This window comes from Pseudobacteriovorax antillogorgiicola, assembly GCF_900177345.1.
Taxonomy (GTDB): domain Bacteria; phylum Bdellovibrionota_B; class Oligoflexia; order Oligoflexales; family Oligoflexaceae; genus Pseudobacteriovorax; species Pseudobacteriovorax antillogorgiicola.
Genome location: NZ_FWZT01000006.1, coordinates 230,685 through 288,355, shown reverse-complemented (window position 1 = coordinate 288,355; position 57,671 = coordinate 230,685). Strand labels below are relative to the sequence as shown.

47 protein-coding genes (1 of these 47 only partly in view) are annotated in these 57,671 nt (G+C 43.8%); 23 read left to right on the top strand and 24 right to left on the bottom strand.

Features of this window, described 5'->3' with window-relative positions; translation table 11 throughout:
* Positions 1 to 242: 242 nt before the first annotated feature.
* The 5 genes from B9N89_RS10465 to B9N89_RS10445 all read left to right on the top strand — a co-directional run bounded on the left by B9N89_RS10465 (position 243) and on the right by B9N89_RS10445 (position 6,703).
* Positions 243 to 2,105: a sensor histidine kinase gene (locus B9N89_RS10465; RefSeq protein ID WP_132317695.1), complete on the top strand. Its 1,863-nt coding sequence runs from the start codon at positions 243 to 245 to the stop codon at positions 2,103 to 2,105.
* 33 nt (positions 2,106 to 2,138) lie between these two features.
* Positions 2,139 to 4,292 (top strand): patatin-like phospholipase family protein, encoded by a 2,154-nt coding sequence (locus tag B9N89_RS10460; RefSeq protein WP_132317697.1) that lies wholly within the window; start codon positions 2,139 to 2,141, stop codon positions 4,290 to 4,292.
* Between the two features lie 138 nt (positions 4,293 to 4,430).
* Positions 4,431 to 5,012, top strand: a complete 582-nt coding sequence (locus tag B9N89_RS10455) for a lipocalin family protein (RefSeq protein WP_159455290.1) — start codon at positions 4,431 to 4,433, stop codon at positions 5,010 to 5,012.
* 108 nt (positions 5,013 to 5,120) lie between these two features.
* Positions 5,121 to 5,879 (top strand): substrate-binding periplasmic protein, encoded by a 759-nt coding sequence (locus B9N89_RS10450; RefSeq protein WP_132317701.1) that lies wholly within the window; start codon positions 5,121 to 5,123, stop codon positions 5,877 to 5,879.
* Between the two features lie 38 nt (positions 5,880 to 5,917).
* Entirely contained in the window at positions 5,918 to 6,703 is a 786-nt protein-coding gene (locus B9N89_RS10445) for a Rieske (2Fe-2S) protein (protein ID WP_132317703.1), read from the top strand.
* 89 nt (positions 6,704 to 6,792) lie between these two features.
* On the opposite strand, the gene B9N89_RS10440 is transcribed toward B9N89_RS10445, so the two are convergent.
* From B9N89_RS10440 to B9N89_RS10425, 4 genes are all read right to left on the bottom strand, one after another.
* The gene (locus B9N89_RS10440) at positions 6,793 to 7,677 is read right to left on the bottom strand and encodes a TIGR02147 family protein (protein WP_159455289.1); all 885 of its coding nucleotides are present in this window, start codon (positions 7,675 to 7,677) and stop codon (positions 6,793 to 6,795) included.
* A gap of 179 nt (positions 7,678 to 7,856) precedes the next feature.
* Positions 7,857 to 8,204 carry a hypothetical protein gene (locus B9N89_RS10435; RefSeq protein ID WP_132317707.1) on the bottom strand — a complete coding sequence of 116 codons (348 nt, stop codon included), beginning with the start codon at positions 8,202 to 8,204 and terminating at the stop codon, positions 7,857 to 7,859.
* A 399-nt stretch (positions 8,205 to 8,603) separates the two neighbouring features.
* Complete coding sequence (locus tag B9N89_RS10430) at positions 8,604 to 11,879, bottom strand: SpoIIE family protein phosphatase (RefSeq protein WP_132317709.1); 3,276 nt, start codon at positions 11,877 to 11,879, stop codon at positions 8,604 to 8,606.
* A 660-nt stretch (positions 11,880 to 12,539) separates the two neighbouring features.
* Positions 12,540 to 13,013: an acyl-CoA thioesterase gene (locus tag B9N89_RS10425; protein WP_234996090.1), complete on the bottom strand. Its 474-nt coding sequence runs from the start codon at positions 13,011 to 13,013 to the stop codon at positions 12,540 to 12,542.
* A 147-nt stretch (positions 13,014 to 13,160) separates the two neighbouring features.
* On the opposite strand from B9N89_RS10425, the gene B9N89_RS10420 reads away from it, so the two are divergent.
* A complete protein-coding gene (locus B9N89_RS10420) occupies positions 13,161 to 13,805 on the top strand; it encodes a globin domain-containing protein (protein ID WP_132317711.1) in 645 nt (214 codons plus the stop codon).
* On the opposite strand, the gene B9N89_RS10415 is transcribed toward B9N89_RS10420, so the two are convergent.
* Entirely contained in the window at positions 13,788 to 14,663 is an 876-nt protein-coding gene (locus B9N89_RS10415; RefSeq protein WP_200820690.1) for a glutaminyl-peptide cyclotransferase, read from the bottom strand. The two genes, B9N89_RS10420 and B9N89_RS10415, sit on opposite strands and share 18 nt — an antisense overlap.
* A gap of 178 nt (positions 14,664 to 14,841) precedes the next feature.
* Here B9N89_RS10415 and B9N89_RS10410 point away from each other — a divergent pair, with 178 nt between their 5' ends.
* Positions 14,842 to 15,603 carry a helix-turn-helix domain-containing protein gene (locus B9N89_RS10410; RefSeq protein WP_327354821.1) on the top strand — a complete coding sequence of 254 codons (762 nt, stop codon included), beginning with the start codon at positions 14,842 to 14,844 and terminating at the stop codon, positions 15,601 to 15,603.
* A 71-nt stretch (positions 15,604 to 15,674) separates the two neighbouring features.
* Here the strand turns inward: B9N89_RS10410 and B9N89_RS10405 are convergent, their stop codons facing one another.
* A complete protein-coding gene (locus B9N89_RS10405; protein WP_159455288.1) occupies positions 15,675 to 16,616 on the bottom strand; it encodes a GIN domain-containing protein in 942 nt (313 codons plus the stop codon).
* A gap of 432 nt (positions 16,617 to 17,048) precedes the next feature.
* Positions 17,049 to 17,570, bottom strand: a complete 522-nt coding sequence (locus tag B9N89_RS10400) for a hypothetical protein (RefSeq protein WP_132317719.1) — start codon at positions 17,568 to 17,570, stop codon at positions 17,049 to 17,051.
* 483 nt (positions 17,571 to 18,053) lie between these two features.
* Between B9N89_RS10400 and B9N89_RS10395 the strand changes: the two genes are divergently transcribed.
* Positions 18,054 to 20,348 carry an alpha/beta hydrolase gene (locus B9N89_RS10395; RefSeq protein WP_132317721.1) on the top strand — a complete coding sequence of 765 codons (2,295 nt, stop codon included), beginning with the start codon at positions 18,054 to 18,056 and terminating at the stop codon, positions 20,346 to 20,348.
* A gap of 50 nt (positions 20,349 to 20,398) precedes the next feature.
* On the opposite strand, the gene B9N89_RS10390 is transcribed toward B9N89_RS10395, so the two are convergent.
* Positions 20,399 to 20,983 (bottom strand): hypothetical protein, encoded by a 585-nt coding sequence (locus B9N89_RS10390; RefSeq protein ID WP_132317723.1) that lies wholly within the window; start codon positions 20,981 to 20,983, stop codon positions 20,399 to 20,401.
* A gap of 440 nt (positions 20,984 to 21,423) precedes the next feature.
* Here B9N89_RS10390 and B9N89_RS10385 point away from each other — a divergent pair, with 440 nt between their 5' ends.
* Positions 21,424 to 22,914, top strand: coding sequence for a SulP family inorganic anion transporter (locus B9N89_RS10385; protein ID WP_132317725.1), 1,491 nt, complete (start codon positions 21,424 to 21,426; stop codon positions 22,912 to 22,914).
* 56 nt (positions 22,915 to 22,970) lie between these two features.
* Here the strand turns inward: B9N89_RS10385 and B9N89_RS10380 are convergent, their stop codons facing one another.
* The 5 genes from B9N89_RS10380 to B9N89_RS10360 form a co-directional block, all read right to left on the bottom strand.
* Positions 22,971 to 23,606 (bottom strand): DUF4360 domain-containing protein, encoded by a 636-nt coding sequence (locus B9N89_RS10380; RefSeq protein WP_132317727.1) that lies wholly within the window; start codon positions 23,604 to 23,606, stop codon positions 22,971 to 22,973.
* Between the two features lie 460 nt (positions 23,607 to 24,066).
* Positions 24,067 to 25,626: a DUF1501 domain-containing protein gene (locus B9N89_RS10375; RefSeq protein WP_132317729.1), complete on the bottom strand. Its 1,560-nt coding sequence runs from the start codon at positions 25,624 to 25,626 to the stop codon at positions 24,067 to 24,069.
* Between the two features lies 1 nt (position 25,627).
* Positions 25,628 to 26,965 carry a hypothetical protein gene (locus tag B9N89_RS10370; protein WP_132317731.1) on the bottom strand — a complete coding sequence of 446 codons (1,338 nt, stop codon included), beginning with the start codon at positions 26,963 to 26,965 and terminating at the stop codon, positions 25,628 to 25,630.
* 15 nt (positions 26,966 to 26,980) lie between these two features.
* On the bottom strand, positions 26,981 to 27,805 hold the full coding sequence (locus B9N89_RS10365) for a c-type cytochrome (protein ID WP_132317733.1): 825 nt from the start codon (positions 27,803 to 27,805) through the stop codon (positions 26,981 to 26,983).
* Between the two features lie 282 nt (positions 27,806 to 28,087).
* Entirely contained in the window at positions 28,088 to 28,549 is a 462-nt protein-coding gene (locus B9N89_RS10360) for an STAS domain-containing protein (protein WP_132317735.1), read from the bottom strand.
* 176 nt (positions 28,550 to 28,725) lie between these two features.
* Here B9N89_RS10360 and B9N89_RS10355 point away from each other — a divergent pair, with 176 nt between their 5' ends.
* Entirely contained in the window at positions 28,726 to 29,184 is a 459-nt protein-coding gene (locus B9N89_RS10355; protein ID WP_132317737.1) for an NUDIX hydrolase, read from the top strand.
* A gap of 111 nt (positions 29,185 to 29,295) precedes the next feature.
* Here the strand turns inward: B9N89_RS10355 and B9N89_RS10350 are convergent, their stop codons facing one another.
* Complete coding sequence (locus tag B9N89_RS10350) at positions 29,296 to 30,663, bottom strand: glycoside hydrolase family 6 protein (protein ID WP_132317739.1); 1,368 nt, start codon at positions 30,661 to 30,663, stop codon at positions 29,296 to 29,298.
* 798 nt (positions 30,664 to 31,461) lie between these two features.
* On the opposite strand from B9N89_RS10350, the gene B9N89_RS10345 reads away from it, so the two are divergent.
* The 3 genes from B9N89_RS10345 to B9N89_RS10335 are packed head-to-tail and all read left to right on the top strand — an operon-like array spanning position 31,462 to position 34,256.
* Positions 31,462 to 32,118: a hypothetical protein gene (locus tag B9N89_RS10345; protein ID WP_132317741.1), complete on the top strand. Its 657-nt coding sequence runs from the start codon at positions 31,462 to 31,464 to the stop codon at positions 32,116 to 32,118.
* 41 nt (positions 32,119 to 32,159) lie between these two features.
* The gene (locus B9N89_RS10340; RefSeq protein WP_132317743.1) at positions 32,160 to 33,110 is read left to right on the top strand and encodes a 7TM-DISM domain-containing protein; all 951 of its coding nucleotides are present in this window, start codon (positions 32,160 to 32,162) and stop codon (positions 33,108 to 33,110) included.
* Between the two features lie 18 nt (positions 33,111 to 33,128).
* On the top strand, positions 33,129 to 34,256 hold the full coding sequence (locus tag B9N89_RS10335) for a PP2C family protein-serine/threonine phosphatase (RefSeq protein WP_132317745.1): 1,128 nt from the start codon (positions 33,129 to 33,131) through the stop codon (positions 34,254 to 34,256).
* An 8-nt stretch (positions 34,257 to 34,264) separates the two neighbouring features.
* On the opposite strand, the gene B9N89_RS10330 is transcribed toward B9N89_RS10335, so the two are convergent.
* From B9N89_RS10330 to B9N89_RS10315, 4 genes are all read right to left on the bottom strand, one after another.
* Positions 34,265 to 35,371, bottom strand: a complete 1,107-nt coding sequence (locus B9N89_RS10330; protein ID WP_132317747.1) for an ABC transporter substrate-binding protein — start codon at positions 35,369 to 35,371, stop codon at positions 34,265 to 34,267.
* Positions 35,372 to 35,553: 182 nt separating this feature from the next.
* Positions 35,554 to 36,429, bottom strand: coding sequence for a hypothetical protein (locus B9N89_RS10325; RefSeq protein WP_132317749.1), 876 nt, complete (start codon positions 36,427 to 36,429; stop codon positions 35,554 to 35,556).
* 11 nt (positions 36,430 to 36,440) lie between these two features.
* Entirely contained in the window at positions 36,441 to 37,298 is an 858-nt protein-coding gene (locus tag B9N89_RS10320) for a hypothetical protein (RefSeq protein WP_132317751.1), read from the bottom strand.
* Between the two features lie 9 nt (positions 37,299 to 37,307).
* Entirely contained in the window at positions 37,308 to 38,177 is an 870-nt protein-coding gene (locus B9N89_RS10315) for a hypothetical protein (RefSeq protein ID WP_132317753.1), read from the bottom strand.
* A gap of 400 nt (positions 38,178 to 38,577) precedes the next feature.
* Here B9N89_RS10315 and B9N89_RS10310 point away from each other — a divergent pair, with 400 nt between their 5' ends.
* From B9N89_RS10310 to B9N89_RS10290, 5 genes are all read left to right on the top strand, one after another.
* The gene (locus tag B9N89_RS10310; protein ID WP_132317755.1) at positions 38,578 to 39,633 is read left to right on the top strand and encodes a hypothetical protein; all 1,056 of its coding nucleotides are present in this window, start codon (positions 38,578 to 38,580) and stop codon (positions 39,631 to 39,633) included.
* On the top strand, positions 39,630 to 40,607 hold the full coding sequence (locus B9N89_RS10305; RefSeq protein WP_132317757.1) for a hypothetical protein: 978 nt from the start codon (positions 39,630 to 39,632) through the stop codon (positions 40,605 to 40,607). Before B9N89_RS10310 ends, B9N89_RS10305 begins: the two co-directional genes overlap by 4 nt.
* 34 nt (positions 40,608 to 40,641) lie before the next feature.
* The gene (locus B9N89_RS10300; RefSeq protein ID WP_132317759.1) at positions 40,642 to 41,523 is read left to right on the top strand and encodes a hypothetical protein; all 882 of its coding nucleotides are present in this window, start codon (positions 40,642 to 40,644) and stop codon (positions 41,521 to 41,523) included.
* A 261-nt stretch (positions 41,524 to 41,784) separates the two neighbouring features.
* Entirely contained in the window at positions 41,785 to 42,657 is an 873-nt protein-coding gene (locus B9N89_RS10295; protein WP_132317761.1) for a pirin family protein, read from the top strand.
* Positions 42,658 to 42,736: 79 nt separating this feature from the next.
* A complete protein-coding gene (locus B9N89_RS10290; RefSeq protein ID WP_132317763.1) occupies positions 42,737 to 44,029 on the top strand; it encodes a sensor histidine kinase in 1,293 nt (430 codons plus the stop codon).
* Between the two features lie 65 nt (positions 44,030 to 44,094).
* Here the strand turns inward: B9N89_RS10290 and B9N89_RS10285 are convergent, their stop codons facing one another.
* Positions 44,095 to 45,420, bottom strand: coding sequence for a hypothetical protein (locus tag B9N89_RS10285; protein WP_132317765.1), 1,326 nt, complete (start codon positions 45,418 to 45,420; stop codon positions 44,095 to 44,097).
* 246 nt (positions 45,421 to 45,666) lie between these two features.
* Between B9N89_RS10285 and B9N89_RS10280 the strand changes: the two genes are divergently transcribed.
* Positions 45,667 to 46,539, top strand: a complete 873-nt coding sequence (locus tag B9N89_RS10280; protein ID WP_132317767.1) for a TIGR02147 family protein — start codon at positions 45,667 to 45,669, stop codon at positions 46,537 to 46,539.
* A gap of 23 nt (positions 46,540 to 46,562) precedes the next feature.
* A complete protein-coding gene (locus B9N89_RS10275; RefSeq protein ID WP_132317769.1) occupies positions 46,563 to 47,924 on the top strand; it encodes a LamG-like jellyroll fold domain-containing protein in 1,362 nt (453 codons plus the stop codon).
* On the opposite strand, the gene B9N89_RS10270 is transcribed toward B9N89_RS10275, so the two are convergent.
* From B9N89_RS10270 to B9N89_RS10260, 3 genes are all read right to left on the bottom strand, one after another.
* A complete protein-coding gene (locus B9N89_RS10270; RefSeq protein WP_132317771.1) occupies positions 47,896 to 48,831 on the bottom strand; it encodes a cupin-like domain-containing protein in 936 nt (311 codons plus the stop codon). The two genes, B9N89_RS10275 and B9N89_RS10270, sit on opposite strands and share 29 nt — an antisense overlap.
* Positions 48,832 to 49,125: 294 nt before the next feature.
* Positions 49,126 to 50,358 carry an FG-GAP repeat domain-containing protein gene (locus tag B9N89_RS10265; RefSeq protein WP_132317773.1) on the bottom strand — a complete coding sequence of 411 codons (1,233 nt, stop codon included), beginning with the start codon at positions 50,356 to 50,358 and terminating at the stop codon, positions 49,126 to 49,128.
* Between the two features lie 8 nt (positions 50,359 to 50,366).
* Positions 50,367 to 51,080, bottom strand: coding sequence for a GNAT family N-acetyltransferase (locus B9N89_RS10260; RefSeq protein WP_132317775.1), 714 nt, complete (start codon positions 51,078 to 51,080; stop codon positions 50,367 to 50,369).
* A 192-nt stretch (positions 51,081 to 51,272) separates the two neighbouring features.
* Here B9N89_RS10260 and B9N89_RS10255 point away from each other — a divergent pair, with 192 nt between their 5' ends.
* Both B9N89_RS10255 and B9N89_RS10250 read left to right on the top strand, forming a co-directional pair.
* On the top strand, positions 51,273 to 52,517 hold the full coding sequence (locus B9N89_RS10255) for a hypothetical protein (RefSeq protein WP_132317777.1): 1,245 nt from the start codon (positions 51,273 to 51,275) through the stop codon (positions 52,515 to 52,517).
* A 109-nt stretch (positions 52,518 to 52,626) separates the two neighbouring features.
* Positions 52,627 to 53,808, top strand: a complete 1,182-nt coding sequence (locus B9N89_RS10250; RefSeq protein WP_132317779.1) for a carbamoyl-phosphate synthase — start codon at positions 52,627 to 52,629, stop codon at positions 53,806 to 53,808.
* A gap of 38 nt (positions 53,809 to 53,846) precedes the next feature.
* On the opposite strand, the gene epsC is transcribed toward B9N89_RS10250, so the two are convergent.
* Complete coding sequence (epsC, locus tag B9N89_RS10245; RefSeq protein WP_132317781.1) at positions 53,847 to 55,451, bottom strand: serine O-acetyltransferase EpsC; 1,605 nt, start codon at positions 55,449 to 55,451, stop codon at positions 53,847 to 53,849.
* A gap of 81 nt (positions 55,452 to 55,532) precedes the next feature.
* Complete coding sequence (locus B9N89_RS10240) at positions 55,533 to 56,723, bottom strand: ATP-binding protein (RefSeq protein ID WP_132317783.1); 1,191 nt, start codon at positions 56,721 to 56,723, stop codon at positions 55,533 to 55,535.
* A 130-nt stretch (positions 56,724 to 56,853) separates the two neighbouring features.
* Between B9N89_RS10240 and B9N89_RS10235 the strand changes: the two genes are divergently transcribed.
* Positions 56,854 to 57,671 carry the 5' portion of an oligosaccharide flippase family protein gene (locus B9N89_RS10235; protein WP_132317785.1) on the top strand. It continues 640 nt past the right edge of the window, so only the first 818 of its 1,458 coding nucleotides appear in the window; its start codon is at positions 56,854 to 56,856; the stop codon falls past the right edge of the window.

Here is a 57,671-nt window from a genome sequence, read left to right as displayed (position 1 = left end):
GATCTTACCTGTTTTGAGGCGTTTAAAATAGAACCCACGGAATACTCAATATCCAATAATATCAGATTGATAGCTGGTAAATGTCGCCAATTCATAGATTCGTAAGCAGAAGCGTTGAGAGGCTGGTTTAATCATCGGAAAAGACTGCCTAAGAGCGGGGAGCAGTCTTGGGATAAGATAGAAGATGGCAGAATTTTGTCATTCCCAGGAGAATTTCTCCTCGTGTAACTGGGAAATGGGCCATGTTCACAAAGCTGATATTCCTGCTCGCATGTGTAGGGTTCTTAGGCGCTTGCTCTAAGAGCCAAGAATTTGTTCGTCTAAAGAATTGGCAGCAAGCTCGTCTTACTGCCCTACATGAGTCGCCCAGCCATTGGGAGGCCATCACTATCACAGGGACGAGTGGTCGCGAGCCAGGCAAGCGCTATATCATTCAGAAGACTGTCTTGCCAGATATTAAGATTGAAGACCCTGCAATCTACTTTTTTCGAGTCTACAATAGCTTTGTTATCACCCTTGATGACAAGCCTATCTTCAAGTACGGAAACCTGGAAGCGACAGGTAAACAAGATTTTTATGGTTTCCGTTGGCATATTGTGCGTTTGCCCGACCATTTCCAAGGCAAAGTGCTAAAAGTCATAGCAAACTCGAGTCATAGCCGGATCGGTATTCGGCGGAGCCCCGAGCTAGGGTCTCATCAGCTTATGCTAAAAAATATCGTTCAAAAGTATACAAGCACCTTGCTGAGTGTAGGGCTTCACTTAGCTTTTTTTGTGATGGGTTTAGTCGTATGTGTCAATCGAGTTATTAACTATGGTGTGGTGTTTCTTAGTGTATACGCCCTTTTCTCAGGTTTTTTCATCTTTTCTATCAGTCCTATAGCACCTCTCGTTCACGATGACCCAGTGCTGTGGGCGAAGATCGAGATGTTGAGTATGTGGCTACTGCCCATAACCGGTTTTTCCGGAATTCAAGCTGTTTTAGAAAATAGACGGTCAATAGTTATAAGTGCTGCCATTGGCTCTCAGATCATGCATATTACATACGCCCTTCTATCTTGGACTTTGGGCTTCAGACAGTATTGGGAACATGGATTTAGCTTCAATGTCATCAATCTGATAAATCTAGTCGCGATTTCCATAGTAATTGTATACCATGCGATCCGTGGTGATCGCTTGTACCGCTACTTGTTCCGAGGATTGCTTATTATTTGTCTCGGGGCAATTTTGGAATCATTGATGGCGATGCGAGTGATTGATATTGAGTTTTCAACGTTTACCTATACAAATCTGATTATGATTACTCTCGTTGTCAGTGTCTCGATCAGGCGATATCTACAGATTTCCCAAGATCTTTTAAATACACGAGTTCAAAAGGATCTTGCGGAAATCAAAGCCATTAAAACGAAGGAACAGGCCATTAGTAAACTAGTGGGAGGGGTTGCTCACGAGTTTAATAACCCGCTAGCCATCATTCGAGGGTGCGCGGAGTTGACACCTAAAATTTTAAAACGGGATGATGCTACGGAGCTTCTTCAGAAAAACTACCAACGGATGCTCGGTGCTGTCGCTAGGATCACGACCATTAACCGACAGTTGATTGACCTTACTCAGAAGCAGTCACGCATGGGACCATATCGAAATTTGCCGATTCGAGAGCTTGTCGACGAGGTGAAGCGAGATTTTGCAGACCAGAATCTAGAGATTGACTGCCGCGTAGCAGATGACCAGGAGATCCGTATTAATTTAGAGAAGGTTCAACGCGCACTCCAGGCACTGATTAAAAATGCCTTCGACGCTCTAGATCGACGCTCCGATCGAGAAGGTAGGCGGGTTACAGTGATCATGGATGAACAAAAGGAAACTCTTTTAGTGGATGTGGTTGACTACGGAGATGGAATCGCAGACCAAATTTTCGATGTCATGTTTGATCCATTTTCCACAACGAAGGATATTGGAGGCGGTATGGGGCTTGATTTGTTTTTTGCGAAGCAGCTGATCCAATCTTGCAAGGGTACCATTGAAATCCTACAGCGTAAGGATCCTACGATATTTCGAGTTTCCATCCCATTGTCAACACAGTTTGTTGCTCAGGAAGCTTCATAAAAAATAGATTTTGATCGTATAGGTAGATGCTAAATGACTCAAACGATTAGGACTGCTATAGCCACCTGCCTTCTAATTACTGGCATGGCCTATGGGAAGCAACCCAAAAAAGGAAATATGGCTATTATCGTAAGCGGAGGCGTTTCATTAGGCGCATATCAAGCCGGTCTTCTCTACTACGCTACAGAAACCACGAAGTTAAATTCTGATTTTGATATGAAGATCTTTACGGGAACCTCTGCCGGTTCGGTGAATTCGTTTTTATCTGTTCTGGAAACTTGCGGTCGACCACAGACGCCGGATCCTGAAAAAAGTCTATTTTGGGAAACCTGGATTCCTAACGGGCTCGATCAGCTGATCGTTGCAGGAGATATGACCCACGATAATATCTTTTCCAGACGCAGCCTTCAGCAGGCCTTAGAAAATGTAAGAAGCTTATGGGAAGGGGGACTACCAAAAACATGCGATGTGGTACTCGGCGTTTCAGCCACACGGAAGTTCCCTAAACGAATTTCTGTGACGCCAGACTTCTCGGTAATGAGAACATCGGAGCATTTTGCGATTCATATTCAGGGGCAAGGGCCTAATCGATTGCCGAAGGTCTCTAATTTCTTCTTTGGCAATCCCAATAAAAAACAGGTGTATGTAATTTATCCCCCAGATCCCTCTGAAACTTTAGATACTATTGGTAGCCTACTCTTTGCATCGTCTGCTTTTCCATTGGCTTTTCCACCAGTTAAAATTGCCAATTGTCTGCTAAATCAAAGAGAGTTTAAGTTGGGCTGCTCGCCCGATGAGATTGAAGAAGATCTATTTATCGATGGCGGGCTATTTGATAATTGGCCAATTCGAAAAGCTTTCCAATTGAGTGAAGCTTTTTTAGAAAATGAACGTGACTCGATGATTTTTGGATACCTTGATATCAATGCAACAGCGTTTCCAACAGAGGATGAAATTGTTAAAGAGGATGAGGGGAGTGTGATCGATAATGGCGTTCAGCTCTTTAGCTATGTGTTTAGCCAAGCGCGGCAGAGCGAACTTTATAACTTTCTAATAGAGAATCCTCGCTTGGGGCAGCAAATAATTAGCACCAAAAGCTATTTTCCTAGAGCTAGCGAGCCGTTAGAAGGTTTCTTTGGCTTTCTAGAAAAAGATTTTCGTCGATTTGATTTTATTATGGGCATGTATGATGGCATGCGTTTAACCCGGGATACGAAACCTAGCCCGAAGCATCGGCCCGAGGATGTTTATAAGGGGAAGGCCTGGAGCCGTCTCAAATGCTTTGATGGTTTTATCCAGAAAGGTCAAATGGGCGATGACTGCGTCGGTCGGTCTGATGAGATCGATGGCAATCTACAGGCCCTCTATCGAGTAGCCATCAAAAAACTCTATAACTTTTGCCTGAGGATGAAAAAAAACTATCAAACCAAGCATCGAATCTGCCAGCGTGCAGTGCGACGCGAGCCTCTTATTGATGGTCAGGTTCCATGGTTGCCTACAGATGTTATGCAGATCGATGAGAGTGATGTAAACTACACTATTCGCCTCTTGGTTCAGGAAGGGTTTCAATTTAAGGACCTCAAAATAGAGGAATCGAGTGATGTCTTGGATTCTCTGAAGCGTCGTTTCTATGGTGCTTTGTCTGAATACACACTCACGCAACCTGACGAGGTTGCTGATGTTGTGGATGTGGTGCGCTTGCCGTTGATTCAATCAATTCAGTATACTCCAGTGAACTCATTTATTTATGGAGAACTTGGTACTCAGGCAAGTGCAGGTTTCTCTGGTAAGCTTGGTAGCTCGCGATTTCCTTGGTTGCGTTGGAACCTTCGGCTTGTGGTGGATGGGTTGCCCTGGACTGCCGATAAACCTGGAGCCTACGCTTTAGCACCGGCAGTAGGTTTAGCCTGGGAGCCAGCTTCTCTAACAGGTCGCTTGTTTCAACTAAGAATAGGATACGATCTAGCGTATCGCTTTCCAAGTAGCGATGAGTCGGAGCGCAGTAAGTGCCTCGATGACCCGAAGCGAACGTATCACTGCTATGGTCTGATGGCTTTACCTCATGCGACCCTATCTTTTATCGAACGCTTGAGGCTTAGCATGGGGTGGACCCATACACCTAGCAATGAACCTTTGAGGAGTGCTCGGGCGTACTTCGCATTAGGCTATCAGCAATATTTCCCCTAGATGAAAGTACTTACCATTCAGTATTGATAAATTGCATTTCAGTAAATACCTAGAATTGCAACAATTCACTGCATGTATTTCCACTAGCCGATGGCCTACAACCCAGCTCGTAGTTTTTATCTAAATTTGGGAGTTGTTATGAACTTTATTAAGAGTGTTGTTTTGGCCTCGTGTTTGTCGTCGTTCTCTGCTGTTGCCCATGCTGAAGATCCGATTCCAGTCCAAGGTCTTGAGCTCGATCGCTATGTAGGTGAGTGGTACGAAATCGCTAGAATTCCTAATTCCAACGATACACAGGGGCTGTGTCGCAATACTAAAGCAATCTACGAGCCTCTTGAGGATGGTACTGTTGGAGTGGAAAATGTTTGTGATGTGAATATCTTTGGCTTGAAACTCAAGCAGCGAATCTTTGGTGTGGCGGCACCTTTGAGTTCCGAGGAAGCGGTTTTCGACCTAACTTTGAGGCCGCTCTCCGCGTATCTTCCCTTCGGTGATAAGTACTACCGAGGATTCGCTGTAGAAGGTGACTACTGGGTTCTGGAAGTTGGTGAGAACTATGAATACGCGTTGGTTGGCAATCCAGCAAGAACGAATCTTTTCGTGATCGCACGAGGTCCTGAACTAGATCTCGACGTGTACAATGATCTGCTTTCACTAGCAGCGATGAAACATGGTTACGGCGACCGTGTGAACGACTTGGTTCTGACCCCTCAAGACTAATAGTTTATTAATACTGCCTAGGTAGCCCCGTTTGCTGGGGCTCCTATAAGGCCTGGTCAATAAGCTAATTTATTTATAAGATAGCGAGTGCAAGATGAGGTACTCGTTATGAACGCGCAAATTTGCAAATTGTTAATTGTTTTTCAGATTCTCCTAGCTAGTGAGTGGCAAGTACTCGGTAAGGCTCAGAAAGATTTAGGCGATCGAGATTATGTTGCCGTCATGATATCAAATTCAACTCCCCCATATGTTTTCTTCGAGGAACGGAATGGAATAGTTATCGACGTGATCGATAGGGCTTTTAGCTATGCAGGTGTCAAGACCCAATTCCTTTACGCTTCGAATCTTCGTATTTTGAAAGAACTTAATCATCGTAGTATCGATGCTGCTTTCGCTTCTCCTGGGGATGCTTCGACCCACAAATCCGATCCGGTGATTCACTACCGCAATGTCGTTGTGACGAAGTCGAGTTTTATACGGGACATTAAGAAGATGGAAGACCTATCAACGATCAACCTGGCCGCATTTCAAAATGCATCCCGTTTTCACAAAGGCTTGGCAGACGCCATCGCGAAAAATCCTGGCTACTTCGAAGTAACAAATCAAAAAACCCAGGTTCCCTTGCTCATGGCAGGTCGCGTGGAAGCGATCTTGTTGGAAGAAAAGATATTTCACTATTATCGCATCCAAAGTGCTTTTGATGAAAAGCATTTTAAGGTTCATTTTTTGTTTGATAAAGCCCCACGATTTCTTTACTTCGTTGACGAAAAACTCCGTGATTCTTTCAATCAAGGCTTAAAGAAGCTGAGGGAAACAGGGGAGATTCCCAAGATAGTCAGTCAATACCTTAAGAAATATCAGCTGTAGCACTGTTTGAGACCATTCCAAGTAGAAAGATTGTATCCATGTTGAAGCATCTCCAAGTAGCAAGATACCATCGTCGGATTCCAGTTAGTCTCGTTAGAATCTTCGAAAACGTTTATGACTGGGAACACCTTCCTCATTTGCACTCATCAACTTTTGCAGAACTGCGGCTGATCGAAGTCGGTCGCCAGTATTTTAAGGCTCAGAGCGTCATCGAGCCGAAGATACTAGGACTGTCGCAAAAGTTCAGCCTATATGGTAGCCGAAAGCGAAGACTGTGGCAGGTGAAGATATTGGACGGTATTCAGAAGGGTATGATTGTCCATACCAAAGTAAAGCCCTTACAAGAACGCTTGATCGAAGTCGATGTTCAGTTCTTTGTTCCACTACGAAAGCTGCACTTGATTCCACTCGCTTGGCTCACCAAGATTACCTATAAAAGACTCTATGAAGAAGACGCCGCAATGATGGTGGAAAGACAAGAGCAACTTGATCGTTTGAAGAGGTCTCAAGAATGTGACCTAGCTTCACCACTAGACTTGGGTGACGAGAGCGTTATCCGACAGAACCAACCGTTTAAATTTTCGCGTGGCAAATTTAGTTTTTGGTTGTTGCAACATCAAGGGGTATGGCGGGCCTTCTCTAGCACCTGCCCTCATATGCTGGCGGAGCTTGATACAAGTCATATTAATGGTGATCATGTAGAGTGTCCATGGCATGGTTACAGGTTTCGAATCGATGATGGTACTTGTCAGAATGATAGATGGCGATTGGCTTGTCCACGGATCGAAGAGAGCGGAGGGCGGTTGTTTGCCTGCTTTCAATAGTCTTTCTTTACCCTTTATGGCGGCAAACTACCCGGTCGATTTAGGGTCTACCCAAAGATGAGCGTGAAACATCACAATCATCATAGCTATTAACCTTCACTACTATCACTTGCCCAAATATCGTCGCCGTCGGTAAATGGGAATAACTGAACATTAACCTGATAAACATCCTTGCCGGCAGTATTGGAAGCCTCTAGCTCTAATACCTTACGCTGAAATTCAAGCACCAGTTGATTCAGTTTCTTAGCGTTTTCCCGTGATAATACTACGGTCATGGAACTGAAATTCCGTTTCTTCTCTGTGATGGCTGACAGTCCTTGCTCTGCAAGTTTTATCATTTGTTGATGGTATTTACTGACAGAAATATCTCTTGTGGCATGACCTGGTGAGAAATCGAGATCGGTGCGATTCAGATCCGAGCTTCGCTCCCCGTCTTTTAAGATTTTTACCTGCTTGAGGACTTCAATAGCCTTTTCAAATTGCTTTGGTGTGATATTAGGCCAGAGGTTTTTTTTCACCCACTTGTAATCAGCTTGGAAACCTTCGACTCTTGCCAACTCACCGATAATCGGATAGTACCATTGGGAGAAGTAGGTCATCTGTTCTTGTAGACTGTCGGGCAGACTCTCTTGCTTAATCGCAAATAAGGACTGAAATTTTTGATCCCGAAGACTGGGGTCGGTTTCGTTAATGTAGTCGGTCAATGCGAGGAAGTACTTTCGCTTGAGCTTCTTCATTCCTAGCGACTTAACTACCTTTTTCGCCGCTTCAATGGTTAGTGGTCGTCGACCATGGATGATATGGCTGGAAACGTTTGTTTCCGTGAGTCCTAGGTCGGCTGAAAATTTCATATAAGAGTACTGAGAATCGCTTTGCTTTAGCTTGTGATAGAGATCCCCAAGAAAGGATTTGTAGTCAAGATAGTCGAAAACATGGGTGTCGTCCACAACTTCCTGAATGAGTGCTCGCGCCATGTTAGACCTCCCTAGCTTTACGTCAAACATCCTATCGACAGAAAATTCCTGTCCCTTGAGTTTCTGCATAAAATATAATAAATACAGATAGATATACGAATTTATGCGAAGCTTGAAGGGAAATTGGTGTCTGTGGAGCACCAGCCACCTCATAGCTAGTGCTTTGGGGGGGTATTGGATCAAAATTGCTTTGCGACACCAAATTTTTCCAAAACCTGATTGCGAATATCTGAGCTTTTTAAAAACTGATTGAGATCATTGATAAGGCTTGGGTGTTTCGTTGTAGATACCAAGTAGCCACCTTTGTCATGTAACATCCTAGGATTAAAAACTAGGGGCATCCTATCGGCAAACGATTTTTTCATAACGTATCTTGCGACCTCAACGTTGAGATACGCGCCATCAGCTGTGCCTTCGAAGACATGCTTGATCACGCTCTCCATGGTATTTTCTTTGACTAGGACTACTTCTTCCTGTTTAACAAGGCTTAAGTAGCTGTAGGGAGTGAAGCCAACGAAGCAGGGCAAGCTTTTTAATCCTACTAGGAGGTGCGTCCCTGTTCTCAGGAAGCACCATGGTGCCGTCTATATAGTGTGCAATGGGAAGAGAATATGATATTTCCCCTTCCTTTCCTTTTTTCAAGTCTTTGCGCCAGTGGGGATTGTCAGGAAACTTAAAGTCAAGGTCTGAGTCGTCCTTTAGCAGCCCTACCTTCAAAGCTGTAGTAAGGGTAATTATTGACTTCTTCACCGCCAACAACGTACGCTAGTGATGCTTGGGCTGAAACTACTACTAAAACCAAGTGAAAATTTCATGAAGAGCTGAACGACCATGAAAAACTCCATTTAACATCGATGAGATAAGGTATTATACCAAGGATTCAGTGGGGGAAAACAAGGGGGTGATTCAAAATAGAAAGATTCCTCCTAGCTAACCCGCTTGGTTTGATCCAACTTACTAGCATCTAGCCACTGAAATACCAGGAAGCTACAGTCATCGGACAGTTGTTCGGATTTCCATATGGATTGGGTTTTATCCATAACAGCTTGCTTTACGGCCTTCGGATTTTGGTTAGGGCAGATCGTACGATAAAGCATTCTTGTCTTAACTCGATTTCCATCAGGGCCTTTGTTCTCTAATAGACCATCGGTATAGAGAAATAGCATATCCTGATGATGTAATTGAAAGTCTCGAATGCCGTACTCGGGATTTTGATAGAAGCCGAGTGGAGAGCCAGGCTCAAGAATCGAATGACCCTTCTGATCTGAAATTCGAATGATACTATTGTGTCCTGCATTGAGATAGCAACCAGCGCCAGTTTCCAAGTCGATACTCACTAGGGCCATAGTCATTGCCCGTTGGATATGCTTTCCAGCGTTGATGATTGAACCGTTAACTGCGTGAGCTAAGATCTCTAGGGCCTTATCCTTGGGTAAGTTTTGATTGATATGCCGAATCGTGCTAATACAGGATTGTACTGCGCCGGCAGCCGCAACCGTTAATACCGCTGATTCCATCCCATGACCGGTTACATCCCCAATGACCAGGTAGATTCGATTTTCATCATCTGATAAGAAATGACCAAACCAATCGCCACCAGAAATCTCTGCGCTCTGATAGAAATGTTCAACGACAAAGTTTTTATGGGTTTTATGAGCATCATTGGCTTGGAAGGATTGAGCAGAGGCCAACGCCATCTCCAGCAAATTTTTCTCTGTTGAAGCCTTACTGAACTCCACCCTCGTTAAGGTATTTTTTACTCTTAAAACCATTTCATCAGAGATTATAGGTTTGGACAGATAATCATCGGCTCCAAGCCTCAAGCCAAAAAGAAGGTCTTCTTGAGATGCTCGTGCGGTTACTAGAATCACTGGAATATGTTGCAGGTCGGGTCGTGAACGCATTTCTCTGAGAATGTCTTCTCCTGAAATGTCGGGCATCATCATATCAAGTAGAACCAAATCGGGCATATCTTGAGCCATGTTTTCTAGGGCAGTAGCTCCGGATGAGTAGATTGTTGAGTGAAGCCCTTCGTTCTCTAAAATATCTTGAATCACTTCACTGTTTATAGGGTTATCATCGATGACAACTATCTTAAACTCATCTTTGTTCACTAGTGGACGTTTAAATTCTTCTTCAATGACATGGGACAATGAATGGTTGTCAGATATTTGAGATGGCTTACTTGATGCAGGCTCCTGAGACTCCTGATCTGAATGGAGTTGTTCATGGGTCATTGAATCGTGATCAATAGGCAGTTCGACTCTAAAAGTTGAGCCTTGATTGAGCTGACTTATGACATTGATCGTGCCACCAAGAGACTCGGTGAGTTGCTTCACCATCGTTAATCCAAGACCTGTACCTTCATAACTTCTTCTTGCCTCACCATCAACTTGTTGAAACTCCTCGAAAATGCGGTTAATCTCAGAGGGCGGTATCCCGATCCCTTGATCTTTTACCTCGATTATAAAGACACTTTTCTTGCGGGAGAGACGAATCGCAATATGGTTCGATTTACCTTGCTTTGTGAATTTGAAGGCATTGCCCACAAGGTTGCGAATGATAGTTTCAATCTTATTAAGGTCGCTCTTCAAGGTAGCTGCACCGCTGTTTCGATGCTCGATGTAGTAGCTCACTTTTTTATTGGCACTATGAAGGGATTCAGCGAGAGTTTTCGTATTTTTTACGAGCTGTTCAAAGCTAAACTGTGAGATTTTTAGGTCGAGCTTGCCTCGTCGTGCCTTAGCGAGATCGAGAATCATATTTACTTGGTTCATCAAGGCATTAGAAAGCCTATGAACCTTTCCGACTTGCTCACGAACCTTTTCAGGAATGGAACCATAGTGACCAGATTCAATTAGAGAAAGAAAACCTATAATGCCGTTGAGCGGTGTTCGAAGCTCATGGGAAGTATTTTGGAAAAATAGGGTTCGTGATCGTTCCTGCTCGATGAGCTTATGGTTCATGAGTTCTAAGGTTAGAGCTTGAGTTTCCGTTTTTCGGAAAGTTTTAGCAAAGCGCTGACCAACAAATTGATTTTGTATGACAATGAACAGTAGTATGCCAAATTGAAAAAGATAGGGGCTATCATATTGATTCTGGAATACTAAGAAATCGCTTAAACTCGTAAAAAATAGGATCGTAATACCGAAAACGAGCCCAAATGCTTCGTCTTCTCGTCTATAACAAGCTTTTCCGACCCAATAGATTAAGAGAATACCATAGAAAAAGCAGTAGAGAAAACTAAGGATGAAAAGTGTGAACAATCGATGTTGAGCAATCAACGCCGTAAGAAATAGTGCGAAGACTATGATCCAAGAAATTCTTATCATCTTCTTGGGAATGCCTTTGATGGTGTAGTAGGAGTGGTGTAAGATCGCGGCCAGCATCAGAGCGTGTCCCAATGCCCTCGCGAAGGCCATGGATTGGCTCAACCAGTAAGGGGGGTGAGTGATGATGTAAGGTAGAATATGTTCGGTACCAAGGTATCGATACAGGAATGCTGCTGCGAAGCAGGCTAGCCAAAAGCTCCCTCGATCTTCGTGCCTTTGCCAGAATAATGATAGCGAATAGACAAAGGCAAGACTGACCAAACCAAGTAGAAAGAAATTTTGTAGGCGCTGATTTCGATTTTCGATCTCTGCAGATGAGAGAGACTGAATCTGAGGAGTTTCTAGGAAATTCAAGTTCCTCGTGCCGTGGGGGCTACTGACTTTTACTGCGATGAAAAACGATTCTTTTATGTCTTTTGGAATAGCGGCGAACCCGGGGTGGTTCTGGTAATGGCTATCCTTGGGACTTAAGCCGGGGACGCCACGGATCAGGCTTGCGGGCGGGAGTTTGCTGGTGATCTCAGGTAGGATATAGACTTCAAAAGGGATGTTTGCCAGGAAACGGTTTATTGCCATGGGCTCTGGAAATGCGGAGACAATCACTTTGAGGAAAAACCAGCCGGCGCGATGGGGGAGGGAAGGGTCGAAGAAACTGACTCTTTGAAACGGCTTGTCTTCGAGTTGCTCAAAATTCTTAAGAACTTCATTGATGTCTTCAGCTTCGAAGTGCCCATCGTAAAATTTCCAAGTGGTAGGAACTGGAATAGGTTTATTCCAAGTCACCTGGGAAAGGTCTAGTACTTGAGCGAATGCTGGTTGAAACGCCATCATCACAAGACACCCGATGACGATCTTACAAAGTTTTGCCATGAAGCCTCCCAGGATAGGGTTCGGTATATGCTGAGCTTAAGCAATAGGAGCTTTCTTCCTAGTGCTTAGTCACATTGAATCCTCAGCGTTGTTGTCTTCGTCTCTCAATCGTCGCTGTACGGGAGTACTATCTCCTCAATCATTCCTCGACGCCTAGCTGAGAATCCAATGTGACTAAGCACTAGTACCAAATTGGGGCGAAGTGTCCCCAAAGCATTTTTTCGAAAGCGAAAGAATTAAAAATCTTTCGCTAAGTCATCAGCTGAAGCCTAAGTAGCCCCAGAGCCTTTTTTTAAAGCATGTAGCCAAGAATTTGCTAGACAGTTTCTAAATTTTGTATAGCAAAAAAGGGCTAGTTTTGCTTTTTTTAAAATTGAACATTTGTTTATAGTAGGTAAGGGCATGTAATCACAGTATGGCCTATATCGGCCATAACTTTAGGGAGGGGTTAGGGCGATAAGCATATTATACTAGGGAAAAACGAGTTGCAGTAATCGGGAGTAAACCATGAAGAACGACCAAAAGCCTAAAAAGCTGCCGGACGGGCAGGAACCTCAAGGGTGTGAAGTTTGGGAAATCTACTACCGTCCAAGCTGGGGTCCTCACCCAAAAGCATCCTAATCTAAAATCTTACAGTTAATCATAGTTGAGCAGTTGAGTTCATGTGGCGAGGCTTTTGAGGCTCATGGCCCGTCTCGCTTCAGCCTCCTTATAACGACTCTTCTCTTCTTCCGTTTCAGGCTTAAACGGCTCGATTGCCACTGGCTTGCGATTCTCGTCAAGAGCCACCATCGTGAAGTAGCAGCTGTTGGTATGTCGTACAGAGCGTTTCTTAAGGTCTTCAGCTATTACTTTAATGCCAATTTCCATAGATGTACGTCCCGTATAATTTACGGAAGCTAGAAAGGTCAGTAGCTCTCCGATGTGGATGGGCTGCTTAAAAAGAACCTTGTCCACTGAAAGTGTCACGACATAGTGGCCCGAGTAGCGCATCGCGCACGTATATGCGACCTTGTCGAGGAATTTCAAAAGCTCTCCCCCATGCATTTCACCAGAAAAGTTCGCTAGGTCAGGGGTGACCAGAATAGTCATTTGTACTGAATTTGTCTTAAGGACATCTTGTTCGGGAATCATTGGAGTCTCCTTCCTACTCGTAGGTTTACTAACAGCTCCTGAAATTTTACCAGGATCATAGAATCTTACATAAAAATCTTTTCATCTGCCGAAAGTTTCTAGCTGATTGTCCGACTCCAACCCTAGGAGAAATGTAAGAGGTGGAATATGGCTTTTAGTGTAAAGATTATTCGAGACAGCTTTAGAAGAACTAATACCATTAGTGAGCAGCTGACGGACAAGTTTTATGAAACACTGTTTCAAAACCACCCCGAAGCGAAAGGCCTGTTTCATAAGGTAGATATCGCGAAACAACAGCAGCTACTTTACAACTCCCTCGATTTCATCGTTGCGAATCTAGATAATCCTGATCGACTATCCGAATATCTTCAAAATCTAGGGGAACGTCACGTAACCTATGGTGCTGAAGAAGAACATTTTGCTTGGGTTGCGGACGCACTACTTAGCAGCCTTAAATTCTATTTTGAAGATGAATGGACCGATGAATTAGAAACCAATTGGTCAGCTGCGATCAAAACTATCGCAGATTACATGATAATCGGAATGCGAGCGAAACTTAATAATGTGGTTCCTATGAAAGAGGAGAGTAGCAATAGCGAGGGAAGTAACAATAGTGAGTTGGGAATCGAAATTCCTCAACTTGTTAAAGATGAAATTCGGTTGGCAGTGAAAAAAGCGATTGCTGACGCCATTCAACAAGAGTTTCGGGCAATTCTCAAAGAAGAGCTAGATAACCTTGCCTCATCTGATGAAGTAAAGGCAATTGTTAAAAGCTTAAAGGGAGCTGCTTAAACTGAGCCCATCATTGGCAACAAACTGGACCTCAAAAATCTTTGGCCAACGCTTGCCCGTGATCAAGATTCGGTCTTGATCTGAATCATAGGCGATTCCATTGAGAACATCATCAGATCCTAGGGCAGAGACCACTTCGCTCCCTAGAAGCGATTCTAGGTCAACAGTCACCAGACCTGTGACAATACCACTTGATGGATCAATGATGACAATTTGATTTGTGAGCCATACATTGGCATAAACTGCGCCATCAATATATTCTAACTCATTGAGTTGGTCTAGGGCCTGGCCTTCCAAAGTTACCTCTACTGAGCTGATAAGACTGAAGTCGCTGAGTTCTAAAAAGCGCAAGGTCGAAGTTCCATCGCTAAGGATCCATTGCTTGCCGTCTGTCGTGATTCCCCAGCCTTCGTGGTCATATTGAAACACTTTGTCGCTCCGATCAAACCCTGAATCTGTCTCCTCGTAGACAAACGCGACACCTGACTTCCAGGTTAGCTGAATTAGTGTATCGTTCCATTTCACAAGCCCTTCTGCAAAGTAATTCGACTCCAGGGAATAGGTCTTCGCTACGTCTCCTGTGGAAAGTTCCACTTTTCGTAAGCTGGATTGGCCGTATAGCCCGGTGGACTCGTAAAAGAATCCATCTTCTACCAATAGACCTTGAGTGAAGGCCTCTGGATCATGGGGATACTCGGCCATGACTTCAACACTATAAGAAACTGGAGATGCATCTGCTGCGACGGGGTTACCATCCTGCTGGTTTGTAGAACATGCCGCGACTAGGGTGAAATACAGAACCAGAGAAGGTGTTGACGTCTTTGTAGTTCGGTGCGGTTTATAGGTGATATCTAACACACGATATCTCCAAAGTTGCAAAAGTATAGTTATCGGTACTATAGCATAGTTTTTAGCAGCGAAACTTAGAGGCTGAAACCAGCTATGTGCCTTCGAATCGTCAAAAGGCCTATTTGGACGGATGGACTCAACAATGCTATAATGAAGCTCTCTAACTACACTTTGTAGTAGGTAGCATTTGCCTAGTATTGACCCCTTATATAGCCAATTGATAAACACTCTGAAGGGCATCCTAAAGGATCAAAAGATGACCTACAGTGAACTATCAGAGCGCTTAGGTTGTTCAGAAAGTTCTATCAAGTACACCTTTAGGAAAAAAGATGGGTCAGTGAGTAGCCTTAATCAGATCTGTGAAGCTATCGGTGTTTCATTTTCAGACTTGGTGATCAAGGCAGTAAACGAAGAGCCAGTTGTATCCCGTTACAGTCAGGAACAAGAAAATTTTTTTATAGAAAAAATAAATTATTTCTATTTTTTTGACGAGCTTTTGGTGTCAGGCTGCAACTTGAACTGGATACGATCCAAGTATAAATTGTCTGAAGCATCGATTCGAAAGTACCTAGCAAAACTTGAAGATCTTCAACTTTTAGAAGTTCATCCAAAAGATCGCATTAAGTTGATCGTTAAGCCTCCCATTAATGTTTTTAAAGGATCTGAACTGTACAAGGTGTTGGCTAGAGAATATTCGACAAGGTTCCTCAACCATGTATTTCCCGTACTTGGCGATGATAGCAAAACCTTTCTTCGTATTCGATCGGGACGTTTATCTGAAAAAGGAATGGATATTATTTGTCGAGGCCTCCAGGAACAGTGTGATCAGTTTGATAAGGTTGGTGGACAAGACGAACTAGCATTTAATCATGAAAGATTAAATGATTTTAATATGTTAATCGTTGTTAGTAAGTCTTTGAATATTATTCACGAGATACCGGAGATATAGAATATGGTTGAACTATTGAAAGGGTCCCTAGGTTGATGACCTAAGAACCCACGATGAAGAAGGGACTAACACTACTTTCTTTCGACAGTATCTAAGTTCGACTCAGTAGTTATTTCAGGGGACACTACATCGCCTTCATAGATTACTGTCGAAATACCTGAGGCATTGACTTTAAGTTCTTTATTGGCTTTCACGCTCACGTTGGAGACACCAGCTGCGATGATCGCTACAGAGTCTGCTACCAACTTCTCCAACTGACCTTCCGAAGCTCCTCTAATTTCAGCTTCGATACTCGTAGCGCGACCAGTCATATCAAGATTTGAAGCCCCATCCACTAATACAATCAGGGACTCGAACCCACCGGATACCCATCCAGTTGAAGCACCGTTCACCTCTACATTCAGGGCATCAGAACTAAGGTTTTTTCTCGTAACGAACGTAGAAGCACCATCAAGGGTAATGCTGTCTAGGTTAGCAGGGTTCACAAGAATGTGTAGCTTTGCATAGCGGTAACAACCTTCCAGAAAAGATAAGGTGAGATCTCCGCCATTGACATTGCTTGTGACTCTATCGTGTAGATTTGAGTCTCCACGGAGGAGAACTTGGCCGGCCTGAACCGTAGGGTCGACAGCTACGCGAAGAGTTTGATTTATTCGAATGCCCGTGTAGGGGTCGATATCTCTTGCTGTTTCCAAGTCGTTACCATTACCAGCAAGTACATTTCCATCTTCACAATTAAAGGCTGTACTTTCTCCACCATTAACTAACTTAGGAGGCTTTGGGGCAGCGAGTTCCTCAGCTGCTTTTTTTTCTTCCTCTTCCTTTTCTTCTTCCTGCTCTTCTGCTCCATCCTCTTGCGAGCCCTTTTGGTCACTCGAATCACCATCGGAAGTATTCTCTTGAGACTGCTGTTGAGGCGAAGGGTTTTGCTGATTGGGAGTTTCTGCGTCGCAACCCAAAAATAGAAGGACAATTGTTAATAGTAGACTGAGATTAGTTGTCATCGCGTGCATATTAATTACCTTTCCTTTAGTCGTGTACCACACCATTGTTGATCCTAGATGAATCTTTGTTTGTCCTAGACGTTGCAAAGTTGTGGCCTGAATTAGGCTGCGGGATATTTAATCCACGAGGGTCTAAAATTTTAAATCTTTTCCGGGTAAGAAGGATTAAAATATTCGACTTGTTGAGAAAATGTGGTTTGTCGGGTTAACCGATTTTGTGTCTTAATCGGAAAGGGAAAATGTAAAATATCTAATAATAACAATGAAATATGAGGTAAATGAAGGTTTGAACTATGAAAAGCATCGTGTCAGTTGGTCTAAATATATGCACTTTCGATAAACTGTTAGGATCAATAATGTTTCGCACTTAGTCTAGGATCTCTATAAAGAGCACCCTCTAAGACTAAGTTAGTCTTAGAGGGCAGATTCCAGCTAAAGGCGCTAGCTAGCTCGGTAGATCGAAGCTTCAACACATTCAGTCCTAGTTATGGGCGAGCTACCAAGGAATTCATTGTTCAGTTTTTCGATCGATTTTGTGTATTCTCTATAATCTCTTGAGGATATTTCTTTTATAATCTCGATTTCGTGGACGTTTGAAATCAGTGATGATCCATCGTTGAATGTAACGAAGTATTGAACCACAGGATATAGAACTGTATCCCGCCATTGTCCTCCAGATCCAGATAAAACTACATTACCGACTAATGGAGAGCTTGGGTCTTTACGATCAAGAGAGATGTCCTGAATATCAGACCAGAAGAAGACTCCACTGGGGATGCCTGTATAACTACCTTTTTCAGTATATAAGCCAGTGTGTGCGACAACGGATTCTACTTCTTTTCCATAAGCTGTAGAAGAGTAGTGAAGCTTACATAGAGTTGTTGAGTTGAAGTTCCAACTCGTAGCAAAAGCTGTATGAGCCATGAATGAACTTAGTATAATTGACTTTGAAATTTTATTCATATTCTCACTCCTATTTTTGACAAGTGCTTACAATGGAATCTATTTTATTTGGAAGGTAAAGCCATATTTTAGGGGCAATGGCATGAAGCGCTCTTCTCTAGAGTACATTTGAAAGGCCTCTGTTCCACCGGATCGACTTCGTTATCGTTAACTGAGACTATCTCCAGCCTATCAAAGAGCTTTGGGAGAGATCTCTTTGAAGAATGACCGTGGTTAAACAGTTGTTGAGCAAACTTTGACTGGTTAGCCAGCAATTAGAAAATGGATCGCTTCCCTTATAAATAAAGCAATTATACGAATCATTCTCAGATGTCATTACTGAAGTAGATATTTTTCTGGACTGAACTGACGATTGTGAAATAGATAAATACCAGCAACAAAGACCTTGCATTTGAACATCATTGTTATAGGCTAAGCCAACTAAAACTGGCTCACAGTTATGAGAACAACTGTTGCGCTTCTATCATCCAAAGGAAAATATCAGTGAGAAAATTACTTGTCGCTTGCCTCACATTTATGTCGGGTTTTGCGTCTGCAAACGCAGAGTTAATTGAAAATCCTAGCTTTGACCTTGGTCTTGAAAATTGGTCTACAAATAATGGAGGTGTAAAAGATCAGGGGTACTTTGAGGCCTATATTCAAGAAAGTGGAGACGCATGGGAGGGCAATCTCAGCTACGGTCTGCCAATCGAGGATAAAAAGTATAAGCTTCGCTTTCGGGCAAAGTCGGATCGAAGCCGTGATCTCTTGGCTGGAATCGGTATGTTTCACAGTCCTTGGACAGCAGAGCTGGAAACTGTGAGATTGGGACAAGAGTGGACTCGATTCGAATTGACTCTTCAAAGCAACTTTGGGGCTGATGATGAAAGTCGGGTGATCTTTGATTTCGGTCACCAAAAGGGTTTGGTACAAATTGATGACGTAAGCCTCACCATACTTGACTCAAGTGCAAACCCACATCCGGTGATATCCTACGGCCCATACCAAACTACGCGGCAAGTCTATGCACCTCTAAACTTGGATTATCAAGACTTGGTGACGAACCCAATCATCGAAATGTCGGGCACTAGTTACACCAGTGTCACAAACTTTGCTGACTACCACATGTTCAACAATGCTATGTATCGAAGTGCACAAATCGATATGTCTTCGTTTGGTCTTGGCAATGACAAGATTTATCCAGCACGGGTTGAGGCAGCACCCCTGACAGGTGTTTTTTATAAACCAGAGTCATTGGAAAGGCCCGCTCCCCTTGCTATATTTCTCCATGGCAACCACTCACCTCAGGAAAGATCAGGACCAGGGTATGAACCTTACTGTGAAAGCCTAGCGAGTCACGGTTTTATCGCTGTTACTGTAGATATGAATTTTATGAATGAAGGCTCAAATAACGAAGCGAGAGCCATTTTGCTATTGGAGCACCTGAAGCAGTTCAAAATCTGGAATGATGATCCGCAACATGAATTATATCAGAAGATAGATATGAATCAGGTGATGGTTGTCGGACATTCGAGGGGAGGGCGAGCTGCAGCTCTGGCACCAGTATTCAATCAGTATAGCCTAAAAGGGCAAAGCCAAGCTTATTTTGCTACCAGTGATAGCAGCTCTATTGCCATCGATGGCTCTGTGGTGAATGGGTTTGGTCCATGGGATTTCAAGATTAAAACAGTGGTGGCTTTAGCACCCACGACCAATATTTCGCCAGTCTCGCAAGATGGGACAAGAACTCCCGACTATGACTTCGCTGTTCCGGCTAACTACTTTCATGTCAACGGTGGGCGAGATGGTGATGTAGGGCGCACTAGCGGTTACAAAACCTATTATAATGCGAACCCAATAGAAGATTTAAGCACCACGAGCCCGTCGCCATATGAAAAAGGGTTACTCTATGTTCGTCATGGCAATCACAATGGCTTTAACTCGGTTTGGGCTGAGCATCCGGAGTACTCTCTAAGCTGTAGCCGTTACATCTTATGCTACGACTCTAGAAAAACATTGTGCAAAGACGATCAGCTAGCCATTGCTAGGGCATATATCCAAGCGGTAGCCCTTGGATCTCATCTAGGCGATGAATCTATTACACAAGTTCTTAAAGATAAAAACAGCCTTCAGCAGATTCTACCTCGCAATGTGCTGCAAGGCGATTGTGAAACGCCCCTCGGCTCTCTTAAGCTGACCCAGGCTTATCATGGGAAAGACAGATTGTTTATTCAACATTTTGAAGGTGGGGATAATGAATCAGTGTTCGTTGAAAATGATCTAGGTATAACGGGACATAGCACTTATACAGGAAGCTGCGAGTCTTCTTTTGAGGAGATCGTAAGTGGAAGAGGCCTGAAGTTAAGCTGCCCTGAAGGGGCGAGTGAGTCTGTTTATAGCCTATATTTCGATGAATCGATCCCAAGATTTGATTCTAGAGGTGAAAGGCTAGATATTCTATCTTTCGATTTCCGCCATCTGGCCCGCAAGGCTGATGTTCATATCAAAGTCCGTATCGTGGATGATCAGCAGAACGCTCATGAACTCAGTACCCGTGATCTCTTTTCTGAAGGCCATTGGCAAGCACCCACTGATTACCTCGTTTTCTTTGGTGGCTATAACCCCTGGTCAATAGTCTTAGAGCAAACTGTCCGTGTGCCCTTTGATCGCTTCAGCTCACACATCGATACCAATGGCATTCAGCAAATCGACTTGGTTCTGCCTGGTAACCTAAGAAATCTTTTAGGAGAGCCGATCGATATTAGCTATATCTTGGATAACATCTATTTGACTAGATAAATAGTAGGATTGCATCAGAGGATAATTTAGTTTCCTCTGATGTTAATCGCTTATATATAAATGCCTAGTCCAAAGCGGAAACCTACATCGTCTTCCTTGCCCACATCAACTTGATCGCGGTTACCATCATACCAATTGGTTTCTTCATGATTCCATCGACGAGTCATGCTTATTTCTGGCTGAAAGGAAACAAACTTATTAAGAAAAATTTCGTATCCTAGACCAAGAGAGATCTGATCGGACTTAGTTTCGTAGAAGGAGTTGTCCGCAGTGGACTTATTCTTTGATGCAGTAGCGGAGATATAAGGGGTTTGCTCCGCAGTTTGAATATCGTTGAGAGTCCACTTTGCTATAAGACCTAAACTAGCCGAGGTGTTTCCCGATCCTTCGACGGGGCGAGACCTTGAAATTCCCGCGGTAAAACCATAGTGAAAATGGTTTTGGAGCTTGAGCAAGCTCGAATAGATGGAGATGGACTCGCTAGCATAGGTATAGTCCTCATTCTTTCCCCAATCCTTACCAATAGACCCTGAAAACTGGAGAGCGAACTCTCTTTCTTGATGTTGTTCTTGAGTGCCGTTTTGGCTGAGGCAAGTTGATCCTATCAGTAGTCCAAGAAGCGCAAGTTTTTTCATTTCTATTCCTTTAATAAGAAAAAAACATATGATTTACCTGTCTCTCTAGGAGGATAGGAAAGCACAAGAAGTATAGGAGTAAACAAGCGCATAAATATTGCTTAACGAGCATTGTCAAGATACTCAGCCAACCTCACCTGCCCCATATCAATTTTTTCCCACTTTTATCGCAACGAGCGACTTCCTTGTAGCAGCAGCTTGCGGACTGCCCCCGCAGCCATATCTTTCTAATGCCTTACTCAGAAAATGGCATTCGCAATCATATCAAGAAGCTTTTCACTCACGATTTTGAGGATCAAAAGACTTCGTGCTTGAGATAAAGCTGAGCCATTCCATTTGGTGGTGCTATACATTCAATTCCTTGGAAAAACTGATTGTTTTTCTCCAGCTATCTGTTAGTATCCATGCGTTTTTGACATAAATATAAGAACGGATGATGTATGGTGAAGAGTCTTTCCATCTCTCAGGTGAAAAACGATGTATTATCAGGGATTACAGTGGCATTGGCCCTCGTTCCTGAAGCTGTCGCGTTTTCATTCGTCGCGGGAGTGGAGCCCTTAGTGGGGCTTTATGCAGCGTTTATGGTTGGGTTGATAACAGCGGTTCTGGGACGCCCCGGAATGATCTCAGGGGCAACTGGTGCTATGGCTGTGGTCATGGTGGCTCTAGTGGCAAGTCATGGGGCTGAGTATTTGTTTGCTGCTGTGGTCCTTACGGGGGTTCTCCAGATCGGGGCAGGAGCTCTTAAATTAGGGAAGTTTATCCGTATTGTACCCCATCCCGTGATGCTTGGTTTTGTGAATGGTTTGGCCATCGTTATTTTTCTAGCCCAATTGGGCCAATTCAAGGTGCCCACTGCTGATGGAGGCACACAGTGGATGGCTGGGCAGGAGCTTTATGTAATGGCGGGCCTGATCCTTCTAACCATGAGTATTATCCATTTCTTACCAAAGCTCACCAAAGCTGTACCGTCTTCGCTAGTAGCAATCGTGACAGTGAGTTTTGTTGCCATAGGGTTGAGCCTAGACTCCCGAACTGTGGGTGATGTGGCTTCTATTGCAGGTAGCTTGCCAGCCTTTCATATTCCTTCGGTACCTTTTACTATGGAAACTTTAGAAATCATTTTTCCATATTCCCTCGTTCTGGCGGGTGTGGGTCTGATCGAATCCTTGCTTACTCTGAGCGTCATCGATGAGATGACTGAAACGAAGGGACGACCCAACCAAGAGTGTTTGGCTCAAGGTGTTGCCAACCTTACCAACGGCTTTTTTGGAGCCATGGGTGGTTGCGCTATGATCGGTCAGAGTATGATCAATATCAGTTCAGGTGGTCGAGGTCGCTTGTCGGGGATTACTGCTGCGTTATCACTGTTGGCAATCATTCTTTTTGGTTCGAGTCTGATTGAGAAAATTCCACTAGCTGCCCTGACCGGTGTTATGTTTATGGTTGTGATTGGAACATTTGAATGGTCGAGCCTCCGGATACTCCATAGGGTTCCAAAGGCCGACGCTTTTGTGATTATTTTGGTTTCTGCGGTGACCGTATTTACGGATCTCGCGGTAGCGGTGATAGTAGGTGTTATTGTATCTGCATTAGCTTTTGCATGGAAACATGCAAAACATATGACGGCCAATACGGAGCTTGAAGAGGGGCGTAAGACTTATCGACTCCAAGGCTCTCTATTTTTTGGCTCTACAACCGACTTCATGAGCATATTTGATGTTGCGAATGATCCTGAACAGGTTATTGTAGACTTTGCACATGCAAAGGTGGTGGATCATTCCGGGCTCGAAGCAATCGATAGCTTGACCGAGAAGTATCGCAAGAATGGTAAGGTTTTGCACATCATTAACCTAAGTGATGACTGCGAAAAGATATTTCTCAAGGCGGGCAATATGGTGGCTATTAACAAGCTCGACCCCATCACTTAGTAAGGTCATTCTTTTCTCTGATAGGAAGGGCTGCTCAGGAGAGCAGCCCTCTTTTTTTAGCGACAGCGTCTCCAGGAAATTCCCCAAACCTGGCGAATCTGACCGTCGATTGAATCTGTCCCCATAACAGCTTCTGAGTATGGGAAGTCGTACTTGTTAGTGTTTCGAACGCTGATAGCAGTGTTAACGTTTAGAGCACGCTCAACACCACATGGTGACCAAACCAAAGACTCGATACCAACATTTTCGCGGAAGTGGTAGTCCTCATAGATTGGACCGTTGAGTCTTTCACGGAATCGGCCAGTGAAGCCACTACCCTGGAAGTAGTAAGACGTGTTGTGCTCAGCCATCATACCTTCGTCTGCGAAAAGGAATCCACGGTAGTCGAAAGAACCGATGGAGAACTGCCATCCTTGGGGAACTTGGAGGGTAAGGGTTAGTTGGCAGTTTTTACGACCATCGCTGAGGCGGAAGTCTGGGCCAGCTTCAGCAATGTACTCAGCAAACGTTAGCGTAAAGGCTTGCTTGTCGCTTGAGATGTTCTGAGAAACAGTTCCCAAAGGACATCCGCTGCCGTTGTATTGAATGCTTTTTACTTTGACGTCGCCGGCGGGGGCAAATGCCGATGCTGATCCAGCGAGTGAAACAGTTCCGAGACTTGCAGAGATTGCTAGGGCTTTCAAGTTTAACATAAGAAATCCTTTCTCAATGTTGAATGGTAGGTAACTGCTGAGGTAGGAGCAGGACTTGTGCCAAGACACCAGCTGTTGAGGAAAACTAAAAAATTGGCTTACAGGATGAACACCAATAGGTTCTGGAAAAAGCGTTCGTTAAGCCGAAGTCTTAGTGAACATCGATTTGCAAAGATATTGGAAGATAAGGTTAGATACTGCTGAGTTTGAGGATCGTAAATCTCAGTCAAACTCAGCAGAACAACAGGCTGCTAAAAGAAAACGTCACAGATCTTACTTGTGACTGTCATCTTCCTACAAAAGCGATTTTTGTTCTATACAAGATCGACAAAACTTTCTCCTTTGGCGGAGAGCCTTGAGCCGATTCTGGAATCGTCCACCTCCCCCAATGCGGTGAGTAAGTTATCGCCCAGGCCATTCAAGTCTGGAAACCTTAGGGGCCACTTGAAAAATGGAAACTTTAGCTCTCATATCGAGTGTTTGGTATCAGTGGTTTGAGATACGTGTCTTTTTCTTCGATGATACTGGAGGCCGAGTTGATACCAGCAGGCACACCCAGTAAGCGGCTGCAGCTGACAGACCAATGACCAATATTGAGCTGCTCTCCGAGATCAGGGATCGAAGCTCCATGACCCCAAGAACCTTTGTATGTTTGGCGAGAGTCGTGTCTCAAGTTGCCAACGATATATGGCCCTTGAATATCGCCGCTGAAGATCGCTACAGATTTTCCTTGCCAGCCATGGTCAGAACCTGAGCCATCTGCCTTAGGACTTCGATTAAACTCACCTCCCATTTCAATGATTGTTCCGCGGAAAAGTCCTTCTTCCTTGAGTCTGTCTGTGAATTCTAAAAGGCAGCTTGCGAAGGCTCGATTGTAGAAGGAGTTGATCAGCAGCACAGGCATTTGGCCCGAGTTGTGCTCATCAAAACCCATGGATGCTTTGCCGCTAAAGCGTTCCAGCCCGAGATTGATCGTATAGCAAAGGCCTCGGGTCAAAAGGTATTCGGCGAGAGCAAAAGAATGTACCAATGATGGTGCTGTCACTGAGGAATCAAACAAAGTCCTTAGGTCTGAATTTTGCACAATACTCGATCCTTTCTGGTAACGTTTGTCTCTCTGAGCGATTGGAACACCAATAGGCGCATCGCTCAAGCCCGGTAGCTCGTGACTAGGATCAATGGCTCGCCAAACTAAATTGTTGTATTTTTGCACGAGGCCTTGCCACGCCTGATCAAGATCGCTAAATCCACGTTCCATCAGTTCATGAGCCTTAGCTTTATCCGCGATCAATGCTTGAATCGATGGGTTGTCTACTTGTTGTAGGTTGTTCATGCTTTCCCGTGCCGCTTTGAGGGCTACACCCAGCTCTTGGCGGTAATTCAGCAAACTTCCTTTTACATGGCTATTGAATGGATTGAGTATTTTGCTAAGCAGATTTCCGCTGCCAGTCAGTTTAAGGCTTGATTTACCTCGAAGGGAGCGAAATTGATAGTTTTGGACGTTATAGTGCAAAGCGTTTAGCGCTGTTTCTTGGCCGTCTGCTGCCATGGCTGGGATAGAGCTTGGAGCGCCATTAGCCTGGAAGTGCAGTTTTTGACTTGCTCCGTGACCAGGATTTCCGGTGCTTATACCTTGGATTACCATCATTGATGCTGCTAAATCAGTCATTGGCCGGTAGCCCCCACTGGTATGAGGCAATGGCAGGCTCCATAGATGTGGGAAGTTTATACCTTGATGGACAAAGGTGTGGTACTCAGTGTCAACATATCTTTGGCCATCGGATACAAAGCGAGTGGCAACCATAGAATTGGCAATTAAATTTCCACGATCATAAGGTGTGATGAAAAGGTCAAATGTCCAGCGTGATGGAGCACCAGCCTGGTGAAATCCAACATAGCGACGTGCTTGTTGTTGGTTGCTCTGACCAAGTAGGATACTTGAAAAAACCTGGGATAGAGGCAGACTCATAGGACCAAGGGCAGCTGCCTGCCGTAAGAATTTTCGGCGATTGATAGTCATATTATAGCTCCTGGAATAGAGGTAGTTTAACGATGTCCTTCAATAGGAGGCGAAGGTCTTGGTGTTTCTTGAGATCTCTCGCCAGGCGCATGAGCTGCTGAAAGCGCAGTGTTGAATTTTGATTCTTGACAACAGAAAATCGATAGCCTGTCATATACTCTAAATAGCGAGAGCTGGTGCAAAGATAGGGGTCGAGTCGGCTGGCGAGAGCTTTTCCTAGGCTTTGCAAATCTTCAAGAGGTTCGTCCACAAGAGTGCCTTGAAAATCACGATACAGCAGCCTACCGCGAGGAGTTTGCTGGTAGTAACTGCGATCTGCTTTGGCGCTCCAGCTGTATATTTGTTTTTTAGTGGGAGGATCTATATGAATAAAATAGCCTCCATATTCAGGTTCAGTACCGTTACTGGCTAGCTGCTTGGGACGCACCCCTCGCAGAACCGCTGCCATTTGATCCATGCTTGCGTGGCAAGTGGTGCAGCCAGCACTAGTGCGGAAAGGTGTTTCCGAGTCTGCAACAACGAACTGTTTGACGTCAGCACTGTCAAGCAAGGGCAGCTCGCGACACAGTAGGTCTGAGATCACTGCCTTAGCCCACTTGCGGGGCATTGCGACTGCGCCATCAGCACGAAACGATGCTGTTTCTAGAAGGTTCTTGAGTATATAGATGGGATCACCTATCAAACCTGATCCATAGTGCTTGAAGACGGCAATGCGTCCTTCGCTAACTTTGTTATTACTTCGATTATTAAAACTATAGGTCCAGGGGCTTTGCGAGGGAAAGCGGATGCCTTCGATCCTTCCCGTAGGAGCAAAGATTGTTTGTTCGCCGAATATAAAGTCATATTTACCAAGCTTACCGTTTAGGCTTGTTTCAGCTGGATCCTCACTGCGTCTGGTTTGAATCGATCTCACCCCTTTTAGAATGACATCGGCGCGTACACCTGGAGTAAACAAAGCATAGGTATAGTGAGCTGCCGGGCCCGAGAGATCTAATAGCTCTGAGTTAGCCTGGTTTTGTCTGCCATTTCCCAAGTTGGGCAAGGTCTTATTGATAAACCAGTCTTCATGAAGCTTTTGAAATGTGAATAGAATTTTAGATGCTAGGGCGTCTGGGTTTTGTATCTCACCGTTCTCATCCAGTTTCAAGTAGTCTATGAGTGCCGTGCAGCCTTCTAGAGCGGTTATAGCCCCTCTTCTAATAGCTAGATAGCGAGAGTCGTTCTGAGGCATCTGACTTGATGTGATGAGTTGATAGCACCTTTGATAGAGTTGGTTACCCAAAGCGAGGTTTGGGCGGGTTAGGTATAGAAAGGCAGCGATTATGTAGAAGCGTTTCATCTTGATAACTCCTATTCATAGTATTTCAAAATAAGGTGATTGACAGATAATCAGCAGCGGAAAGCGCCAGCGATCAAGAGCGATAGCACTCCGTCGATAGGCGGCGTTTGAAAGGCTTATGAGTGCTTCAACAGAGCCTTGAGGGAGAGGGCGGTCTTTATTGAGAAGCAGAGACGCTTTGGTCATTGACGTTTGAGTGACGGTAGCACTAGGGTTGATGCCGGCAAGGCCTAAAAAGTATGTCACGGCTTCATCTCGGTCTAACACCTCTTCGCAGGCTTTAAATATTAAACCCTGACGAACCACTTGGGATTGCGCGCTCATGGTTGCCTCAATTACAGGTACACCACAGTTTTCCAGCTCCCGAGGCAAGCAAGAACCGCCAAGCTGGGCTCCTTGGTGGCTAATATTTCGACGAATAACAGCCTTAACCGGTGATCCTTTTGGCAAATCTGGTTGAAACCAGGTTTTAAGCTGGGATGCGAAGATAAATCGATTGGCGAGACGGATATTTTTAGATTTTAGAGGATCTGCCTTTGTTGATAGAGCCATGGCTATGGCCGATATTTTTTCATCGCTTAGCTGGGAAAGGTCGTCTCTCAGAGCCATTACAGGGATATTAGCGATAGCCCATTGAATCTGCTCTGGGCTTCGATCCTTTTTGAGCGTTGCTGTAAAGCTTCCATGGCATAAAGCGCAGTGTCTCTGATATAGTAGCTCTCCATCCATCAACGTAAATTGTTCATCATGAGAGTTCGTATCAGCCGCCCGCGCAGCTTGAAAATCATGGGCCCACAGAGCCAAAAGCATTGACCCCGTAATCCACTTCAATCGAATCATGGATTGTCTCCTTCATTGTTTGAATGTTGGAGACACGCTAAAGGATCATAAAAAGCTGGCCAATAAGCTAAAATAAGTCATCACTAATGCTGAGTTTGAAAAAAGTGACAGTTTTACTGCGAGGGTTCTGTTGTCAATAACCGAATACAAAGAATACAAGTCATGTCTAAACGCCTCAGCTAGTTCAATAAAATCGAATTATCTGTCATTAAAAAACTCTTTGGTCTACAATCTTTGCCGCTTTAGTTGAATGAGTCGAGATTTCTCTTCTGTTAGATTCTGTTAGTCATCGCTTGGAATTGTCATGAGCGCCTTGCTCAGTGCATCTCTGCGGTTTTCACACATGTGCGTACCGGGGATGATTTCGAATACACCTAGCCGTTCTAAGCTTCGCTTAGCCTGAGACTGAGGCTTCACGACAAACACAAGACGTTCCGACTCGACAGAATCCTTGATGAAATTTTCGATAGCCAACGAGACTGTTGTATCTATGAGCGGCACATCGTGTAAATCCAGAACTATAGCTTTTTGATCCTGAATCGCATTCTGTTCCCGAGCTATCGCCTTGGAAACACCGAACATCATGGGTCCGCTAAGATAAATTAACACCACCCGCCCCTCTGCAGAATCAAGAAGGGCCTTCTCTTCAGAAGTCAGGGGCACATCATCACTCGCATCGCCGATAGAAACTATATGCTTAGTTTGAAGTTCACTAAGCCTTTGAATCGTGAGTACGTCAATCATAGACCCACGACCTTAAGGTTTCCGACACCAGTCAGCGGGGTTCTTTCCTCATTTCTTATCTTACTATGGTGCTTTGAATATATGCAGATGACATGGCATGATATCTTAGACATTTTTTTCGTTTTCAACGTGATACGGTGGGTGTCAATTGAGTTGCGAAAGAAGAAAGAAGATCAATGATTGACTTAAATATTGAAACAGGCAATCACAGGCTGAATATTCGGTCTGCTGCTATAGTAACAGTTGGTAATCAGTTGCTTTTAAACAAGCAGAAGGCTGAAAATCACTGGTATCTTCCTGGTGGGAGAGTAAAAGCAGGTGAAAGCTCGAAAGACGCGCTTTCGCGAGAGCTATTTGAAGAACTAGGTCTTCGCCTTGAAATTGGTGATTTTCTTTTTGTGTGCGAAAATTTCTTTTCAATTGGTAGCCAGCCAGTTCACGAGATTGGCTTTTATTTCAAAGTTGATTTACAAGAGGACATTGCCGAGAAAGCGCTGAGCTTTTCAGACGACAAAACAATCTTTCAATGGCATGAGATTTCTAGACTTTCAAATATTGCAGTTAAGCCGGAGTTTCTAAAATCAATTCTATCGAACAGTAATCAGAACCTAAAAAGCTATTATTGCGTGCTCTAGCATTTTCTAGTGGATTACGATTGCAGCCAACTGGAAAAATCCCTACGGCTAACCATTCGTGAGAGAGGGGTGTGTACCGCAATGTAGCGGCACACACGGATAAGCAAACAGCTATAGGATCCCATCATCCTTAGCATTGAAATACTGAGTCACGGCTGTATCGATCATAAACTCGCCATTCTTGAGACCTCCTCGACAGGTGCCATCAGACTCACCAGGTTTTTTACCCCATATGAAAGCTTCAACACCGTCTAAACCAGTGTCGAAGCGAGGGCTTTTACCTAGGGCTCGCTCAGGAGGGTTGCACCAGCTTTCGCCCGAACCATCCCCATAAACACCGCGCCCATTGCGGCTTGTGTCGATCAAAAAAGGTTTGTTATCCAACTGCGCTGCGATGGCTTTCCCAAACGTGTAGTTTTTTTCAGTCGAAACGTAGTTTGATATATTTAGCGCAAAGCCATCAGCCTCGGCGATGTTGGCTTTTTTGAGAAGGGGAACAACAGTTTCTACAGCCAGCCAGTTGCCGTGGGATGCATCGAGATAGGTTTTGATGTTACGATGCTCCTTAAGGAGGGCAACAGCACTGGCGATGGCTGCCGTTGCGTTCTCAAGACCGCTTTTGCAACGGGTTTCGGCTGAGAGAGCTAGGGCATCTGGTTCCAATATGAGCATTGCTTGAGATCCAGCGAGACCATCGATGACCTGCTGAATTACGCCGAGGTATTCGTCCAGCCCTGTAACCCCACCGCTAGAGTACTGACCACAATCTCGCCCCGGAACATCGTAGATAATAAAACCTAGCATCTTGCCTTGGGACAGCTTGCGATATTCCGTAACTTTGTCTTGAATCCCTTTGGGACCGGGAATCCAGTTGCTCGATAACCACACGAAGGTGCCTTGCTCCGCGATGAATTTAAGGGCTTCTTTCTTGCGCTCATCGGAACTACTTTTTACAGATTCGTAGGCAGTTAAAGCCTGTGAGAATGGATCAACAAAGAAACTAGATGTGATTTCTTGATCCGGTTTTTCCTTAGGCTCGTCATCAAACTCAATGTCCAAGTCGATAGATGCATCATCAGGCTCGCCAACATCGATGGAGCTGCCATCGGCCCGACAAACTTTGACGGAGATCGCATTGGTTCCGGGGCGCAGGGTATGAAGCTCGCTCTGATCTTGAACTTTTTCGCTACACAAGTTGCTGCTATAGCTAATGACATTGTTTTCAACTAGGTCTAGTTCAATTCGATAAGGGCCTGGTGCGAACGTATCATCGAGGTTCTGTCCCTTGCGAAGATTGAACGTTTGCTGACTCTGGCTTTCCAGGGACTGGACAGCCAGTTTTAGTGTCATCGATTCGGTAAGCTTATCTTGATTGATGGAAATAGTTGCTAGGTTGGAGGCGGGTACACCGCTACCATCTTTGCGGCCACAATGCGCCAGCGCCAGCGGCAATAGTAAAGCAATCAATGGTTTCTTCATCGTTCTACCTCAGGTCAGTTAAGTTAAATGCAACGGGGATAGTCGATCGATCTCAAGAGCCCCATGGCTATTAAGATAGAAAGACTTACAGGCTATTCACCAGTCATGGCGTCGATGAGCAGTTCTGCGAATTGCTGGTCGGTTCGGTTTGCGGACTTATTGGAAAGTTTCATTTTAGTTTCGACTCCAGCTCGCAACAATCATCTCTACAACAGCTCAGCTATCGCCATAATGGCTTGGTAGCCTAGGGCAACATAGTGCCATTGAAGCGGTGTGTCTACGACTTTTACGGGGTATATAAACGTAATAGCTAAACGAATATAACTAATTGGCTTTTTTTGTTGATAGTGGGGGCTCGTGGACTCTCTTTTGGCTGGCCTTTGGGTGCAAGCTTCTGTGAAGAAGACGTAGAAGCGGTGATCGCATTGATCGAATCATATCTTGAATCTTGTTCCGTCCATGATCTCAAGGCGGATGAGATCTTTCGAGGCAAACGATTGCCTGCATGCCTCTTCAGTGCTTTCATTACTTGGGTTAAACGAAGAATCCAAAAAAGGGTGAAAAGCCTAGACAGCTTATGTCTCCTCGTAGCAACATAGCAAAAGTTTATCAGTTAGAAAGTCGCCTGTGATACTACTACGTAAATTAGCTGAACTCTTTGTAAAGCAAGGGGTACAGTGAGGTCAGAGCTATGAAAGTTCACTTGGTGTGTGTGGCCGAAAAGCATTGGCAATATCTTTAAAAAACGATAGGAATACTTTGTTAATAGATGATTTTGGCTGGATAAAAGGAGTGGTTATGAGGTTTGTGTTTCACAGTTTGTTTTTCTTGCTTATTACCGACGGAGTGATGGCTCACACATCGAATACCCGAGCGGGTCGCTTTACCGGCGCCTTGTTCCTAATGGATACCGAGTACGAGAACGAAAACAATACCGAGTTTGACGTTGAAGGCCAGATGCTCGTTGGTGGCATGAACACAATGGTGAGCCCTCAGTTTACGGTCGGTGGCGGCTTGGGACTCTTGATTGACGGGGAGTTAGGCAATGCTCTCTCTTTTGATGACGGGAGTGGATTTCGTATCTTCTTCGATGGGCGTTATATGCTGAAGAAAGCGGGCGCCATTGAGTTTGCTATGACGGGAAACTTAACTCATGATCGCTTCACCTTCGAATCCGGTGATACCGAGCTGGATTGGAGTATGACAGACCTTAAACTGGGTGGTCTAGCGATTCATCGAGCCGGTCGTGCCAGCATTTACGGGGGACTCGATGCGGTTCTCTATTCTGATGGTCAATCTGAAGTCGGGGATGCTTCAGCTGATGCTGAACGCAATGATCGGATCAATCTGCGAGTGGGCGGTAGTTTTGCGCTTGACCGTAGCATGGACTTACGGGCTGATATCTTTCTCCTCGGTGAGAAGTCTATTCAAATTGGTGTAGATATGTACATCTAGTGTCTAGTCAAGTTGAATTCTGGGCTAGGAGCTAGTGCGATGTGGCTAGTTGCGCTTTTGGGCAACTAGCTTGCCTACTTTTTTCTCCCCTCGCAGAAACGTCCTCGATTCTTCAAGGCTGCCTCTCCAAAACCGATAAGAAGCGGAATCATTTTATTTTTCCGTGGACTTACGTTCTGAAAACAGCAGCATTCTTTATCCTTATTATTATGGCTTGGTCGCCGACTCAGGGGGCGACGAAATATTCTTTGGCAAATTTTGAAGAAGGTGATTATCTTCAGAAATATCTTGAATTTTATATCGAAGGAGATGGAGAACATCGAAGTCTTGAAGAACTGATTAATGACCAAGGCGTCGCATTCGAGACCCAGGGCAGCGATCAACCTCGATTCCCGTTTAGTGAGCAGGTGCACTGGGGGCGTTTGAAAATTGTAAACCCTCTGCTTGAAACAAGAACTCTCGTTTTCGAATCTCAGTATCCTCCAACCCAGAACTTGGATATTTTTCTAATTCATGATTCGAACGTGACCCATATTCAAGTGGGTCATTGGCGAGAAAAACCCCCCGACACACTATCATTTCGATTGCCTGCTTTACCCCTGAGCTTTAAACCGGGGGAAACGACTTTATATGTGAAAATCAAAACCAAAACCTCCGTGCGGTTTGATTTTCGGTTTTGGTCGAAGGATGAGTTCTTGCGGCATAGCAATGAATCAAATTCAATGCTGTTTATCTGGTATGGAATACTGGTTGGGCTTTTTTTCTTCAATCTATTTTTAGCAAGTCTAAACTTGGACAAGGGCTTTGTACTATATACTTTCAATATTTTCTTTTATGCTCTAGCCCAATCCTATATCTATGGGGTGGCAGCTTATTATTTACCTATGTCCAGTAGCCCATGGTTTTCAAAAGTCTTTCTTGCCTGTTTTCCGATCTCCTTAATTTGGTCGATATCCTTCTCTCGATGGTTTTTGAAGATCCCCGAAATGTAGAAATTTCTTGATCGATCCATGATAATCAGTGCTGGAAGCCTTATCTTTGTTGTTATAGCGATCTTCTATGACTATGGTATCGGTGTTCGCTTGGTTACCCATACATCGGGAGCATTTTCATTTCTGACCCTGATTTGCAGTGTAGTATCGTGTAGCAAACGCTATGTCCCGGCATACTTTTTCTTTGTGGCTTGGTTGGTTTTCATCGTTGGCAGTTTGCTTCAAATCTTCGTATCTGGAGGGATCATTGCCCCCACGTTCTATGCGAAATACGGTAACCTCATCGGCTCCGGGGTGCAGATCATCATTCTGTCTTTAGCTTTAGGTTACAAACTTAAGATTATTGAGGTGAAAAGACGCCAAGCGGAGTTTAATAGCCATCTTATTCGCAAGGATTTGGACGCAGCGAAAGTGGTTCAGGATTCATTCTTGATACCCGAACTCCCAGAGATCGAGGGCTACCGGGTGAAGGCTTACTACCATCCTTCACTAGCGGTAGGAGGAGATTGGTACTCGATTTACGACGATCATGAGAATTCACGCCTATATGTGATGATCGGTGATGTCACCGGGCACGGGATCGCTTCTGCACTTGTGACTGGATCAACTGCGGGTAGTATTATGACCGTTTTTAAAATTTTTCCAGGCGATTCGTCGCCGGAAGACATGCTTCGGCATTTAGCGGATACGGCCAACCTTAATGTCTTGGACATCGGTCGGAAAAGTGAGCGTTGGATGACGATGACGTTTATATGTATCGACTATTGCTTCCATAAAGCCTACTATTTGAATGCTGGACATAATGCCTCGTACTTTAAGTTAGAAGATCGAGTGAAGACAGTAATCCAAGGTAGTCGACCCCTTGGTCTTTCATCTGAACCATATACAAAAGTGCAACAAATAGACATGGCTTCAGGCAGTAGTTTCTTTCTTTACACCGATGGCTTGCTTGAAAACAGCTCTGTGGAAGGAGTCCATCTCGATGATAAAAAACTCATTGAACAAATAAAGTCCAATTCAATGCCTGAACTGTTTGATGAACTGGTAAGAACTGCGCAAAATTTTGAGAGTAGCTATCAAACAGATGACACAGCCTTTATCTTGATTGAGCGCAAGGCTAGCAAGGCAAAACTAAAGGCTGTTTGAAACCCGTTTCACAAAGCTACAGGTTTACCCTTCTGGATTCTAGTAAGATAAATTTTCTGTAGAGCCTGTCGAGCGGGATTATCAAAGTCGAACGTTAGACCACCAATGTCCTTCTTAAACTTACTAAGGCCTTGATGTAGCGCTTGTTTATCTATATTTTTGCCAATCTTTCGAAGAGCTTCCGCAAAGACCTTGGCGACGACGAACCCTTCAAGGGAGACATAACTATAGTCTTTAATATGCTCGCGATACTCCTTTACAATAGGCAGTTTTGATGTCCAAGGGGAGGGCATGACTTGGCTGATGATTACGCCGTTTCCCTGATCACCAAGTTCGTTGATGAGTTCGGAAGTCCCAACAAAGCTAATGTTTGCGAATTGAGTTCCTTTGAATTCAGCCATACTTTTCATTTTCTTGATGGCTTCTGCACAAGGTTGGTAGGCGCCAATCATGATAATCGCATCCAGCTTTTCTTGTTTTAGTTTCTCAATAGCCTTCTCAACCCTCAGAGAGTTTCTGCGATAATTGCCTTTAGCTAGTACTTCCAGCTTGTGGGAGCCAAGTGCTTTCTTGACTCCGCTAAGTCCCGCTTTGCCATAAGCATCTTTTTGGAAAAAGACACCGAAGCGTTTCTTGCCCGTTGAAACGAAGTGATCGACCAAAGCTTTGGTCTCTTGGTCATAGCTCGCGCGAACATTATAGACATGAGGAGTTTCTGCTGTCCTTAGTAAGTTTGCCCCGGTAAATGCTCCGAAGTAGACCATTTCAGAACGTTCACTATACTTGATTGCAGTGCGGCTTGTAGGTGTTCCTACAAAGCCGATGTAGGCTAGTACTTTGCTTTCTATTTCCTTGAGATTGCTTAAGGTGTAACGCGGCTCGTAGCCATCATCCTTGAATATGACTTCAATGGTTCTTCCATGGATTCCCCCCTCTTTGTTGACTTTATCAAAGTAGGCTGAAAGCCCCTGGTTCATTCCTGTACCCAAAGCCTTAGCTAGGCCACTGGTTGCATTCACTGTGCCTAAAACTATCTTAGTATCGGTTACACCTGAGGAGTGGGCGCTGCCTGATATGAACACAGCAAAGGCTAGACAAAAAACTAAGCGTTTCATAGGATCTCCGGATAATCGTTATGATATGACGATTATATCTTCGGAAGGCTAGAATGCAAAGAAAGATTGAGCTGAGAACTTTGAAGAACTTGGGTTATAAAAGCTCCGAGCGCTGTGCCCCCGGAGCTAGCATGGGTGAGGTAGGAACTGAGGTTTTATCTTAGGAATACCCTCCAGCTATGTTACTTGCTAAGTCCTGAGTACATTGCGTCAGCCGTATGCTGTGCGATTTCATTAATCGATTGGGTTGCCGTTTCTGGGAAACCCTGGTTGTTAAGTATAAAGTGAAGCATGGTGATCACTACGGTACCACCAGCACCATTATTGAAACCACTTCCGTCATTGAATGAAAGGTTGATCATGGTTGACTCAAGGAAGTCTGGATTGTTTGTGTCCACCAAAGTCTCGACACCAAACCCCATCTCTTCATTGCCCGATTGAACCTGATAAAGGTTGTACTCCGTGTTTCGTTCACTGCTCAAGAAGTTTGTTTCTGTAGCTTGGATTGTGACTTTGTAGTTCATATCGGTGCTCCAAAGATGGAGGCCATAGTCAAGACCGCTATCCGCTTTACGAGAAGCCGTAGACTCTAGTGTCACGCTCTGGCCTTCGTAGTTTTGAGCCACGAAATCATAAATAGGTCGTTCTTTGACCTCAAAGGGGCGGATAGGCACATAGAAAGCCCAGGCTATAAGGAACTCTGAGGTATCATCAGCTTCAGAGTGCTCAACTACAAGAGTTTCAAGATTGATTTCACCTGGGTTTGCATCAAGGGCTGCCTGGCGATATTCACTCATCATAGCAGTTGGTGTTCCGTTGTCACACATGTAGGAAAGTTCAGTATTAACATCAGCGCGAAGTCGTAATTTGTCAACGTGTTTACAGTAAAGCTCAACATAGTTAAGATTGCCATCTTCATCAAGTTCCACCCCTGCGACTTCAGCCTGTTGCTCTGGTTGACCAGTGCTTCCGCGACTTGTTTCTTCTGAATTGGTTGCCGCCTGGTTGCATGCTGTAGCCAGAAGAGTTAAAAAAATTGACATGTGTGAAACGCGCATTGGACTGCTCCTTAAATCTCGGTATTAGTGATATGTTCATAAAGCATCTTTGATACTTCCTGATTCAAATCTAGTAGGGCTTTTTCTAATCTCACTGGATCAATACGATCCTTGATGATCAGCTCGGTAATAAAAATAATGTAGGAGTAGCCGTCTCCTGCAGTGACACCAATCGTAAGGCCATTGCTTAAGTGATAGCTCGGGTTCGTTTCGACATCGACTAGATGTTCTGTGGAGACTACAACATCACGATTATCTTCTACCAAAAGGTACGTGTTGAACTCTGTTTGTCTCTTATCGAAGATAGCAGCACCATGAGCAGTTTTTAGATCATAGTCGAGTACTACTGATTCGATGCTGCCCCGACCTGGGAACGAGTCCCTTGAGGCAACGTTGATGACCAGGTTAGATGAGTCTGTGCTAATTCCTTCAGCGAAAATATCGTGAGCCCGGTAGTCTGCAAATTGACTTGGATCAACAAGTGGAACCTTGATGGCGAAAGCAAAGGCAAACTCGGTAACATAAAGCGGGCTGGTAACCTTGTGAAGCGTTTGGACCTGGGCTAACTCACCACCCTCATAGGATGACATTACAATATCTTTAAAAACCTGATTCGTGCTGCCGTTTTCACAAATGTAAGCGAACTGCCTTGAAAAATCGCCATTGCCGCGGCTCTCGATAACAGTTGGGCCGTCTTGACAAAGGACTTGCTCTACCGGGCGTCCATCAACCACAGTCGCTATAGTGCTATCTTCGCCAACACCTACCGCCTGGCCAGACTGCTGCTCACTATCAAAGCCACCTTGCTCACCAGCGCAGGAGCTGATGACAATCAAGAGTATCTTAAAGGTTTGATTTATCTTTGTCATGGTGCTCTCCTATTGAGTCTGGGCATTATAGCTGTTTGCGATAGATGCATTAAAGAAATCGAAGAATGTATCTGTCGTGCCTTCGGCTATATTGCCATCAGGATCTCCGCGGGAGTTCATGATGACGTTTACAATGGAGAATACATATGTACTAGCATCTGGGTTTTCTGGGTCTGCCATCACACCTCGAACAATATTTGACTTTTTGAACTGTTCTGTTTCTTCCATGAGGGTTCTAGCAGCCATGAAAAAGTCAAAGTTATTGGGGTGAAGGCGATACATATTCAGCCGATGCTTCGAAATATCTTTAAAGATAACTTGAGGGTTGTTTTGACGATTCACATCTGTTGTTTGTTCCACAATGAAAGATGTATCAGCATCCCCTTGGTTCTCAGGTGGAGCTAGGAACTGAGCGTTGATTGTTAAAATTCCTTCCTGATAGGGCAGTAACGCAATCGGCTCCTCAGCAATGAGAGTTGGTACAGCATTTTTGGGAATCTTCATTCCATAAGCTATAAAGATCTGGACTAGCTCGCCTGTAAGATCTGCGTCTTGGGGAAGTCTCACGATAAAGTCTTCGGTGTTCCCAGATCCTTGATAGGGGTTGGAATAGATCTGCTGGAAAACAGTACTTGGTGTTCCATTGCTGCATAAAACTTCGAGCTCTTGAGTGATATTCTGGCTTGTGATGGCCTGAACGTTGGGGATGCCGGAACAGAATCCTTCTAGAGTAAGAGGTACCTTGTTCTCTTCCGGTAAAACAAACTTAATGCCACTGTGATGTTGCTTCTCTCGATGTTTAGACACAGATTGGTCCTGATTCTTCTGGCAAGACCAGAGACTCAAGATGAGACCAATCGTGAAGAACGTCATCTTCATGATAGTCAGCTCCTTAAATTGCGTTGTAACTCAGAGTCTGCAACCATTAGGCCAATCAGTTGACTCTAAATGCTCAATCAAATCACGAGCATCCAAAATAATGTGATGGTGGAATTCCGACGAGGCCAAAGTCTAGATTATGATAATCTGCTGAAAATGTTGGATAATACTTGCTTTAACGCTGTTTTTTAGAAGTCGCGATCCTATTTTTGTGATCACCACTGACTATATGCTCATCAGATCTGTGTCTAGTCATGTAAGTATCAGTAATAATTGGATATATTGCGATTCCAAGTTTTCTACCCATCAGTTCTTGTTGAGTTATTCCTCGGTATATTAGGTACATAGCTGGGCATGAACCTTGCGTTAATGGGTCTAAAGGTTAAATGAGGAGGAATCCATGAGTCGTTTTCGGGCGCGTTTGCTCATAATGCCGTTAATCGTGCTTTGTCAGCTTCATTGCACTGAGGAAAAGAGTAACGACTTTGTCGAAAGTGCTCAGACGAACAGCGCGAACGTCGGCTCTGAAGCTACTAATAATGAAGAAGTTTTAGATGTTCCAGTGGTTTCGGCGGACGATCCGTTCCAAGAGCTAGAGGAAACAAAGAAGCCAAAAGCACCAAGTCTTGCGAAGATTCTTGAAGATGAATGTGGATTAGCTGACCCACTAAATTCTCAAGCAGTGATCTTAGAGCAAGCCATGGTGAACCCTTACCAAAGAGTTCTGATTAGCGGCCTATTAGATGTATATATCGATATCTTCACCACGATCTATATGAAGAATACTCAGGCTAGAAGTGACTTTACTATCGATCTTAATATCAGAGGAGTCGCTGCAAATTACAAAGGCGAGGAAGCCATAAATTTACAGCCAGTCATGGATCAAGCCATGGGCGAGGCGGCGATGTTTACGGGAACTACTACCAATATTGCGCCTGACAAGGAAAACCCAATTCCTGATGAGTGGGCAGACCTTGTTTGTACCGTGGCGTTCGCAGGCACCTCAGTTACGACTATTGGTGGCTATGAAACCGAAATTAAATTTACACCACCCTTGCCAACTGGAGTATCGCCGAATCCTATCGCTGAGAGATTCGAGTCAGAGATTGGAAGGTTTCGGCACTTTCCCAACATTACGGCTGAGATCTTAAGAACTAACAATCCGCGATTGTCTGTCGGACAGAAGATCACCGGTAGTGTTTTTATAGAGAGACTTCCAGCAACGAGAGTCACTCCGCGGATGGATCTCAAAGGCAACGTTGCCTATCGGGTGACCAATTCCTTTAAAGATAGACGTACTACGGCAGATCTCGGGATGCTGCTCTGGTCAGAAGTTTATATCGATCACGAAACACAAGAGTATCAGAACTTTGCTTCAGATCTTGGAACTGATCTTCAGTACCTCTACAAGGAAGGCGCTGAGCCCTTTCCTAGCAGTATGGAGACCCAACCATGAAAATAGTCATTTTAATCTTACTTGGACTAACTCTTAGCCAATGTACAAAAAAGAATGAAAATCAAGAAAGTCAAGAAAGTCTCGATGCCGTCTTGGGTGACTATCAGGACGACGATAAAGACTTTCTTGATACTGGGGATGCAGTTCGCCCAGCTGACGAAGAGATTGACGAAGTGAATCCGCTGAATCAATGTGGCTTTCCTGACCTTTCTGATACGGAAGCATTGTTCTTCGATCAAACACTTGTATATCAGTATCGAAGAAACTTCTTTGGTGGTTTGGCCCATGTGTATATTGATATTGACGCCAAGGTTCGCCTAGGGAGTAGCCAAGTGCGAAGTTTCTTCGATTTTTCTCTCGATGTTCTTGGTACCGGAGCCACTGATCTTGTTACAGGAGAAGTGATCGCTGATACCTCGATTGTAACTACTGGAGCGTCAGAGCAGGCTGAAGACTTTCGAGGCAAAGTTGATTCCGAAGCCTTTCCTCTGCGATCAAATTTTGATCCAGAATGGAAAGATATTCTTTGCACTCTTCCTGGATCAGACTATTTAGTCTCTACATTGGGGGGGTACCGTACCGAAGTGCGGTTTGAACCCGGCTACCCCGCAGCCATGTCGCCTGCCGCAGACCCAGAGCGATACGACGAGGAGATTGGTGATTTCAGAGCGTTTACTGAAATTAAGGCCACTGTGATCAGTACCAATAATCCCAATCTAGTGGAAGGCAAAACCTATATTGGATCTGTTCTCGTTGAGAAAATTGAACCGAAAGTCACCACCCCTCAGGGAGTTGCTGTGGAGTCAGATCGGGCCTATCGTATGAGCTATCGCTTCGGAACCGAGGAGGAGACGAGGGGACTTGGTCTTTTGATTTGGGCAGAAACTTACATCAATCACGAAACAAGAGAGTATTCAGCATTGAAGGCCAATATGGGGTCTCAGTCTGAAATTAACTTCTTCTTGCCAGAATAGAAAAGGATTACACGCATGCAAAGGAGTTTATTCAATGAAAAGGAGTGCATTTGGGGCCTGGTTGGTCCTTTCACTGGCATTAGGAGCTTGTGAACAAAAAGAACATAGTCAAGTAGATAGTAGCACTATGACTTCACTTGATGTCATTGATCTGGAAACACATGTGGATCTAGATTTTTATCAGGGACAAGTTCGAGATGATCTAAAAGAATTGTTCTGCACCCACGTCTTCCTCCTGCCGCTGAAATCTGACTTTAATGAAGAGCTAAGTTATCTATGTACCGATGGTCAGCCAAACCAAGTGTTCCACGACTTAGATCGTTACGCTGAAGCCGTAGCTGATCGTCCTCGATCCGTGCGTTTGGCCTTAGAACAGGATGAACAGCGTAGCCATGGTGTATTTGCCACTGTCTATCGGGTTCCAATTCAACCTAAATGGGTTCGGAGTGCTGATATTGGCTCGTTCATGGTACAAGCTTCGAATTTCGACTACGTCCAGCAGCGTGGTCGCGTTGTGCAAAACTTAGATGATAGTGTGGGTGGCGATCTGCAATTTGGTAAGAGTGAGCTCGATTATGAGACGTTTGTGGTCACCCCTGATGGACAAAGATTCAGCAATCAAAGACAGACTGAACTCAATAGCTTTCAGGTACAAGGGGGTAACTCTCATATAGGAATCGGCGCGGAGCACTTGCTTGCGTCAGAAAATGATGATTATCTTGTATACAATACTCTGACAGTGACGATTGGAACGGATGGAGATGGAAGTGTCTTAATCACGATCATTCGGCTTCAAGTCAATCACAACGGCTTTCCAGAAGTAGCAGAGCAAGTGATGAGTGACCTTGCTACAGCTCAAGCAAGCCATGTAAGGCAGGGTCTACTGACCAATCTCAGTGAACATATCCTCCGGTGAGGCAAGTCCTTGACCAGACCCCCCTGGCAGCTTTAGTCGCTAGCCTAGGGTTGGGTGGTTGCTGACCACCCAACCCGACTCTGAAACCTTTAACTCCCCAGACAAATTAACATAATAGAATCGTTCAAGGATCTTTGTGTGGCATTGTTCGGCTTCATGAACAGTCTTTTGCCAGATTCACTATTGTGTCAAAGGCCCAGTCGCCGAATAATACCCCAGTGAAGAAACTCTATGCAGTCTGGAAGAAAAGGAAGGTGAATCATGAGCAATGTTGAATTAGTGATCGATCCAAAAGCGAAGGATCTAGGAGATAACTTTCAAGTGCGTCGAGCTTTACCGTCTATCAAGAAAAGAATGATTGGCCCCTTCATTTTTTGGGATCACATGGGTCCGGTGACACTGCTGAATGATAAGAAAATGACAGTGCGAGCCCACCCTCATATTGGGCTTTCCACCATCACTTATCTCTTCACTGGTGAAATTATGCATCGGGATAGTTTAGGTAACGAACAGCCCATCAGGCCGGGAGAAGTAAACTGGATGACAGCAGGTAAGGGAATCGTACACTCGGAGCGATCAGAGGCCCCGATCAAAGGTGAAGCTCTTGAGCTAGAAGGTATTCAGCTTTGGGTGGCTCTACCAAAAAATTCTGAAGATGTCGAGCCAAGCTTTGTTCACTTCAAAGAAGAGAGTTTACCTCATATAGAGGAAAATGGAATCCAGCTTCGCTTGATTGCGGGCAAGGGTTTGGGAGCTGAGTCTCCGGTGCCCGTTTATTCTGATCTGTTCTATTTCAATGGTCGGGCGTCTAAGGGTAAAAGATTTGAAATGAAACTCTCTTCAGACCAAGAGGGTGCACTTTATGTTGTTAAGGGTAAAATCAAGGTTGAAGGCGATATTCACACCCGTTTTAGCCTAATCAGCTTTAAAAAAGGAACAACCGTCGCATTCCAAGCAGATGAAAATAGCGAATTTATGCTTTTTGGTGGCTCGGTTTTCCCAGAAAAGCGTCACATCTGGTGGAATTTTGTTTCGAGTTCGAAAGACAAGATCGAACAAGCTAAAGATGATTGGAAGAATGATAAATTTCCCAAAGTTATCAATGAAGATGAAGTGATTCCACTTCCTGAATGATATCTTGCACTGTGGATAAGCTCCTAAAGTAGTTCAAATTTGGGTCGATATCGATGTAGAACCAAAGGAGCTTTTCACGGTGCAAGGGAATAAGAAGGCAACCGATGCCGTCATCCAATTCAAACTAAGGGTGACACGGTTTATCCTTTTCAGTGCTGCTATTGCTGCAGTGCTTGTGGCAATTTTACGCCCACCGAGCCAAGCTATAGAGAATCAAGTTATCATTCTAGGCCTGGCTGTTGTTCTATCAGCGGTGGGGTTTTTGATCCCCCGCTTAATACCCTGGCGTGTCGGAGCTATGTTCATGACCTTTGTCGTGACTGCGACTCTTCATGGAATGATTCTTGTGACTGTTTACCCACCGTTGGTAGGCAACCATAACTTTATTCCGATTGTAATCTTCACAGCGACAAATCTAGTGAGCTTTGCTTGGGGAGCCTTTATCACCATCTGGGTCGTCTTATTTGATCTAGGTTTGTTCTTAGAATTGTGGCGGCCAATTCCTGATTATTCGTATATTGACTCTGCTGTTTGTATCGATCGGATGGTTGCGTACTGTTTCGCCTACGCTGGGGCAGCATTTGCAGCCTATGCTATGAAGATTAGTTATGCTCGTATTGAATCACAGGAAAAGGAGCTGCGATCGAAAGACAAGCTTGCAGCCCTAGGAGTATTCTCTGGGGGGATTGCCCATGAAATTAATAACCCATTAGCTATTGTAAAGGGCTACCTTACGCAGCTAAAGAAAAAAATCCAGCGTCAAATACCCCATGAGGCTGGCGATTTTATTCCAAAGATTCAGAGAATTGAAAGCAATCTCGATCGCATTGGCTCGATTACTACCAGTCTCCTCACCATGACGCGAAATAATACAGAAAATCAGTTTCGAGCTGAGATATTTGATGTGGGAGAAATAGTCGGTGAGGTCCTAGAGTTGTTAGGGCCTAAGATTCAAGGCCATAAAGTGGATGTTCGATGTGAAATTGCTCAGGATATTGGCTCCATCCGAGGTTTCCCGCAGCCTCTTAAAATATCCCTTCGTGTGATAGTGGACAATGCTATCGATGCGTTGGTTTCATCTGAAACTATAGATCCTGAAGTAAAACTTTCTGTATTCGAGGATCAAGAACAAACGGTGTTTGAAGTGAGGGACAACGGCCCTGGGATTCCGGCAGAAATCCATGATAAGATATTTGATCCGTTTTTTACTACTAAAGATGTTGGTCTCGGCAGTGGAATTGGTCTATCACTCGTGGCGAGTATCTGCGATACGGTGGGCTGGGATCTAAGCTTCCGAAGCCGCAAGGGAAAGACAGTTTTTCGAATCAAGAGTCCGATTCTAGCAGAGGAGCGGTATCGACTGGGAGCCTGATTTGTAGTAGAAAAAGGTAGCCTTGCTTCAAGGCTACCTTTGGGTATGCAGTAGGGTATATGAGACTAAGATGCAAAAGTACTCATTTTAAGATCTTGCCATGTAGATCGAAAAAGTGCTTTATCGATTGGATTTAGTACTTTCTGAGACTCTTCTTTCTCTGGTGCCTTGTGTAAGGTGTTGTAGAAAGGTTTGATAGTCTCAAGCTCGGACGAGTTTTCAAATAGCTTGAATATGTCGCAGTTCTTACCTTCACTCATTTTTAATGACTGAGACTGATACTCCCCGTGAAATAGAGAAGCCATCTGCTTCTGTCTCTGATTTAGAAAACGTACTATGGATGCTAGGGCTAGAATGCGATACTCAGCTTCAAGAGTCTCAATGATTGGCATGATACGACCAATTTTGTTGACTCGTGTGATGATGGGAATATTAACATCGTATGCTTCTTCGATCGCGCTAAGAACTTTAAATAGCTTTTTGAATTTAGAGTTGTTCGTATAGCCTTTTAGAATCCTTTTGATCGACGCAACCTTTGGGCAAAGTTTGGTGTAGACTTTCTTAGGTTGAGCCTTCATCCAGAATGCATATTTGATATACGCTTCCGAGTAGTCAAGCTTACTTTTGTTCTTGCCAAACAAAAATCGATGCAATTCGCGAGATTCACCGTAAGCGATAGCGCGAGTAAAGTGCTTTTCCCAAAGCAAGCGATCACTTTCACCTTGCTTGGCAATTTGCTGATTGATGATGTCTTCACTCTTCTCATGTTGGCCAGAAAGTCGTAAAGCTTTGATTCTTAGAAGACCCAAGTAGCTTTGATCGTATTCAGAGCTGAGGGTTTCATTCATCTCATCCAAAATATCCATAACTCGCAGAGGAAAACCTCGGTCTATGGTTTGAAGAGCGAAACTCACATGCTGAAAGGGAAGAACAGGGTTGGCGCTGCCTCGTGACAGGAACAAGCCAAGGCTTGATTCCCACAGGGCTCCCCAAGTATCTCCATCACTCTTTAGTATGGCTGCTAGGCTTTGCTTGAGTTGACCATGAAGAAAACTAAGCTTTGACTTCCCTGCTTTGATATTGTTCTTGTCTAACAATGCTTTAGCGATTTTCTCTAGCTTCGCGACGAGCACCTTATATTCTGTATTTGCTTCTCGTGAAAATGAGATTAGGTTCAGTGTACTAATAATATAGCATACGATCGTCAGATCGCTGTGCTGGTTATCTTCAAGGGGCAGGATCTTGTGAAGGCAGTGCTCGATGCCTTGGACATACATATCATTTTGAAGAAATGGTAGCAGTTCTTTACCAATGTTCTCTTGTGTGGTGCGAATCGCCTCTAGATTCCATGACTTATCGTAGTGCATCTCAAACCCCTTATGTATATCCAAAATTTACCCCTAGATTCCAGCTTCGTTCTTGCCTGAAATCTACAAAACCTATCGGCAAAATCTCAAAATACTTTAGTGATAAGCAATATAAATAAATATAAGCAGCTAGTTATAGAATTATGAAAGTATACAAAAATATGTATATCGAAGTCACTATGTGGCGATCAAGAAGTATACAAAATATTTGGCTACTCTAAAGTTTTGATAGGAAATGCCGATGAAGGTGTATCGAATAGAGGGAATCATATGGCATTGCGAACAGGCAAGAAATTAATCAAGGAATTCTGCAGGGATAACCCCGTTACAGCGTATCTTGATTGCATACAATATATAGAGAAGATCTACGAGTCGGTTAAGGCCCAATCTGAAAGCTATTCTTATATCCAATTTGCAACAGATTTGGGTTTCTCAGGAACCAACGTGATCCACCAAATTGTAAGAGGTTACCGGAAACTCACACTCAAGTCAGCAAAAAAGATATGTATTGCTCTTGACTTAAAGAGTACCCAGAAAAAGTACTTTGAGACTTTGGTGGAGTATCGCAATGAGATTTCAGGTATCAAGCGGGATGAGATCTTCACCAGGCTGGTTGCCTTGAAAATGGATGTTCTCGAATCCGAGCAAGATCGCAGGTGGCTTGAGTTCTTTAGTGTTTGGTATCACCCCATTGTCCTTGAAGTCCTTCAACTAGATCAATGTAGGAATGATCTGAACTGGATTGCTTCCCAGGTTAATCCAAGTATTAAAATTAAGCAGGTTGAAGAAAGTGTTGCACTTCTTGAGAACCTTGGACTCATCGAATTTGATGCTGAAGCAAATCGTTACAAGCCTCAAAAGACCACGATTACTAGTGGTCATGAAGTTACTGGAATTGGCTTTATAAGATATCACCAGAGAATGATTGAGCTAGCCAAAGACTCCATTACAAGAGTCAGCCACGAACAGCGTGACATTAGTTCTGTCACTTTTAGCTGTGATGAACAAACACTTCAAGAGGTAAAGACATTGATTCACGATTTCAACGAAGCCCTTCAGGCTAGGCTGGAATCTGTAGAGAATAAGAAGAAGGTCGTTCAACTTAACGTTCAATTATTTCCCGTGAGTCATTTAGATAACTGAGAGAGTAGGTATAGAGGGTATAAATGGGATCAAAGATAAAAATAATAAAACTAGGTCAGTGGTGGGGAGCATTCCTGTTGCTCACCGGCTGTAGCATTCATATTGGCAATCCAAAGGATTTTGAGGGAAAAGAAAAAAAGGCTAAGCCCGAGGTCTCAGTGATTCTATCAGGTTCAGAATTTGAGACTGATGAAGGAGTTACACTTAGTCTAACCCAAGTAAATTTGAAGTCTTCTGATGGCAACGTTGTATACGAGTTTGAAGGAGATCCAACCCTAGATATCTCCATGGATGAGGATAATCGCTGGTTGACTTACCTATTTATTAATGAGCCTGTTGCCATTGGTGAATATACAGAACTTGAATTGTTCTTCGAGCCTCAGCGTGCTGGAACTTTTGCTACTAGCTCTGGTAACTTTGATATCATTTCTGATGATAGTATAGAGTCATACAAGGTAAGCACCTCGATAGAGGTGTCAGAAGGTACTCGAACTTCAGTATACGTTACATTTAAAAAATCTGAAGCCTTAGAAGCCGTAGGTGAAGAGGAAAATCCAAGCTCTTACATTCTTAGAAACGAATTTACAGCTGGTGAGATTCAAGTTGATAACATTGAAGCTCCAAAACAGCCCATCAAGGACGAGGCTTTCTTAGGCCCCATGCCGATCAATGATGGTCGCATCTTGCACTTTGATAGCACACAAATCGAGTCCCTATTCTTAGATCGTGATTGCTCTATCCCGGCCATCAATGATGGCGATGCAATTGGCTGCTGGAAAGATATTAGCGGTGGTGGATTCAATTTACAACAAGGTGAACGATCCAGACGACCTATACTTCATGGGAGTCGGATAGGTTCATTGCCAGCAATTGAGTTTGACGGCAACAACGATCGATTCGTGCATGAGAATACTAATCTTACATTCGTAGCCCATACTATCGTGTTTGTTGGTAACTTCTTGGATACGACCCGGAATCAGAGATTCTTCAGTTTTGGTTCGAACGATATCAATCAGTACGTTGCTGCTGGTACTGAAGAGGGTAACCTGGCTTATTCGTTCTATCGAAACAACGCCTACTACGCTCCGACTCCCCAGGGTTTACCTACAGTTATTGTCGCAACTTATTCAGGTGGGGATACAACTGGCCCTGTGAGAACAGCCTACGTAAATGGTATTGCTCAACCAATGACAGGTTCAGAAGAAACCGGGGGTGCTCTCAATATCGGCGAAAATCCCAGATTCTACCTAGGAGCATCCTCGTCGGGAAGTGTCGATAATTTTGGTGGCAATCTGTCTGAATTTATACTCTTTGATCGAGAACTGTCTGAGGCTGAGATCGAGCAAATGTTCGCCTTTATGAAGGATAAGTACCAGTTGCCTTGATCCTCCACTGTTCCCACATAAACAAGGGAATTGCCACTAGCGCTAGATAGGAAGCTATCACTGCGCTTTTGCTTGGCTCACTTTTGAAGTTTGCCTTAACAAGCTCTCGTATCATCTGTCCCCAATTTCCTGAGTTCCAGGTAGAAAATATGATGGTGAGCGATTGGCTTAATGTTTTTGTTGTATGCCACCAACCGGGGTTGTAAAGCACATCCCCTGGTTCTAAGTCTATCAGTACCATTGAGGCGTTTTTAAACTCAGGGTGCTTGTTGAAGTCTGGTTGAAAGGGGTCGACGGCAGAAAGCAATGGATTCTCTGCTGTTGGATAGAGATAGGGCGTATCGTCAGGTGAGAATAAGACGAACTGCTTATGTCCTTCAACCTGACATATGAATCCATCCATACCCCAATAGTCAAGGTGTAGAACGGGAAATGTGATACCCGGTTTCGAGACAAAAAGCTCGATAATATGCTTACCTAAGAGCCAATTATTGGGTAGAAGAAAGGTGGATTTCCAATCTCCTCTCAAAATGTCAGGTAAAGGAAATAGCTCATCAGCAAGCTCGGGAAGGTCTTTTACGATCCTCAGGTTTCGTAGGTACACCTTCTCGTTATTGGAACCTAAAGCTTTTTCAACTACATTCGCTAAATCACCAACTTGATCACCTGCCGGACTACGGTAAGTGATCGATTTATCGCCATATCTTTGGACAAGAGAGCTAATTGTCCAAGACCAGGGAGCCCAACTACCATGGACTGCATTCTTGATCAGGGCTGGTTTGCGTGCCCTAATGTGATCCCTGAATAGTATCTGCGGATTGATCTGTTTATAGTCGTATACCATTAGGTTTTGATTTTGGGCTGTAGAATAAGCTGCTTTAATGGTTGCTTCCTCCCCAAGGCTCATGAGACCCTCCTATCGGAATACAATCAGAAATAAATAGCTATCTTTTTGGAATAACTATCCTTATAATTCCAAGGATTAAAATTTTACTTATGGAAAGAAATGAAGCTGGCTTACGTTATCTTTGGTGCATTATTCGCAGCTTACACTATGATAGTGATATCAAACAATCCCGACAGGTGGTTTAAAGTCCCCGGCTTCCTAAATCAGGATCATCCACCCTTATTCGCTTCGGGTGTTTACGTAATGCTGCTTTGGTTCCTATGGCCGGTATTCTTCATTGCACAGCTCACCTATCTACTTTCCAGGAAACTGAGATGATGGGCGGCCTATAAATAGGTAGTCAGTATTGCCCCCATCTTTTCGTCCACGGCTACAGAAGTAGAGATCTCCTAGGCCATCATTGTTGAAGTCAGCAAATTCAACATCAAACCCATCCACCCCCTGAACCCTAGGGACGGACTCGTCTTCAAGCACGGTGAACTTACCATTGCCATCATTTGCCAAGAATGTGTAGGTTCGTCCTGCGTTGGCCCATAAATTGCCATTGGCTGTGACAAGGTCAGAATCGCCATCGCGATCAAAATCGAAAAAGTCACCGTCAAAGGTATTCAAGCTATCTGTAGGCAAACGATTTCCGGTTTCTTCAGTGAAAAAGCCATTGCCGTCGTTAATATAGATTCGATTCTGAGCATCGTATTTATGGAACAATCTGACATTGCCTGTAAAAATATCTAGGTCTCCATCCCCATCAATATCGAACAAGTCGATGTCACGGGTTTCCGTTAACGGGAATCCCCCGGCAAGTCTGGTTTCCGATTCGTCTTGAAATTTGAGTTGACCTTGGTTTATCAACATCTGGTTTTTTCCCTCGTTGGCGATGACAATATCTAGATCGCCATCGCCATCAAGATCACCTAGCTCTACATCTTGGCTCGTATCGGTATTGTCATTGAGAAATACTTTTTTAAAGTTGGCCTTGCCATCGTTGAGAAGAAGAAAATTCTCTCCCTTGTTGGCGAAAACTAGGTCAGGGCCAAGTTTATTGTCGAAGTCAGAGAAGGCTACACCATTGGTGATCCCATGGTCAGATATATTATCCTCACGTCGATCAAATTTACCAACTGAATTGGATAGGTAGGATTCGTTTATTTGGTCGTCCTCAGTAACGATGATGATGTCAATGGCCTCATCGAGATTGAAATCAGCCGCAGCTATATCTTCACTATCTCGTTTGGATTTTGGAAAGCTTTGGTCGATTGCAAAGGTGCCGGAGCCGTCGTTTATTAGTAGAATGTTCTCCCCGAATTCAATGGCAAGGATAAGATCCATGTCGCCATCTTGGTCGAGATCAATTGATTGGGCATCCATACACATCCGGTATCTAGCTTCTTCGGGAAGCAACTGGCTTGCATCATTAAACAAAGACTGAGGAGAATTTGATACTGAAGATTCTTGCGTTCTTTTACAAAAAGCACCAGAAAACAAAAAGATTAGGAATACAATGACTAGTGTTTTGTAGTTTTTCATGACCCTTATCAAGCTGCACTTCTATCATTTTCAGGCCTGTTCATGACATAGGCATTTAGAGTTTCATGTCTTGGTGATAACCACATGCCACAGTCTTTCGCTCCTTTGTCCTGGTATACGAGATATCGATTCAGTCTTGCGAAGAGGTATATTTTGCCAGTAAGTTCGTAACCCATTCGTTTTACAGACTTTAAGGAATTTGAATTTTCGGATGCTACAATCGAGACTAGCCCTCGGTAACCTTGTTCTTGAAAGGCAGCAACCGCCTTGGCCATTCCGATTGCATGGAGTCGTTTGCCGCGGTAATCTGGATTTGTGTAGCCGTGATGCATATATACCCAGTCATTGCTAAAGTTGACGGCAAACTCGTTTGTGACTCGTGTGGGCTTTTTAGAGTACCAACCGTAGGCAGCGAGAACATCACCATCCACAAAGCCGAAGCACATGTCACCGTGATCCAGACTTTCTGGCAAAAAGTCATTTGTAAGCTGATATTTACTATTTTTTGAAAACTTTTTGATCTCTTCTGGGGTCAGAAATCGCCCAACAATAGGTGCTTCTGGATCTTTTAAATACTTACTATCGATGTTCTTTAGCTCTAATGTCATAGTGTGTAGTATATCGAAGTACATTATTCTATTCATGAAACGAAAGCCTGCGAAGATAAGTGCTGCGCGCCAGCCTCCGAACTTGAGTTGATTTCGAAATTCCTTCAGAAACATGATCACTCCACATTATATGAGCTGGAGTCGTTATCGCTCGATACACCTGAATCTTGAATCTGCGTTTCTAGTAACTGTCATCTTTTTTCCAATCCCTTGGTTAAATCACGAAATTTACTGACTTAACACTCAAGAGTCGAGCCGTGCGTCCGATACCATTGCAGTTGATACATGTATATCTCAGGTTTTGATATGCTCAGAGTTCTGGTTTTTAATATTTTTCTTTTTATGGTTGGGAACGAGGAGGCTGCTTTTTGCCAATCCGCTCCTACTCGAATTGAATTCGAGGTTTTGAAAGTTGAAAATAGAACTGAAAACGATGGTAATGAAGTAGAAAGCGAAAGATTTTCGGCTGGAAGAGTAGGAGTAAATCAGAGCTTTATTCAGGCGTTTGGGAACAAAACCTACACACAAAGCATTATTGGTGGATCAGGACGGGCATTCTCCGAAGATCGAACATTCTCTAACCTAGGCTTGAATCTAACCTACGTTGCTCTGTATCATACTGGTCAATTATCAGTATCTCTCACTGGAAATTGGGGGAAAGGTCAGGATGTAACACAAAGCTTAACACTAGAGGATACTCTATTGGTAGAAGATCCTAATGAACTTGAATATCGCTTTTTACTAGGCAATGCGACCTATAGTCACAATCTCAGTGCACTCTCCAATTACTCTCTGTCGGCGTCAATTCAGACTCTCGATACCTACAATCAAGACGTTGAGACTAAAACTGTATCGGCATCCTTGCTTCGCGTACTCAGTGTAAGAAGTAGTCTGCGAAGCACCATTCAGTACGGGATACAAAAGCCATTGAACTCCTCTGAAAGTTCCACAGCACTCTGGGGTTTGAATTATAGCTATCGGCTTTCTGAGAGAGGCATTGTAGCAATTCAAGGTGGACAGACCAGGTCAGAAACGGAAGGTGATACACTTACTTTTGGGACAGGAGGTGCATCTTATACCTACCTATTCTACCGTAATCGAGTTCTTCAAAGCCTTGAGACTACGAAGCACGATGACGATAACATTCTGTCTTCGTCGCCCGATAGTTTGAGTGAACAAGTAAGTAGTCAGTCATTCGCTAATAGCTTCAGAGTTGAGTGGAATCGAAGTTTCACATCCACTGAAGAGGGGTCGGCTAGTTCGATTACTGATACTACACTTGTTAGCCTCAGTGCAGAAACTTCGACCCAATCAGTATTTCAGTTCGTAGTAAGCAATGCAGATCAGGAGAATAATGGTAATATTGTCAGTGAAAACTATGTTCGAGCTATGAATATTGAGTTTCGTTACAGATTGGGTTTACCTCAGGAGGGCAAACCTCCACCGAGTGAAATATCGATATCGGGGGATTATTCCGAAACAAAGAATTTAGAGTCTCAACTTGCTGCCACGCGAAGGCTGGTCACATTGGGCTATCTAATTCAATTTTGAGGATTGGCTGTTGAACGTGGGAAGTCAAAGCAATAAAGTGCTAGTCACAACTGGGGCCTATATTGGAACCCTTTGTGCTATAAGATCTTTAGGTAGGTTAGGGTTATCCGTGTATCTAGCCGACACCGCAAAGTCACCATCAGCATATTCAAAGTACTTGACTCAGTACTTAAAGTGTCCTCCTGTTGCGAAAACAGAAGAGTTTATTTCCTGGTTGGTAAGTTTTGGGCGAGATCACCCTGGCACCCTACTTTATCCATGTTGTGATACCACTGCTTGGCTGTATGCTTTCCATTCTGAAGTACTTTCAAAGTACTTTTCTATGTACAGTCCCTCAAAAGAAGTTATCTATAGTATCTTGAATAAGAAGCACCTACACCAAGCCTGTAAGGAAATAGGAATTCAAACTCCTATGACAGAATTTCCAGAGAATGATCATGATGTGGTGGAAGTGTCTCGTAACCTTCGCTTTCCTATTTTACTGAAACCTCAAACTCAAATTGGATCGATCAGTAGTCAGAAAGGAAGGATTGTTTGGCAAGAAGAAGATCTTGCTGCAGGCATCAGAGAATTTAAGTCTAAGAGCAAATATGAATCCTATATCGAGTCATATGATCAAAATGTCAATTGGCCGATGGTTCAAGAGTTTATGACCGAGGCCATGACTGATACGTTGAGTATTGCTGGTTTTGTCGATGAAACGGGTAAACTTACCAGCTTTCGCTCTAGTTACAAGGTTATGCAAAAACCGAGGAAAATTGGTATAGGCTTATGTTTTGAGAGTATCGAAGCTCCTCAGTACCTAATTGACCAAGTTTTTCAGCTTTGCCAGAAGATGAACTATTTTGGTGCATTCGAGACTGAGTTTATCTATAAAGATCAGCAGTACTACCTTATTGACTTTAATCCACGATACTATAGTCAGATGCAATTTGAAATTGCGAGAGAAATGGAAATTCCTAGACTCGTGTTTTATAGTGCTTGTAGAATCGATAGTGATCTACAACAGGAGATCAATAAAGCCAGGAGTTGGGATAACTCCCAGAAGTATATATACAGCATTATTTGGCTTTTTTATCTGACGATCTCTTTATCTTTTCTAAGTCTAAACATGAGTTATCGAGAATTTCGTAAATGGCTTTCGTGGGCTAATTCACGAGATTCCCAATATGTAGATGCTTATTACGCACCTGATGATCGAGTTCCAGCGCTTGTTGGGATGATTCAGGCTTTCGCAGGGTATTTAAGGCACCCTCGTGCAGCATGGAGGCACTTCTTTCAAGAAAAGTAGTTGGGGTTGTTGAGGTTTGCAATATAAATATCTAGGGCCTAAGCACTTTCTTTTTCCCTAGCAGCCTTCGACTTAACAACCTTGGCAGGTGATCCCACAGCGATAGACTGTGGTGGGATATCCTTTAGAACGACCGAATTTGCTCCGATCGTCGAGGATTGTCCGACTCTAATTTCCCCTAAAATTCTTGCCCCTGCACCCACGACGACTCCAGACTCAATCACGGGGCTTTCATATCGGTGAGCGGCCCCTACCGTATTGTTACCCATGAAGACGCACTTATTGCCGACAACAGATGTGCCACCAACAACAGTACCTAGTGAGTGAACAAAATACACGCCGTGACCAAGTTCGATATCGATTCCTAGCTCTATAGAGTACAGCACAGTTTGAACTTGTCGCAAGATTCGATTTACAAGAGGTAATCGGTATTTTCTCGCTAGTTTTCGAAGTCTGAACAGCAGCAGAATTGGGTAAGCATCACTGCCGAATAGAAGCCATAACACATTTTTTACCGACAAGTTTCTGCCTTCATATTCCAGAATATATTTCATGTCTAGTTTCATATCTCTAAAGAAAGATCGACCTGTTTGCCTCCCCAGACTCTCTAGATAGGACTCTTTTGCTGCTTCATAATCCTTGTCCAGCTGTTTCTGAGTTTTTAGTTCTTTTTGACTTAGAAATTGCTTCAAGCTAGACACATAGTTCATGATATAAATCGCGCTACATGAGAACGCTGCCATTTTACGTAGGTTTAATTTACCTAGGACAATCGCTTGCACTGTTAGAATTTTTGTAAGAATGTTAGTGGCAAGCTGAGACCTCTCGGCTGTTGCGATGAGAGCCGTTTTGAAAGGGTTCTGGGCAACGATAAAGAAAAAGGGGCTAAGTTCCACTTTTTGAGGATATTTAAGAGACATTTGGTAGTCGTAGGAGCCATATAGCTGAGCACGGTGGATGAAACTCTTAAACTTTCCCGTAGTGGAATTATGGTAAGCCGATGCTTTCCTATCAAATTTAAATTCAGCGTCGAACCGTGCCTCTAACCTTAACCCCAACTCGCGGTCTTCTGCATGGCGGTAATCACGATCAAATCCCCCTGCTTTTAGAAAAAGTTGACGATCAACAGAAACATTCGCACTGAAGAAATGTTGACCGCTTGGGGGCAGACCACCATCAAAGGCTTGGTACATGGACTCAATAGACTTTTCATAGAACCATTCAAAGGGTGGTCTTTTAGGGTCGTTGGCAGGGGGGAGAATCGCACCAAAAACGACGAGGTTGCTTTGATTTTCATGGTGTATGAGATGATGTTCAAGAAATGTTTCGTCACAGGGTTCCATGTCATCATCAAGAAAGACCAGAACGTCTCCTTTGGCTGCTTTCGCACCGTTGTTTCGCGCTACTGCCTGACCCTGGTTCTCTTGGCTAATCATGCGAATTAAGGCTTTTCGGTCTTGATTTAACCTTTCAATGAGTAAAGGAAGAGCTTCCTGGGTGTTATCAGGAGAGCCATCATTAACGAAAATAACCTCATAATCATCTGTAGGTAGATTTTGGTTAATGAGGCCATTTAAAATAGTCGTCAAGCTATTCACTCGGTTGTAAGTAGGTATGACAACGCTAACCTTTATTTGAACCATTGCTAGAACCGCCCATGCTGTTTCACTATTTTAATCCAGCCTTCTATACCTCAATTAGAGAGATAATCAACCATGCCTATTTCAATTGTCTTCAAGCGTAAAGCTAAGGCCGTATGTATTATTGATTTTTCTCAGTAATCCTTCGTCATTCCATGGCACATCATGAATCGCATCGACGAGGTTGTTGCTATTTTTGTCTCGTAAGACTTCGTTAGGAAACAAAGAAACTCTGATATTTTCTTTTAACTCTTTTTTGGGACTGGGTTCTTGGTGCCTGCACAAACTACTAAAAAGCTTACACAGGTCAGATCCAAAGATACTTCCCAAGTGACTGGCTGGTACGGGGCGAGGATTAAGTTCGATCACGTAAATTCTCTTCGAGACTCTTTCTACAATAAAGTCGATGCTACCAAAACCGGTGAACCTTGTCTTTTCGACAATAACTTTAGCATACTCTTCCATGTCGGGACAGATAAACGATTCTATCACAGTACTCGGGCCAATGTTCTTAGGAAAAGTTTCTGCTTTTCTTACGGAAAACCCACCTATCAGTTCTCCCTTTTCAGCTAGAAATGGATACATTGAAATGTCCCCATCTATGTATTTTTCTGCCCTAGGCTTACTATTGAACGAAAAGATATCGTAAAAAAATAAGCATTTTATAGGTGATAATGATTTGCGAATCCAGGATTTCTCATTTCTGACTGATGCATCGTGGAATTCACTTTGACTATAGACGATGGAAACTCCGCTACCACCACTGCTGTAAGAGTCTTTTACGACTAGAGGAAACTCATCTTTCTGAGGTTTGTATACATCAATCTGTCCAAGTTGCGCAGGGATTGGCACCGACACTTCTTGGAGCAAGCTGAAAAACTTATACTTGTTTATGATATGATCTGTGTTAGTTGAGCTGATAGACGCTTCAAGTACCTTTTGTACGTTGCGGATTTTAAGGGTTTTGGCCAGTTTCATAACATCATAGAGTGCATAGACGGTATCTTCATCACCGGGAATAACGCGGTCACAAGGTTCCTTATGAAGAATAGATAGAATCTTGATACCTATGAGCCGCGTATAGGCTTTGAGTTTTGGTGGAGGAATGAAGTGAAGTTTGTCGATATAGCTCGACTCCCCGAGAAAAGACCCTTTCTGGCAAATAGCAACGATCTCAAGCCCATTTTCAGAGAGAGATTCTGGTAAACGGCTAATTCCAAGCCATTCTTTTCTTAATGATACTAAGACAATTCTTGGCCTTGCCTCATGTGACATATCTTTTCATTTTCAGAGAGTTAGAAACACTATTCCTTCGGAAAGAGTTTCGATAACCTGAGAAAATTAATTTAACCAATCTTGAAGATTGCCGAAAAACAGCCAACAGCATTCAATCAATGAGACACAATTGACCAACAAGATCCAGTATCCAAATATCTTAAAAAATGCATCAATGATTTCTATTTCAGTTGCATGCACGATGGTCTTGTCATTGCTTCTACGCATGTATCTGCCTAGATTGCTTGGTCCAGAGAAAATAGGTCAGCTCTTCTATGCTGAGTCTATTTCATTGATATTCTTCTCTTTTCTTCCTTTGGGTGTGTCTGTCTATATATCACGGATGATACCTCCAAATCCGTCTCACACAAAAGAAATCTTGAGCAGTGTGCTCTTTATGCAGTTTGTCTATGGCCTATTGATAGCAGGAGCCATGTACACGTTCCTGATGTTTTCAGGGAAAGACCAAGCAACGATCCAATTTACTATGACCATGGGTGTATTCGCAGGTTTACACATTATAAATAGAGAAACACTTAAACGTACCACAATAGCTATAGATGAAGTAAAAATCGTCACGATAATAAATATAGTTACAAAGCTTGTGCTGGTGGGAACAGCATTTCTACTTCTCTACTTCGATGAAAGTGTAGAAAGTGCAATTTACGCCTTAGTGTTGTCAGAAGTATTTTGCTTTATTCTGCTTATGACAAATTTCTCACGGAAAAAACTCGTGTCGCTGAGTATCGATTTTTCTGTGTTGCGGGCAATCCTAAAGGTCGGTCTCCCATTCTATGCAGCGAATGTACTGGCAGCTGTCAGTACAGAGATCGATATGGCAATGCTCGGATCACTTACGAGCTCGGAGGAACTAGGATATTTTGGGGCAGCTTCAAAGCTCGTCGGGATCTTCCTTCTATTTGTGCCAATTTTGTCTAGTTCTGTAAC

Excerpts from the sequence above, each read along its gene's own strand:
- B9N89_RS10335 (WP_132317745.1), top strand. The coding sequence starts at position 33,129 with ATGATAATCAGTGCTGGAAGCCTTATCTTTGTTGTTATAGCGATCTTC.
- B9N89_RS10325 (WP_132317749.1), bottom strand. The coding sequence starts at position 36,429 with ATGCGCGTTTCACACATGTCAATTTTTTTAACTCTTCTGGCTACAGCA.
- B9N89_RS10385 (WP_132317725.1), top strand. The coding sequence starts at position 21,424 with ATGGTGAAGAGTCTTTCCATCTCTCAGGTGAAAAACGATGTATTATCA.
- B9N89_RS10365 (WP_132317733.1), bottom strand. The coding sequence starts at position 27,805 with ATGATTCGATTGAAGTGGATTACGGGGTCAATGCTTTTGGCTCTGTGG.
- epsC (WP_132317781.1), bottom strand. The coding sequence starts at position 55,451 with ATGGTTCAAATAAAGGTTAGCGTTGTCATACCTACTTACAACCGAGTG.
- B9N89_RS10295 (WP_132317761.1), top strand. The coding sequence starts at position 41,785 with ATGAGCAATGTTGAATTAGTGATCGATCCAAAAGCGAAGGATCTAGGA.
- B9N89_RS10310 (WP_132317755.1), top strand. The coding sequence starts at position 38,578 with ATGAGTCGTTTTCGGGCGCGTTTGCTCATAATGCCGTTAATCGTGCTT.
- B9N89_RS10420 (WP_132317711.1), top strand. The coding sequence starts at position 13,161 with ATGGCTTTTAGTGTAAAGATTATTCGAGACAGCTTTAGAAGAACTAAT.
- B9N89_RS10280 (WP_132317767.1), top strand. The coding sequence starts at position 45,667 with ATGGCATTGCGAACAGGCAAGAAATTAATCAAGGAATTCTGCAGGGAT.
- B9N89_RS10445 (WP_132317703.1), top strand. The coding sequence starts at position 5,918 with ATGTTGAAGCATCTCCAAGTAGCAAGATACCATCGTCGGATTCCAGTT.
- B9N89_RS10315 (WP_132317753.1), bottom strand. The coding sequence starts at position 38,177 with ATGAAGATGACGTTCTTCACGATTGGTCTCATCTTGAGTCTCTGGTCT.
- B9N89_RS10375 (WP_132317729.1), bottom strand. The coding sequence starts at position 25,626 with ATGACTATCAATCGCCGAAAATTCTTACGGCAGGCAGCTGCCCTTGGT.
- B9N89_RS10380 (WP_132317727.1), bottom strand. The coding sequence starts at position 23,606 with ATGTTAAACTTGAAAGCCCTAGCAATCTCTGCAAGTCTCGGAACTGTT.
- B9N89_RS10265 (WP_132317773.1), bottom strand. The coding sequence starts at position 50,358 with ATGAAAAACTACAAAACACTAGTCATTGTATTCCTAATCTTTTTGTTT.
- B9N89_RS10405 (WP_159455288.1), bottom strand. The coding sequence starts at position 16,616 with ATGCACGCGATGACAACTAATCTCAGTCTACTATTAACAATTGTCCTT.
- B9N89_RS10440 (WP_159455289.1), bottom strand. The coding sequence starts at position 7,677 with ATGGCGCGAGCACTCATTCAGGAAGTTGTGGACGACACCCATGTTTTC.
- B9N89_RS10275 (WP_132317769.1), top strand. The coding sequence starts at position 46,563 with ATGGGATCAAAGATAAAAATAATAAAACTAGGTCAGTGGTGGGGAGCA.
- B9N89_RS10240 (WP_132317783.1), bottom strand. The coding sequence starts at position 56,723 with ATGTCACATGAGGCAAGGCCAAGAATTGTCTTAGTATCATTAAGAAAA.
- B9N89_RS10305 (WP_132317757.1), top strand. The coding sequence starts at position 39,630 with ATGAAAATAGTCATTTTAATCTTACTTGGACTAACTCTTAGCCAATGT.
- B9N89_RS10355 (WP_132317737.1), top strand. The coding sequence starts at position 28,726 with ATGATTGACTTAAATATTGAAACAGGCAATCACAGGCTGAATATTCGG.
- B9N89_RS10255 (WP_132317777.1), top strand. The coding sequence starts at position 51,273 with ATGCTCAGAGTTCTGGTTTTTAATATTTTTCTTTTTATGGTTGGGAAC.
- B9N89_RS10425 (WP_234996090.1), bottom strand. The coding sequence starts at position 13,013 with ATGATTCCCGAACAAGATGTCCTTAAGACAAATTCAGTACAAATGACT.
- B9N89_RS10455 (WP_159455290.1), top strand. The coding sequence starts at position 4,431 with ATGAACTTTATTAAGAGTGTTGTTTTGGCCTCGTGTTTGTCGTCGTTC.
- B9N89_RS10430 (WP_132317709.1), bottom strand. The coding sequence starts at position 11,879 with ATGGCAAAACTTTGTAAGATCGTCATCGGGTGTCTTGTGATGATGGCG.
- B9N89_RS10270 (WP_132317771.1), bottom strand. The coding sequence starts at position 48,831 with ATGAGCCTTGGGGAGGAAGCAACCATTAAAGCAGCTTATTCTACAGCC.
- B9N89_RS10260 (WP_132317775.1), bottom strand. The coding sequence starts at position 51,080 with ATGTTTCTGAAGGAATTTCGAAATCAACTCAAGTTCGGAGGCTGGCGC.
- B9N89_RS10300 (WP_132317759.1), top strand. The coding sequence starts at position 40,642 with ATGAAAAGGAGTGCATTTGGGGCCTGGTTGGTCCTTTCACTGGCATTA.
- B9N89_RS10345 (WP_132317741.1), top strand. The coding sequence starts at position 31,462 with ATGAGGTTTGTGTTTCACAGTTTGTTTTTCTTGCTTATTACCGACGGA.
- B9N89_RS10350 (WP_132317739.1), bottom strand. The coding sequence starts at position 30,663 with ATGAAGAAACCATTGATTGCTTTACTATTGCCGCTGGCGCTGGCGCAT.
- B9N89_RS10465 (WP_132317695.1), top strand. The coding sequence starts at position 243 with ATGTTCACAAAGCTGATATTCCTGCTCGCATGTGTAGGGTTCTTAGGC.
- B9N89_RS10370 (WP_132317731.1), bottom strand. The coding sequence starts at position 26,965 with ATGAAACGCTTCTACATAATCGCTGCCTTTCTATACCTAACCCGCCCA.
- B9N89_RS10450 (WP_132317701.1), top strand. The coding sequence starts at position 5,121 with ATGAACGCGCAAATTTGCAAATTGTTAATTGTTTTTCAGATTCTCCTA.
- B9N89_RS10460 (WP_132317697.1), top strand. The coding sequence starts at position 2,139 with ATGACTCAAACGATTAGGACTGCTATAGCCACCTGCCTTCTAATTACT.
- B9N89_RS10360 (WP_132317735.1), bottom strand. The coding sequence starts at position 28,549 with ATGATTGACGTACTCACGATTCAAAGGCTTAGTGAACTTCAAACTAAG.
- B9N89_RS10320 (WP_132317751.1), bottom strand. The coding sequence starts at position 37,298 with ATGACAAAGATAAATCAAACCTTTAAGATACTCTTGATTGTCATCAGC.
- B9N89_RS10400 (WP_132317719.1), bottom strand. The coding sequence starts at position 17,570 with ATGAATAAAATTTCAAAGTCAATTATACTAAGTTCATTCATGGCTCAT.
- B9N89_RS10330 (WP_132317747.1), bottom strand. The coding sequence starts at position 35,371 with ATGAAACGCTTAGTTTTTTGTCTAGCCTTTGCTGTGTTCATATCAGGC.
- B9N89_RS10390 (WP_132317723.1), bottom strand. The coding sequence starts at position 20,983 with ATGAAAAAACTTGCGCTTCTTGGACTACTGATAGGATCAACTTGCCTC.